The 56,699-nt window shown below is 69.3% G+C and carries 55 protein-coding genes (1 of these 55 running past the window's edge); 6 read left to right on the top strand and 49 right to left on the bottom strand.

Annotation, left to right across the window (positions count from 1 at the left end; all coding sequences use genetic code 11):
• Window positions 1-775 carry the 5' portion of a hypothetical protein gene (locus AAG827_RS07045; protein WP_341925178.1) on the bottom strand. Its footprint begins 581 nt before the window's first position, so only the first 775 of its 1,356 coding nucleotides appear in the window; the start codon lies at window positions 773-775; the stop codon falls past the left edge of the window.
• A 115-nt stretch (window positions 776-890) separates the two neighbouring features.
• Between AAG827_RS07045 and AAG827_RS07040 the strand changes: the two genes are divergently transcribed.
• Window positions 891-2,387, top strand: a complete 1,497-nt coding sequence (locus AAG827_RS07040) for an MFS transporter (protein ID WP_341925177.1) — start codon at window positions 891-893, stop codon at window positions 2,385-2,387.
• A 17-nt stretch (window positions 2,388-2,404) separates the two neighbouring features.
• Window positions 2,405-2,965, top strand: a complete 561-nt coding sequence (locus AAG827_RS07035; protein ID WP_341925176.1) for a TetR/AcrR family transcriptional regulator — start codon at window positions 2,405-2,407, stop codon at window positions 2,963-2,965.
• A gap of 127 nt (window positions 2,966-3,092) precedes the next feature.
• Here AAG827_RS07035 and AAG827_RS07030 read toward each other — a convergent pair whose 3' ends face one another.
• The 3 genes from AAG827_RS07030 to AAG827_RS07020 all read right to left on the bottom strand — a co-directional run bounded on the left by AAG827_RS07030 (window position 3,093) and on the right by AAG827_RS07020 (window position 5,932).
• On the bottom strand, window positions 3,093-3,392 hold the full coding sequence (locus AAG827_RS07030) for a hypothetical protein (RefSeq protein WP_341925175.1): 300 nt from the start codon (window positions 3,390-3,392) through the stop codon (window positions 3,093-3,095).
• 103 nt (window positions 3,393-3,495) lie between these two features.
• A complete protein-coding gene (locus AAG827_RS07025; RefSeq protein ID WP_341925174.1) occupies window positions 3,496-4,353 on the bottom strand; it encodes an NAD(P)H-binding protein in 858 nt (285 codons plus the stop codon).
• 79 nt (window positions 4,354-4,432) lie between these two features.
• A complete protein-coding gene (locus tag AAG827_RS07020) occupies window positions 4,433-5,932 on the bottom strand; it encodes an MFS transporter (RefSeq protein WP_341925173.1) in 1,500 nt (499 codons plus the stop codon).
• A 147-nt stretch (window positions 5,933-6,079) separates the two neighbouring features.
• Between AAG827_RS07020 and AAG827_RS07015 the strand changes: the two genes are divergently transcribed.
• The gene (locus AAG827_RS07015) at window positions 6,080-6,733 is read left to right on the top strand and encodes a TetR/AcrR family transcriptional regulator (RefSeq protein WP_341925172.1); all 654 of its coding nucleotides are present in this window, start codon (window positions 6,080-6,082) and stop codon (window positions 6,731-6,733) included.
• Window positions 6,734-6,997: 264 nt separating this feature from the next.
• Here the strand turns inward: AAG827_RS07015 and AAG827_RS07010 are convergent, their stop codons facing one another.
• Complete coding sequence (locus AAG827_RS07010) at window positions 6,998-7,834, bottom strand: HAD family hydrolase (protein WP_129475668.1); 837 nt, start codon at window positions 7,832-7,834, stop codon at window positions 6,998-7,000.
• A 99-nt stretch (window positions 7,835-7,933) separates the two neighbouring features.
• Here AAG827_RS07010 and AAG827_RS07005 point away from each other — a divergent pair, with 99 nt between their 5' ends.
• A complete protein-coding gene (locus AAG827_RS07005) occupies window positions 7,934-8,119 on the top strand; it encodes a hypothetical protein (RefSeq protein WP_341925171.1) in 186 nt (61 codons plus the stop codon).
• 1,716 nt (window positions 8,120-9,835) lie between these two features.
• On the opposite strand, the gene AAG827_RS07000 is transcribed toward AAG827_RS07005, so the two are convergent.
• From AAG827_RS07000 to AAG827_RS06790, 43 genes are all read right to left on the bottom strand, one after another.
• A complete protein-coding gene (locus tag AAG827_RS07000; protein WP_341925170.1) occupies window positions 9,836-10,498 on the bottom strand; it encodes a CoA-transferase in 663 nt (220 codons plus the stop codon).
• The gene (locus tag AAG827_RS06995; RefSeq protein WP_341925169.1) at window positions 10,498-11,193 is read right to left on the bottom strand and encodes a 3-oxoacid CoA-transferase subunit A; all 696 of its coding nucleotides are present in this window, start codon (window positions 11,191-11,193) and stop codon (window positions 10,498-10,500) included. Before AAG827_RS06995 ends, AAG827_RS07000 begins: the two co-directional genes overlap by 1 nt.
• A 1-nt stretch (window position 11,194) precedes the next feature.
• Window positions 11,195-12,397, bottom strand: coding sequence for a thiolase family protein (locus tag AAG827_RS06990; protein ID WP_341925168.1), 1,203 nt, complete (start codon window positions 12,395-12,397; stop codon window positions 11,195-11,197).
• A 301-nt stretch (window positions 12,398-12,698) separates the two neighbouring features.
• Complete coding sequence (gene catC, locus AAG827_RS06985) at window positions 12,699-12,992, bottom strand: muconolactone Delta-isomerase (RefSeq protein ID WP_341925167.1); 294 nt, start codon at window positions 12,990-12,992, stop codon at window positions 12,699-12,701.
• Window positions 12,992-13,843 carry a catechol 1,2-dioxygenase gene (gene catA, locus AAG827_RS06980; protein ID WP_341925166.1) on the bottom strand — a complete coding sequence of 284 codons (852 nt, stop codon included), beginning with the start codon at window positions 13,841-13,843 and terminating at the stop codon, window positions 12,992-12,994. Before catA ends, catC begins: the two co-directional genes overlap by 1 nt.
• 71 nt (window positions 13,844-13,914) lie before the next feature.
• The gene (locus tag AAG827_RS06975; protein ID WP_341925165.1) at window positions 13,915-15,018 is read right to left on the bottom strand and encodes an enolase C-terminal domain-like protein; all 1,104 of its coding nucleotides are present in this window, start codon (window positions 15,016-15,018) and stop codon (window positions 13,915-13,917) included.
• Window positions 15,015-16,007 carry a LysR substrate-binding domain-containing protein gene (locus AAG827_RS06970; protein ID WP_341925163.1) on the bottom strand — a complete coding sequence of 331 codons (993 nt, stop codon included), beginning with the start codon at window positions 16,005-16,007 and terminating at the stop codon, window positions 15,015-15,017. Before AAG827_RS06970 ends, AAG827_RS06975 begins: the two co-directional genes overlap by 4 nt.
• Window positions 16,008-16,059: 52 nt before the next feature.
• A complete protein-coding gene (locus AAG827_RS06965) occupies window positions 16,060-16,863 on the bottom strand; it encodes an alpha/beta fold hydrolase (protein WP_341925162.1) in 804 nt (267 codons plus the stop codon).
• On the bottom strand, window positions 16,860-18,074 hold the full coding sequence (locus tag AAG827_RS06960; RefSeq protein ID WP_341925161.1) for an FAD-dependent oxidoreductase: 1,215 nt from the start codon (window positions 18,072-18,074) through the stop codon (window positions 16,860-16,862). Before AAG827_RS06960 ends, AAG827_RS06965 begins: the two co-directional genes overlap by 4 nt.
• 41 nt (window positions 18,075-18,115) lie before the next feature.
• On the bottom strand, window positions 18,116-18,436 hold the full coding sequence (locus tag AAG827_RS06955) for a 2Fe-2S iron-sulfur cluster-binding protein (protein WP_341925160.1): 321 nt from the start codon (window positions 18,434-18,436) through the stop codon (window positions 18,116-18,118).
• Between the two features lie 26 nt (window positions 18,437-18,462).
• Entirely contained in the window at window positions 18,463-19,956 is a 1,494-nt protein-coding gene (locus tag AAG827_RS06950) for a glutamine synthetase family protein (RefSeq protein WP_341925159.1), read from the bottom strand.
• A gap of 57 nt (window positions 19,957-20,013) precedes the next feature.
• A complete protein-coding gene (locus AAG827_RS06945; protein WP_341925158.1) occupies window positions 20,014-20,709 on the bottom strand; it encodes a type 1 glutamine amidotransferase in 696 nt (231 codons plus the stop codon).
• Window positions 20,706-21,029, bottom strand: coding sequence for a hypothetical protein (locus AAG827_RS06940; protein ID WP_341925157.1), 324 nt, complete (start codon window positions 21,027-21,029; stop codon window positions 20,706-20,708). Before AAG827_RS06940 ends, AAG827_RS06945 begins: the two co-directional genes overlap by 4 nt.
• A 3-nt stretch (window positions 21,030-21,032) precedes the next feature.
• Entirely contained in the window at window positions 21,033-21,632 is a 600-nt protein-coding gene (locus AAG827_RS06935; RefSeq protein WP_341925156.1) for an aromatic-ring-hydroxylating dioxygenase subunit beta, read from the bottom strand.
• A complete protein-coding gene (locus tag AAG827_RS06930) occupies window positions 21,629-22,942 on the bottom strand; it encodes an aromatic ring-hydroxylating dioxygenase subunit alpha (protein ID WP_341925155.1) in 1,314 nt (437 codons plus the stop codon). The genes AAG827_RS06935 and AAG827_RS06930 overlap by 4 nt, the downstream gene beginning before the upstream one ends.
• Before the next feature lie 1,149 nt (window positions 22,943-24,091).
• Window positions 24,092-24,919, bottom strand: a complete 828-nt coding sequence (locus tag AAG827_RS06925; RefSeq protein ID WP_341925154.1) for a M48 family metalloprotease — start codon at window positions 24,917-24,919, stop codon at window positions 24,092-24,094.
• A gap of 151 nt (window positions 24,920-25,070) precedes the next feature.
• Window positions 25,071-25,439: a hypothetical protein gene (locus AAG827_RS06920; RefSeq protein ID WP_341925153.1), complete on the bottom strand. Its 369-nt coding sequence runs from the start codon at window positions 25,437-25,439 to the stop codon at window positions 25,071-25,073.
• A 35-nt stretch (window positions 25,440-25,474) separates the two neighbouring features.
• A complete protein-coding gene (locus AAG827_RS06915) occupies window positions 25,475-26,185 on the bottom strand; it encodes a hypothetical protein (RefSeq protein ID WP_341925152.1) in 711 nt (236 codons plus the stop codon).
• A complete protein-coding gene (locus AAG827_RS06910) occupies window positions 26,182-27,690 on the bottom strand; it encodes a TraM recognition domain-containing protein (protein ID WP_341925151.1) in 1,509 nt (502 codons plus the stop codon). Before AAG827_RS06910 ends, AAG827_RS06915 begins: the two co-directional genes overlap by 4 nt.
• A gap of 65 nt (window positions 27,691-27,755) precedes the next feature.
• Window positions 27,756-28,388 (bottom strand): hypothetical protein, encoded by a 633-nt coding sequence (locus AAG827_RS06905; protein WP_341925150.1) that lies wholly within the window; start codon window positions 28,386-28,388, stop codon window positions 27,756-27,758.
• Window positions 28,389-28,539: 151 nt separating this feature from the next.
• Window positions 28,540-31,764, bottom strand: a complete 3,225-nt coding sequence (locus tag AAG827_RS06900) for a peptidoglycan DD-metalloendopeptidase family protein (protein ID WP_341925149.1) — start codon at window positions 31,762-31,764, stop codon at window positions 28,540-28,542.
• 42 nt (window positions 31,765-31,806) lie between these two features.
• On the bottom strand, window positions 31,807-33,300 hold the full coding sequence (locus tag AAG827_RS06895) for an ATP-binding protein (protein WP_341925148.1): 1,494 nt from the start codon (window positions 33,298-33,300) through the stop codon (window positions 31,807-31,809).
• An 86-nt stretch (window positions 33,301-33,386) separates the two neighbouring features.
• Window positions 33,387-34,892 carry an SCO6880 family protein gene (locus AAG827_RS06890; protein WP_341925147.1) on the bottom strand — a complete coding sequence of 502 codons (1,506 nt, stop codon included), beginning with the start codon at window positions 34,890-34,892 and terminating at the stop codon, window positions 33,387-33,389.
• A gap of 101 nt (window positions 34,893-34,993) precedes the next feature.
• The gene (locus AAG827_RS06885; protein ID WP_341925146.1) at window positions 34,994-37,021 is read right to left on the bottom strand and encodes a type IV secretion system protein; all 2,028 of its coding nucleotides are present in this window, start codon (window positions 37,019-37,021) and stop codon (window positions 34,994-34,996) included.
• Between the two features lie 71 nt (window positions 37,022-37,092).
• Window positions 37,093-37,965 carry a hypothetical protein gene (locus AAG827_RS06880; protein ID WP_341925145.1) on the bottom strand — a complete coding sequence of 291 codons (873 nt, stop codon included), beginning with the start codon at window positions 37,963-37,965 and terminating at the stop codon, window positions 37,093-37,095.
• Window positions 37,962-38,921: a hypothetical protein gene (locus AAG827_RS06875; RefSeq protein ID WP_341925144.1), complete on the bottom strand. Its 960-nt coding sequence runs from the start codon at window positions 38,919-38,921 to the stop codon at window positions 37,962-37,964. The genes AAG827_RS06880 and AAG827_RS06875 overlap by 4 nt, the downstream gene beginning before the upstream one ends.
• Before the next feature lie 22 nt (window positions 38,922-38,943).
• Window positions 38,944-39,237, bottom strand: coding sequence for a hypothetical protein (locus AAG827_RS06870; protein WP_301035667.1), 294 nt, complete (start codon window positions 39,235-39,237; stop codon window positions 38,944-38,946).
• Between the two features lie 44 nt (window positions 39,238-39,281).
• Window positions 39,282-40,316: a hypothetical protein gene (locus AAG827_RS06865; protein ID WP_341925143.1), complete on the bottom strand. Its 1,035-nt coding sequence runs from the start codon at window positions 40,314-40,316 to the stop codon at window positions 39,282-39,284.
• Entirely contained in the window at window positions 40,313-40,630 is a 318-nt protein-coding gene (locus tag AAG827_RS06860; RefSeq protein ID WP_341925142.1) for a hypothetical protein, read from the bottom strand. The genes AAG827_RS06865 and AAG827_RS06860 overlap by 4 nt, the downstream gene beginning before the upstream one ends.
• Window positions 40,631-40,690: 60 nt before the next feature.
• A complete protein-coding gene (locus AAG827_RS06855; RefSeq protein WP_341925141.1) occupies window positions 40,691-41,641 on the bottom strand; it encodes a hypothetical protein in 951 nt (316 codons plus the stop codon).
• A gap of 365 nt (window positions 41,642-42,006) precedes the next feature.
• Window positions 42,007-42,150 carry a hypothetical protein gene (locus AAG827_RS06850; protein ID WP_341925140.1) on the bottom strand — a complete coding sequence of 48 codons (144 nt, stop codon included), beginning with the start codon at window positions 42,148-42,150 and terminating at the stop codon, window positions 42,007-42,009.
• Window positions 42,150-45,497 (bottom strand): LysM peptidoglycan-binding domain-containing protein, encoded by a 3,348-nt coding sequence (locus AAG827_RS06845; protein ID WP_341925139.1) that lies wholly within the window; start codon window positions 45,495-45,497, stop codon window positions 42,150-42,152. The genes AAG827_RS06850 and AAG827_RS06845 overlap by 1 nt, the downstream gene beginning before the upstream one ends.
• 106 nt (window positions 45,498-45,603) lie before the next feature.
• The gene (locus AAG827_RS06840) at window positions 45,604-45,978 is read right to left on the bottom strand and encodes a pilus assembly protein TadG-related protein (RefSeq protein ID WP_341925138.1); all 375 of its coding nucleotides are present in this window, start codon (window positions 45,976-45,978) and stop codon (window positions 45,604-45,606) included.
• 203 nt (window positions 45,979-46,181) lie between these two features.
• Complete coding sequence (locus AAG827_RS06835; RefSeq protein WP_341925137.1) at window positions 46,182-46,700, bottom strand: TadE family protein; 519 nt, start codon at window positions 46,698-46,700, stop codon at window positions 46,182-46,184.
• Entirely contained in the window at window positions 46,697-47,146 is a 450-nt protein-coding gene (locus tag AAG827_RS06830; protein WP_341925136.1) for a TadE family protein, read from the bottom strand. Before AAG827_RS06830 ends, AAG827_RS06835 begins: the two co-directional genes overlap by 4 nt.
• A gap of 99 nt (window positions 47,147-47,245) precedes the next feature.
• Window positions 47,246-47,470 carry a hypothetical protein gene (locus tag AAG827_RS06825; RefSeq protein WP_341925135.1) on the bottom strand — a complete coding sequence of 75 codons (225 nt, stop codon included), beginning with the start codon at window positions 47,468-47,470 and terminating at the stop codon, window positions 47,246-47,248.
• Between the two features lie 89 nt (window positions 47,471-47,559).
• Entirely contained in the window at window positions 47,560-48,483 is a 924-nt protein-coding gene (locus AAG827_RS06820; protein ID WP_341925133.1) for a hypothetical protein, read from the bottom strand.
• Window positions 48,480-49,409: a hypothetical protein gene (locus tag AAG827_RS06815; RefSeq protein ID WP_341925132.1), complete on the bottom strand. Its 930-nt coding sequence runs from the start codon at window positions 49,407-49,409 to the stop codon at window positions 48,480-48,482. The genes AAG827_RS06820 and AAG827_RS06815 overlap by 4 nt, the downstream gene beginning before the upstream one ends.
• A gap of 1 nt (window position 49,410) precedes the next feature.
• Entirely contained in the window at window positions 49,411-50,772 is a 1,362-nt protein-coding gene (locus tag AAG827_RS06810; RefSeq protein ID WP_341925131.1) for an ATPase, T2SS/T4P/T4SS family, read from the bottom strand.
• Complete coding sequence (locus tag AAG827_RS06805; protein ID WP_341925130.1) at window positions 50,772-51,959, bottom strand: hypothetical protein; 1,188 nt, start codon at window positions 51,957-51,959, stop codon at window positions 50,772-50,774. The genes AAG827_RS06810 and AAG827_RS06805 overlap by 1 nt, the downstream gene beginning before the upstream one ends.
• A 7-nt stretch (window positions 51,960-51,966) precedes the next feature.
• On the bottom strand, window positions 51,967-52,680 hold the full coding sequence (locus AAG827_RS06800) for an SAF domain-containing protein (RefSeq protein ID WP_341925129.1): 714 nt from the start codon (window positions 52,678-52,680) through the stop codon (window positions 51,967-51,969).
• On the bottom strand, window positions 52,677-53,621 hold the full coding sequence (locus AAG827_RS06795) for a hypothetical protein (protein ID WP_341925128.1): 945 nt from the start codon (window positions 53,619-53,621) through the stop codon (window positions 52,677-52,679). The genes AAG827_RS06800 and AAG827_RS06795 overlap by 4 nt, the downstream gene beginning before the upstream one ends.
• Complete coding sequence (locus AAG827_RS06790) at window positions 53,609-54,235, bottom strand: hypothetical protein (RefSeq protein WP_341925127.1); 627 nt, start codon at window positions 54,233-54,235, stop codon at window positions 53,609-53,611. The genes AAG827_RS06795 and AAG827_RS06790 overlap by 13 nt, the downstream gene beginning before the upstream one ends.
• Window positions 54,236-54,613: 378 nt before the next feature.
• Between AAG827_RS06790 and AAG827_RS06785 the strand changes: the two genes are divergently transcribed.
• A complete protein-coding gene (locus AAG827_RS06785; RefSeq protein WP_341925125.1) occupies window positions 54,614-54,928 on the top strand; it encodes a helix-turn-helix transcriptional regulator in 315 nt (104 codons plus the stop codon).
• Here the strand turns inward: AAG827_RS06785 and AAG827_RS06780 are convergent.
• Window positions 54,910-55,374: a helix-turn-helix transcriptional regulator gene (locus tag AAG827_RS06780; protein ID WP_341925124.1), complete on the bottom strand. Its 465-nt coding sequence runs from the start codon at window positions 55,372-55,374 to the stop codon at window positions 54,910-54,912. The two genes, AAG827_RS06785 and AAG827_RS06780, sit on opposite strands and share 19 nt — an antisense overlap.
• A gap of 163 nt (window positions 55,375-55,537) precedes the next feature.
• Here AAG827_RS06780 and AAG827_RS06775 point away from each other — a divergent pair.
• The coding region (locus tag AAG827_RS06775) for an ATP-binding protein (protein WP_341925123.1) at window positions 55,538-56,699 on the top strand (1,162 nt) is incomplete at its 3' end.

Raw genomic sequence — 56,699 nt, 5'->3', positions numbered from 1 at the left:
TCAGGTCCGGGTCGTCGGTCCAGGCCGGCAGGAAGTGGATGAACGCCTGCACGTATCCGTTCTGTGTGTGGTTCATGCCGTATGCCCTCAGGCCGAGTCGAACCAGGCCGAGGTCCTGACCGGCTGCGACGAGTGCGTCGTAGACCGCGGGTGCGCTGGCCAGGGGCCCGTGGACCTCGTAGGCCAGGGTGCCGGCCACGCCGAAGCGGAATGCGCGGACCTCGACGGGACCCTCCGAGGTGTCGATCGAGGTCGGGGTGTGGCGCAGGAAGCGCAGCGAGTGGAGGTCGGTGGCGGTCGCGCGCTCCAGGATCTCCAGCGACCTGGGACCACCGACCTGGAACAGGAACAGCTCGTGGCTGAGGTCCTCGAGAGTGACGTCGTAACCACCGCTCTCCACGAGGTAGCGCAGCACCGGGTTGAGGAAGAAGCAGTTGAACTCCTCCTCACCGATGCGCATGATTACGCCGTCGGCGATCACGTTGCCGGACTCGGCGCACATGACGGCGTGCTTTGCACCGCCGACGCGGAACACCGAGAAGTCGTTGACGCAGGACTCTTCGAGCAATCGCAGCGCGTCCGGGCCAGAAAGTCGGAACGGGTCCGCCGGGTTGAGCCCCGCGTGCAGGTAGGCGGTCGTCTTCCACGACCGCTCCTCGGTCCGCACTCCGTCGAACTCGAACGGGGTCGGCACCCCGAGAGCGGTGTTGTACGACGCGACCCCCGCGTCGTGGGAGAGGTAGGGGTTGATCGGGAGACGAACGGAGTCGGTCACGAGGTGTCCCATCGGCGGTCGGGTGGAGATCTGGCACACACAGCGTTGTTACTATACCTTTCGAAAGGTATAGTAACGGACCGTACATGGAAGCACGAGAGAGATGGTCATGACGATGAGCGCGAACCGCCGATGGGCGATGCTGGTGACGGTGGGAGCGGGCCTGCTTCTGATCACCCTGGACAACTCGATCCTTTACACCGCGCTGCCGACGCTGGTCGAGGAGCTCGGAGCGAGCAGCTCGGAGAGCCTCTGGATCATCAACGCCTACCCGGTGGTGATGGCCGGCCTGCTCCTGGGTGCAGGCACGCTGGGCGACCGCATCGGGCACCGCAAGATGTTCTTGATCGGGCTCGTCGTGTTCGGCCTGGCGTCGGTCCTGGCGGCGTTCTCGCCGAATCCGGAGGTCCTGATCGGCGCCCGTGCTGCCCTGGCCGTCGGGGCCGCGACGATGATGCCGGCGACGCTGGCGCTCATCCGGGTGACGTTCGAGGTCGAGCGGGAGCGGAACATCGCCGTTGCGATCTGGGGCAGCCTCGCTCTGGTGGGCTCAGCCCTGGGGCCGATCATCAGTGGCCTGCTGTTGCAGAGCTTCTGGTGGGGATCGGTCTTCCTGATCAACGTGCCGGTCGTGGTTCTCGCGTTCGTCGCGACCCTCGTTCTGGCCCCTCATGTCGATCCCGATCCGTCGAAGAAGTGGGACCTCGTCTCCTCGGTCTACGCCCTGATCACGCTCGTCGGCCTCGTTATCGCCATTAAGGAGGTGGCGAAGGACCCGTCAGTCATCGTGCTGGTCGCGCTCGCGGCGAGCGCGCTCGGCGGTGTGCTGTTCGTACGACGACAGCGGCGCCTGCCCTACCCGCTGCTCGAGTTCTCGATCTTCCGCAACCCGGCGTTCAGCGCCGGCGTGCTCGCGGCTGGCTTCGCGATGTTCGCGATCGCCGGGGTGCAGCTCATCACCACCCAGCGCTTCCAGCTCGTCGAGGGGTTCACTCCCCTCGAGGCCGGATTCCTGGTCGCCGCGGTGGCGCTCGGCTCATTGCCGATGGCCCTGGTGGGCGGCGCGCTGCTGTGGCGGGTCGGTCTTCTCCCCATCATCGCCGGCGGCCTCGCGCTCAGCGTCGTGGGCGCGATCGTCGTCACGCTCAGCTTCGACAGCAGCATGGTCCTCCTGACGGTCGGTCTGGTCGTCCTGGGAGCAGGTGTCGGGGCGGCGATGTCGGTGGCCTCCAGCGCCATCATCGGGAACGTGCCGGCCAGCCGCGCCGGCATGGCGTCCTCGGTGGAGGAGGTGTCCTACGAGTTCGGGAGCCTGACCGCGGTGGCGCTGCTGGGCAGCCTCGTCACCGCCGTCTACACGGCCGCGATCACCGTTCCCGCCGGCGTGTCGAAGGCGGCCTCGGAGAGCCTGGACAACGCACTGGCGATCGCGCGCGAGAATGGCGACACCGGCGGCCTGGTCGCCAACGCCAACGAGGCCTTCGACACCGGATACCTCGTCGTGATGGTCGTCGTCGTCGCCGTGCTCGCCGCGGGCACCGCCGTGACGGGTTGGTTGCTGCGAGACCACGGACCGAAGAACGCGGCCGCCGACGCGGCCGTCTCCCACTGACCCGTACAGGAGGTGCCATGAGGAACAGCAACCGCACCAGGATCCTCGATGCCGCAGCCAGCGTCGTCCAGCGCGAGGGCATCCGCAGCTTCACCTTCGACGCGGTCGCGGCCGAGGCGGGCCTGACCAAAGGTGGGCTGATGTACCACTTCCCCGCCCGCGACGACCTCGTCACCGCCGTCCACCAGCACCTAGCGGCGCGCTGGGAGTCCGCGATGGTCAACGCCCTCGGGAGGCCGGCGGAGCAAGCCACGGCCGATGAGCGCTACGCCGCCTACGCCCGCGTCAACACCGAGGGTGCGTCCCGTGCCGAGATGTTGTTCATCATCGAGAGCTCTACCCACCCTGAGCACGCGGCGCCCTGGGAGGCGGTCATGGCCCGCTGGGCACCGCCGCCCCCGAGCGTCCACGCGTCCGAGGAGGAACTCACCCGCTTCGTCGCACGCCTCGCTGTAGACGGCCTCTGGATGTTCGAGGTCCTCTCCAACGAGACTCTCGACGCAGAGGTGAGGGCATCGCTGTCCGAGCGGCTCGCAGCGACGGTGACCAGGTCTCACGGGTCTGTCGAGGGCCTCTAGCAACAACGACGTTTGCCGATGGTGGATCTCAGGGAGCCGCATCCGGGGCCGCCTGCCCACGAGCCTGGTCATCGAGTGCGCTGACTGCATCGTAGGAGGCGATCAGAGCACGTTGTGTTGCTGGGCTCTAGCGTTCGTTGGGATCGCGGTCGCCGTAGGTGCCGATCTCGTCGAGCACGACAACCGTGGGGCCAGTGGTGCATCGCTCGTCGAGAGTTCGTCGGTACCTCTGGAACGCGGCCAGAGGCCCCAGGACTCCTAGCCCGTCCTTCATCTCCGCGAACGCGACGAACGACAGATCGTCGTCCAATCGGTAGGTGTTGTAGATGAGTCCTGACGGGTTGAGCGCCGCCAACTCGTCGTAGACGGCTGCCAGAAGCTCGAGTTCTTCGTCGACGGCTTCTGGTGTGACGCTCCAGCGGATCATCGCGCGTTGCAATGTCTTTGCTCCTTGTCTTGCAGTTCGTGGGCCAGGGTGAGTGAGCAGCCTGGTGGTGATGGGCAGTGGGTGCGCGTGCAGCTCGTGCGCCCTATGACGAGTGGTTGCTCGAGCTCCAGATCCCAGAGGCCGCGGCGGCAGCGGCGTAGTCGGTGAAGTCCCGCGCGGGCGTGTCGAGCACCTCGGCGACGTCCAGGCTCACGGAGGCGAGCGCACCGGAAGCGATGTCGCCGTACAGGCCGGCCAGCATCTGCGCCCACTCCATGGGCACGCCCTGGGCGATCTGGTGGGCGACGAACGCCTCGACCGTCACCGGCGTGTAGGTGATGGTGCGGCCGGTGGCCCAGCTCAGCTCGGCGGCCACGTCGTCGAACGACAGCAGGCGCGGGCCTGTGAGCTCGTACGACGCCCCCAGGTGCCGGGGGTCGGTGAGGCAGGCGACCGCGACCTCGGCGATGTCGTCGGCGTCGACGAACGCCTCCTGGCCCTGCCCGGCCGGCAGCCGCAGCTCCCCGGCAACGACAGCGGGGTGCAGGAAGTCCTCGCTGAAGTTCTGCGAGAACCACCGCAGCCGCAGCACCGACAGGCCGAGCCCGGCGTCGGTGAGCTGCTGCTCGGAGGCCAGGACCTCCGCAAAGTCCACGGAGTCCCCACCCGTGTTCGGGAACGAGATGACGACAGCGCGCTCGACACCCTGACGCACGGCCTGGTCAGCGAAGGCGCGCAACACCTGCCGGCCGTGCGGCGCGCCGAGGTCGGGGTAGACGAGGTAAGCGTCGGTGACGCCGTCGAGCGCCGGAGCCCAGGTGTCGGGGTCGGTCCAGTCGAACCGGACCGGGGCGCTGCGACCGGCCCGTCGTACGGCGAGGCCGCGCGCCTCCAGGAGGTCGGCGACGCGGCGGCCGGTCTTGCCGGTGGAGCCGGTGATCAGGACGTGGTGGTCGGGCACGATGTGCTCCTGTCGTGGGACGAGACGAGACGGGACGGGGCGGTGCGTGCGCTGCTCGCGCGCTGCGGTCGAGCCGGCATCAGTGCATGGCGCGGGGCGCGTCGCCGTCGGTCTCGATGGCGCCGTGGCGCAGGAGCGCGCCGCAGACGATCGCGGCGGCGACGAACATGGCGCCGGTCCACCAGAAGGCGGTGGTGTAGCTCTCGACGGCGGCGAGCGCCGCATTGGCGCCCGACGGGTCCTTGTCGGCAAGGAAGTCGGTCGCGGCGGACGAGGCCAGCGCGCTCAGCACGGCGATGCCGATGGAGCCGCCGATCTGCTGGGCCGTGTTGACCATGGCCGAGGCGACGCCGGCGTCGTCGGGGTCGACGCCGTATGTCGCGGCGCTGAACCCAGGGGCGATGACGAACCCGAAGCCCGCGCCCACGAGCACGAAGGCGGGCAGCACGTGGGTGGCGTAGCCGCTGTCGAGACCGAGGCGCGAGAGGAGGAACATCCCGGCGGCGGCGAGCACGAACCCGGTCGCGATCGGCAACTTCGGGCCGACCTTGCCGACCAGCGGGCTCGAGATGCCCGCCGCGACCGAGACGCCCGCGATGAGGGGCAGGAACGCGAGGCCGGTCTTCAGCGGGGCGAAGCCAGAGATGGTGCTGAGGTAGAAGGTCATGAAGAGGAAGACCGAGAAGAACCCGATGCCCACGAACGCGACGGCTATGAACGAGCCGCCCCGGGTGCGGTCGCGCACGACGCGCAGCGGCAGCAACGGGTGGGACACGCGCGACTCGATGACGACGAACGCCATGAGTAGTGCGACGCCGAGGGCGATGAAGCCGAGCGTGGTGGCGCTCCCCCAGCCGTCGGCCTCGGCCTCGGCGAGGCCGTAGACCAGCGCCACGAGGCCGGCCACGACGACGATCGTGCCCGGGGTGTCGATGCGGCCGCTGCGCTCGGCGCGGGGCTCCTTCTTCAGCAGGGCGAGAGCGCCGAGCAGGGCGACGACGGCGATCGGCACGTTGACGTACATGCACCAGCGCCACGAGAGGTACTCGGTGAGCGCCCCGCCGAGGATGACGCCGACGGCGCCGCCCGCGCCCGAGACGGCGGCGAAGACGGCGAACGCCGTGGCCCGCTCCTTGGCGTCGACGAAGATGACGGTCAGCAGCGAGAGCGCGGCGGGCGCGAGCAGCGCGGCCGAGACGCCCTGGGCGCCCCGGGCGGCGACGAGCAGCTCGAAGCTGGTCGCGGCGCCACCGAGGCCCGACGAGATGGCGAAGCCGAGCAGGCCGGCGACGAACATGGGCTTGCGTCCGATGATGTCGCTCAAGCGGCCGCCGAGCAGCAGGAGTGAACCGAAGCCGAGGGCGTAGGCGGTGACGATCCACTGCCGGTTCTCGTTGTCGAACGAGAGGTCGCTCTGCGCGTTCGGCAGCGCGATGTTCACAATCGAGGAGTCGAGCACGACCATCAGCTGGGCCAGGCCGATCGTGGCGAGGATCAGCCAGCGGGCCGCGTGGTGGGGGCTTGGCGCGGCGACGGAGGTCGCGTCGGGGTCGTTGATGGGAGGGTGGGCAGAGGACACGAGGGCTCGTCTCTGGATCACGGAACGCGCAAAGAGGCCCGGGGCACTGGAGGGCTAGCCGGGACATCGAGCAGAACGCTCGACCACATTCGATGACGGACTGTATTCCAGAAGACGAACCGTCACAAGTCGGTAGAGTTGGAGTCGATGGCCACACGCAAGTACGAGCAGAGTCTGCGCGCCGAGGCGGCGGAGCAGACCCGTCGCCGCATCCTCGACGCGGTCGACGCCCGGCTGCGCGCCGCGCCCGCCGAGCCGGTCAACCTCGACACGATCGCGCGGGAGGCCCGCGTGGCCCGCCCGACCATCTACGCCGTCTTCGGCTCCCGCGCGGGCCTGTTCACCGCACTGGCCCACGACCTGCTCGCCCGGGGCGGGTTCGACCGCGTACGAACGTCCGCACTGCACCCTGACCCCATCCAGGGAATGCGGGACGGCTTTACCGCCGTCACCGACTTCTACGCGACCCACCGCGACGTGCTGCGGTCGCTGTTCTCGATGGCCGCTCTCGACGCCGAGGCCGTCGGCGGCGCGATTGCGACCCTCGAGGAAGGTCGCGCCGCAGGCATGGTCGACCTGGCCGGTCGGCTCCACGACGCAGGCTTCTTGCGCCCCGATGTCACCCCCGACGCGGCCGTCGACACCCTGTGGCTGCTCACGAGTTTCGACAGCTTCGACCTGCTCCACGCCGGGCGGGGACTCGCCGCCACCGAGGTGGCCCGACGGCTCATCGACATCACCGAGCACACCCTCGACGGCCGGGATAGAATCCAGCCGCGAACAGGCTTAGACCCGCAGTAGAGTTGATCCGCGGGATCAAACTCCCAACCAGGAGCGACCGCGCCATACCGCGGGCTCCAGGACGGGACCAGTGGCCGATAAGTCCCGCCACTCGGACTGCTTTCCCGCGCGCCGGCGTGGATTCTGCCGAGCGTCCCAGCTAGGGATCGGCTCGCGGGATGCGGACGCACTTCATGTCTGGAAGAGCCGCGCACCTTTGACAGCTATGCGGGGCGGCTGTCCGAGTTGGGGTCTGCACAATCCGCCGACAGTCAGGCGGATCGCCTACGCCGTCGGTATCACGACCGACTGCTGGAGCAGCAGCTTCTCGAGCACCTGAGCCACCCCGTCCTCCTCGTTGGAGGGACTGATCTCGTCTGCGGCCGCCAGCGCTGCAGCGCTCGCGTTGGCCACAGCCACTCCGCGGCCGGCCCACGCGAGCAGCTCGGCGTCGTTGGGTGCGTCGCCGAAGGCCAGCACCTCTTCGGCTGTGATGCCTAACCGGTCGCAGAGGCGGGCGATGCCCCACGCCTTGCTGATCCCCTCTGCCATGACCTCCACGAAGGGCGCACCGGAGTGGGTCGCAGCAAAGCCCGCTACCCCTGCCCCGCGGACGATGTCGAGGAGTTCGTCGACCGGACGGTCCGGGTGCCGCACGATCAATTTTAGGCTCGGTTCGGCCAGCACCTCCTCCAGCGTGTGGCTGCCCATGGTCGCAACGTCTCGTTTGTGGTCACGATCGGCGGCGATCGCGGTGTATCCCTGTTGCGGCACGAACCCTTCGCCCCCGTCGCGGACGCTCACAAACAACAGGCCATCCACCAGCGGCTTCAACGCCGACGCGAGCCGGCGCTGCACCGCCACTCCAACGGTCTGCTCGAAGATGACCTCGCCACTTGTCAGGTGCACACCCAGGGCGCCGTTGGAGCACACCGCCCACTCATCGAACCCGGCTTCCTCGGCGATCTGACGAAGTCCGATCGGCTGTCGCGCAGTCACCGGGACAACCTGAACGCCCGCGGCCCGTGCAGCATCAAGCGCGGCTCGAGTGCGGGGACTCACACTGAGGTCGTCGTGCAGCAACGTGCCGTCGAGATCGGTGGCGACGAGACGGATCGGCATGGACGCGAGCGTAGGGGAACGGCAGGACAGGGCACATGCCGCGCCTGGGGTTGGTCCGGTCGAGACCCTGGCTTGCCGAGCACAGCGTGCCAGTGCGGGATGGCCTACCGGATCGCGGCGCTGCTGCGCGAGAAGGACTCGGCCGCGGTCGTTCAGGCGTGGTTCCAGGGCATGAACCCGCGCCTCGACGACGTCGCGCCGGCGCGGCTGCTGCGCAAGGGCGACCTGGAGCAGGTCGGCCCCGGTGTTCTGGCGGCCGCGCGCGCGCTCGCCATGGCCGGATGACGCGGCCGGTGATTGAGGCGCCTCAGCTGGTCGTCGTCGACGCGGCCGAACAGGTCTGGCGAGTCGGCTTCAAGCCGGAGCCTTGGGCCCGGTCGCGTTGGGAGTGGGCCGGCGCCGATGGGCGCTTCCACGGCCGATGGGACGATCAGCAGGGCAACTTCCGCACCATCACGCCGGCTCCTCGCTTCCGGCCTGCCTGCTCGAGCTACTCGCCGGCTTCCGGCCGGACCCGACCCTCGCGCTCGAGCTCGACGACATCGTGGAGGACGACGAGGACGCCGCGGTGCATCCGACGGCCCAGGCTGGCGAGATCCCTATTCGTGGTTCGAGCCGAGGTCGGCGCGAGCGCGACACTGACGGGTCGCTTCTGTGTGGTGACGGCGGCGGAGTCCATCGCGGCCCTGAGGCGGCAGTTTGTCGCCCTCGCGCACCTGCTGAGCCTGCACGACTTCGACGCGGCCGCGCTCAAGGACGGGCGACCGCGAGCGCTCACCCAGTCGGTGGCCACCTTCCTGCACGCGACCACGGACCTCGACGGCGTCACGTTCGCCTCCGGCACGGCGACGACCTCACCTTGTGAGCCGGGTTCGAACGGGCCGCAGATGCGGCGACCAGCAGGACCCTGGACGCTATCGAGCACCACGCACTCTCCCCTGAGCACCCCGACATGCAAGCAGCCTTCCGGATCCTCGGCCTTGGCTGGGCGGACGCCTGATGGAGCAGTGGGTCGTTGTCCTCGACATTGGCTCGGTGGGGAGCAAGTTCGCCTGGTCCGCCCTCGACCTCCCCGTCCGGCGAGCGGCGGTGAGGAAGCGGCCTGCCCGATGAGCCCTCGTCTGGGGCTACTTCGGGTCTGCGCTGCCGGTGTCTTGTGGGGCACCGGCGGTCTCGTGGTCACCGTATTACATGAGGCAAAGGGCGAGCCATGACGGCGAGCGCGTGGCGGATGGCCCTCGCCGCGATAGCGTTGGTCAGGTTCGCCGTGGTCACCGGCCGCGCCGGTGTCGTTCGTCAGACCCTGCGCTCCCATCCGGTCCTCGCCGCACGGGTGGGCTGTGGCACGGCGGCCTACAGGGCCTGTACTTTCGTTGCTGTCCTGCTCGTGTGAGTCAGCGTCGCCGCCGTTGGCTCACTCGGCCTGGCGCCGATCCTGGCAGTTGTTTGGGAGCACGCCACGGCCCGAACCCGGCCCACTCGGCGGGAGATTTGCGGTCTTAGCCGCCGCGCTCGCGGGCCTGGTCCTCATGAGTGCTACCGCAGGCCACGGCTCCACCGCACCCAGCAGCCAACCGGTTCGGGCTCGCGCTGTCCGTCGGAGCGGGAGCAACCTATGCGGCAACCACGGTCCTGAGTCACACGCTCGCGCAACGGGTCGAGCCCCGTAGCCCTGTCCACCTCTGCCACCGCGGTTGGTACCGTCGCCCTACCTCCGTTCCTCGTTGTCGCTGCAGTGGCCGGTGAACCAGCGCTGACCTCGGATCCGACGTCGTTGGCGCTGCTGGAGTATCTCGGGGTGGCCGATGGCCCTCTCGTACGGATTGTTGTACGCGGGGCTGCGCACTACCTCGGGACCCGCAGTCACCGTCGCCACCCTGGTCGAACCGATATGTGCAGCAGTGCTGGCAGTCGTGCTCCTGGGCGAACGGCTCCCTGTTTCCGGCTTCATCGGCGGCGGCCTCATCCCCACACCACCTGTGACCAGATGAAGCGCGCGGGCTACCGATGAAGCGCGGCCACCTTGGCGCACAGTTCGTCGGGCGTGATGCCAAAGGTCGCCCGGATGCGTGCCCCGTCGGGGCCGAGGTCGAAGACGCCGTAGTCGGTGTAGACACGGCTCACGCAATTGATGCCGGTGAGCGGCATCGTGCAGGCCTGGACGAGCTTCGGCGTGCCGTCCTTCGCGAAGAGGCTCATCATCACGTAGACGTCCTTCGCGCCGATGGCGAGGTCCATCGCGCCGCCGACGGCCGGAATATCTCCGGGCTTCCCGGTGCTCCAGTTGGCGAGATCACCGTTGGGTGCGACCTGGAAGGCACCCAGCACGCAGACGTCGAGGTGACCGCCGCGCATCATCGCGAACGAGTCGGCGTGGTGGAAGTACGAGCAGCCCGGCGTTTCGACGACGGGCACCTTGCCGGCGTTGGTGAGGTCCGCATCGACCTCGTCGCCCTCGGCCTTGCGGCCCATGCCGAGCATACCGTTCTCGGTGTGGAGGATAACGTTGACGGTGCCGCTCTTGTCCTTGGGCAGGTGGTCGGCGATCTTCGTCGGCTGGCCGATACCGAGGTTGACGTAGGAGCCTTCTGGGATGTCGTGCGCGATGACTGCGGCGAGTTGATCCATGGTCAGCGGTGCTCGGGTGCTGGTGTCAGCGGTCATCAGCGTGCTCCCTTGACGGTGTAATGGCGGGCCTCGGTCTGGACGACCCGGTCGACGTAGATGGACGGGGTGACGATGCTCTCCGCGTCCAGGTAGCCAGTGGGAATGATCTCGTTGACCTGCACGATCGTGGTCGCGGCGGCCGTGGCCATGACCGGCCCAAAGTTGCGGGCGGTCTTGCGGTAGACGAGGTTGCCCAAGGCGTCGGACTGGTGGGCGCTGATCAGCGCGTAGTCGCCACGGATGGGGTACTCGAGGATGTAACGCATTCCGTTGATCGTGCGCTCCTCCTTGCCCTCGGCTAGTGGCGTGCCGACGGCGGTCGGACTGAAAAAGGCACCGATGCCGGCGCCGGCGGCGCGCATTCGCTCGGCGAGGTTGCCCTGCGGCACGACCTCGAGCTCGATCTTGCCCTCGCGGTAGAGCTCGTCGAAGACGTAGGAGTCGACTTGGCGAGGGAAGGAGCAGAGGATCTTCCGCACGCGTTTCGCCTTCAGCAGGGCCGCGAGCCCAACCTCGGCGTTGCCGGCGTTGTTGGCGACGATCGTGAGGTCTTTGGCGCCCTGCAGGATCAGCGCGTCGATCAGATCGAAGGGCATGCCTGCCAGGCCGAAGCCGCCGACGAGGATGGTCGAGCCGTCCTCGATGCCCGCGACCGCCTGCTCGGAAGTCGCCAAGATGCTGGTACGAGCCATGTCAGGCGACCTCGAGGTCTTCGAGGACGACGGCGAGGGCCTGGCCGACGCCGATGCAGATCGCGGCGACGCCGTAGCGCTCCTTCCTCTCCTGGAGGACCGCGGCAAGCGTGCCGATCAAGCGACCGCCCGAGGCCCCGAGCGGGTGGCCGATCGCGATCGCACCGCCCTTGCCGTTGACGATCTCGGGATCGGCGAGCCCCTCCTTGAGCCACGCGTCGATGCAGGCCAGCGACTGGACCGCGAATGCCTCGTTGAGCTCGACGGCACCGACATCCCCCCACGAGATGCCGGCGCCCGCGAGGGCCCGGTTGGCCGCCTCCACCGGGGCATAGCCGAAGTCCTGTGGGTCGAGGGCGAAGACGCCGCGACCGGCGATGCGGGCGATGGGGTCACGGCCGATCTTGGTGCTGGCGGACTCGGAGCCCAGCAGCACAGCGGACGCGCCGTCGCTGAGCGGCGAGGCGTTGCCGGCCGTGATGGTGCCGTCTCTGCGGAACACCGGCTTGAGGGCGGCGAAGGTTTCAGGCGTCGAGCTGGGGCGGATGCCCTCGTCGCGGCGAAAGGTCTCGCGGTTGGGCAGCGTCACTGGGGTGACGAGCGCGTCGTAGAAGCCGGCCTCCCACGCGGTGGTGGCGAGCTGGTGGGAGCGGGCGGCGTACTCGTCTTGGCGTTCGCGGCTGATGCCGAAGCGCTCCTGGAGCTGCTCGTTGGCCTCGCCGAGGGAGACGGTCCACTCCTTCGGCATCTTCTCGTTGACCAGCCGCCAGCCCAGTGTGGTCGAGACCAGGGCTTCGTTGCCTACCGGGAAGGGACGGCTCGGCTTGGGCATCACCCACGGCGCACGCGTCATCGATTCGACGCCACCGGTCAAGATCACGTCGGCCTCGCTGGTATCGATGGCGCGGGAGCCGATCATGACCGCGTCGAGGCTCGAGCCGCACAACCGGTTGACCGTCGTCGCCGGGATCGAGGTCGGCAGACCGGCGAGCAGCAGCCCCATCCGACCGACGTTGCGGTTGTCCTCGCCGGCCTGGTTGGCACAACCCCACACCGTGTCATCGATCACCGCCGGGTCCATCGAGGTCTCCGAGAGCACCGCGGCGACCGCCGCAGCAGCCAGGTCGTCAGGACGGACGCCGGCGAGTGTGCCACCGAGCTTACCGAAGGGTGTGCGGGTCACCGCGTAGACGAAGGCAGGCATCTCAATACCCTCGCTGAGGCTGGGTTCTGATCTGATCGGAACTGGCGTACTCGGTGCTCATAACAGGGATCCTTCCCAGGCTCCGCGCAGCAGCGCGGTCAGGTTCTCATCAGTGACAGGGGTGGTTGTTCGTCGGATGGCTGCCTTGGCTGGGGCCAAGCGCCCTCGCTTTGCCGGTTCCGGGCATTCCGTAGTCCTTGACCGCCCCGGGAGGACCGACGCTGGCGTCGAGCCTGTCCCGCAGCGCGCGGAGCCCGTCGACGGCGGTCGCGACGCCGAAAGTCGCTGCGATAGCTTTTAGTCAGGTGGAGGCGCTGTGGTGGATGTCTGAGGGGTGCACGGCCAACGGGGTCACGTGCACCTCCATGTAGGTGAACAGCGGGAGGTTGGAGAGGATGGCGTGGAGCTCGTCGTTCGAATCGACGTCGAACACGGAGTAGTTCGAGTACTCGCCGACGATGCGCCACAGGTGGATCCACTTGCCTTCGCGCTGCAGTTGCTGGGCGTAGTCCCTCTCCTGCCTCACGATCTGATTTCGGGTGTCACCGGGAAGATCGTGAGGCAGGTGGACGTCCATGCGGACGTGGTAGAGCATCAGCTGGCGGGGTCCAGCGTGATGTCGTACTGGACCAGGATGCTGCCGTCTGGCTGCTCTTGGGGGTCGAGCATGAGTTCGGGCTTGACGGCCTGGGCGATGTCGTCGTGGTTGTGGTCATCGCCGGGGAAGTAGAGCTGGGCGGTAAGCAGCTCGTGCCCAGGTGCCGAGACCTTGACGTGGATGTGAGCCGGCCGCCAGGCGTGCCAGCCCGCGGCCTCGATCAGGGCACCGGTCGCGCCGTCGTGTGGGATCTGGTACGGCTGGGGCTTGATGGTGTGGATGCGGAACTTCCCATCGTCCCCCACGGTGAAGACGCCGCGGAGGTTCCACTCAGGCTGACCCTCGGAGAACTGGGAGTAGAAGCCCGCGTTGTCGTCCTGCCAGACGTCGACCTTGCCGCTGGCCAGTGGGGTGCCGTCGGTGGACCTGATGACGCCTTCCCAGATCATCGGCGTGCCGGACTCTTCCCGCTCGAGGATGGATCCTTCTGCGCCGCGCTCAGGCGCGCCCGGGACGTGGTAGGGGCCTTCGATGGCGCCCTTGTTGCCCTTGCGGTGAGCGGTGGCCACTTGCTCGACTGCGTGCTCAACGAAGACATCGAGGAACAACGGCCACTCACCGTCGGCACCGACCTGGATCAGCCACGCCTTGAGCGCGTTGTACTCGTCGTAGGTGACCTGGTGCTTGCGGATGGTGGCGTGGACGGCGCTGAGGACCTCGCGAGCCAGGGTATCGACTCGGTCCTTGGGGACGTCCTTGACAGCGGCGAACGGGGACTTGTCCGCCTGGAACCGATCGGTTGCAGCTGCGCCGGAGGCCGACGCGGTGGCTGACTCGACTGTGGTCATGTTCTTCCTTCCATTCCTGTTGATGGGACCTCCGGATGTTCCGGAGGGGGTCGGTGCCCGCCCGGTCTCGGCTACTGGTCGAGGCGGTAGTGGGCGAGTTTCGATTCGTCGATCTCCACCGAGAGTCCGGCGCCCTGACGGACGACGAGCTCACCGTCGTGAATCTCGAGGGGGTCGGCGAGGAGGTCGTCGCTCATGTCGAGGAAATTCGACAGCTCTGCTGCGCGGCGCGCGGTCAGGCTGAAGGCAGCCCCGAAGGCGGCGGTGCACATGGTGCCGAGCTGTCCGTCGATCTGGTTGCCCATGACGACTTCGAGGCCGAGTCCTTCGGCGAGGTGGTGAACTCGCTGGCTCTGGGTGAACCCAGTCCTTGCGCACTTGATGCTCAGGGCTGTGGCGGAGCCGCCAAGGATCTCGCGGGTGACCTCAGCGGGGGTGGTAACCGATTCGTCGGCGACGAAGGGGAGATCGAGGTGGTCGACCAACCATCGCCGACCAAGAACGTCATCGGCTGGGCACAGTTCCTCGGCTAAGCTCAGACCGAGGTCGGCCATCTCCCGCATCGCCCGGAGCGCCTCCGATGCGCTCCAGCCGCGGTTGCCGTCGACGTAGAGTTCGATCTCGTTGCCAAAGCGCTCGCGAAGTGCCCGGACGACGGCCGTGTCGAGGGTGTAGGGCTGCCGCCCGACCTTGACCTTGAAGGTCCGGATCCCATGGGTCTCGATCATCCGCTCGGCCTCGGCGACCATCTTCGCCGGCTCTTCGAACCCGAGCATGTGTGAGACGCGCAGGCGGTCGGTGTATCCGCCCAGCAGCGCGGTGACCGGCTGATTGAGGGTGCTTCCGAGGGCGTCCCACAAGGCGATGTCGATGGCGGACTTCGCTGCAGGATTGCCAACGGTGCGCTGGAGGCGCTGCTGGGCCCGTTCCCGGTCCAGGAGCGTGAGTCCGATCAGCTGCGGCGCGAAGATCTTCTCGATGACGGCCACGATGCCCGCCTGCGTCTCACCGTAGGTGAAGGGCCGCGGCGGCGCCTCGCCCACACCGACCACACCGTCATCGGTGTGGACCTTCACCAAGACGTGTTCAGCTGTGTGCACCTCGCCGCTGGCGAATCGCAGCGGCTTGACATACGGGATGGCGAACGGAATCGCCTCGACCTTGACGATCTTCACAGGCTGACCTCGTCGATGAACGAGCTGGACAGGTGCGCAAGCTGGCGATCAGCCGCGAGGACACCCACGACGGCGCTGACGACAGGGCGCGGTTCCTCGGCGCGCCACCCGAGCGCCAGCTCGATGGTCCCGGCATCGGCGATGTCACGAAACCGCACGCCGGCCAGCGGGAACGCTCGTGCCGAGGCCGGCACGAGGGCAATGCCCATGCCGGCAGCAACCAACGACAGCAGGACAGCCGTTCCCGGCGCCTCGTGGGCGCGATCGGGGACGAATCCGGCTACCCGGCAGGCGCGAAGGATCGCATGGTTGACCGCGGAGTCCCGGCCGGCGTACCCGATGAAGTCCTCGTTGCGAAGGTCGATGAGTTGCGGGGCCGAGTGGCCGACGAGGCGGTGGTCCTCGGGAAGAGCCAGAATCAGCGGCTCCTCCTCGATCATGTGGGTCGCGATGCCCTCGCCCACCACCGGAGGGCGCAGCAGAGCGATGTCGATGGCTCCGGTCCGCAACTCTTCGCACAGCTCGGGGGTGAGAAAGTCGCCGCGCACGTCGATAGCGATGTTGGGCAGTTCGCGTCTGAGAGTCCTAACGACATGAGGCAGGTGAGAGATCGCCGCGGTGCCGACGGTTCCCAGCCGGACCAGACCGTGCTTGCCGTCGGCTAGGCGTCGCACCCCCCGCATGCTGTCCTCGACAGCGGCCAAGATCCGCCGGCTCTCCTCGAGGAAGAACTCGCCCGCAGGCGTGAGCGCGACGCGACGGGTGGTCCGGTTCAACAGAGTCACGCCGAGCTCGGACTCCAGGGACCGGATCGCCTGTGAGAGCGCGGGCTGAGCGATGAGCAGTCGCTCCGCAGCCTGTCCGAAGTGACAGGTCTCGGCGACAGCGGTGAAGTACCGAAGGTGACGCAGTTCCATACCGGGGCTCTCGTCTGTTGTCCGCGCACTGGTTGTGACGGGTATCACTTCACGGTAGAGGTTCTCTTCCATCACACACAAAGACCAATCATCGGTGGATTCATTGGCGAATCGAATAAATGGATCAGGCGCTCAGATGGGCTATGACGAGTTCGGCGACGGACTCCGGGGCCTCAACAGGCGCTAGGTGCCCCACGCCGGGTAGGACGGCGAGGTGGCCGTCCTGGACGCCCTCGGCGATCTCGCGCAGCAGCGTGACCGGTGTCGGGAGGTCCTGGTCTCCGGCGATCGCGAGGACCGGCGCGTCGATCTCGGCGAGGCGGTCGGTGACGTCGAAGCCAGCCAGGGCGCCGCACACCTGGGCGTAACCCGTCGGGTCGACCTCGAGGAGGCGCCGCGTGAAGGTGTCGGTGATGTCTGGTCGGCGTTGGGCGAAACCCGGACCGAACCAGCGCTGCAACGACCCCTCGACCAGCAATTCGGTGCCCTCGCCGGCGACCAGGTGTGCGCGTTCGCGCCACGATGCCGTATCCCCGATCCGGGCGCCGGTACAGGTCAGGATTGCCCCGGAGATTCGTGGCCGATGCTCCAGGAGCAGGTGGAGTCCCACCGCGCCACCCACCGAGTCTCCGGCGTAGGCGAACAGCGGGTGAGCCAGGCCGTTCACCGCAAGGAAGCGGTCGACGGCGGCCACCACACCTTGCGCGATGGAGGCCATCGACACGGGGTGCTCCGATACCGATCGGTTCGTGCCGTGCCCGGGCAGATCCCAGCCGAGCACGTAGAACTGGCCGCTCAAGAGAGCGGCCACCTCCCCCCACAGCTCTCGGACCGAAGTTCCCAGCGAGGGACCGACGACCAGGAGCGGGCTCGCGCGGCTCGAGGTCAGCTCGACGGTCGAGATGGCGGGTACGTCAAGGACGGTCATGCCTGGCCCTGCAGGAGTTCCTTCAGCGAGAGGGTGAGGTCATCGGCCCGCTCAGGATCGATGGTGCGCCCCTCCCCCAGCGCTCGCTTGACGGCCATGAAGTCCCGCGGGTTGTTGACCACGTCAGCGGCGATGAGGCGGTTCTGCTGGAAATAGAGAACGGTGAGTCGGGTGGACTCCGCGCGCACGATGTAGGCGTCATACCCGTCGGAGATGCCGGCGATCTGGATCTTCAGATCGGCCTGATCGGACCAAAACCATGCGACCCCGCGGCGTGGAGTCTCCGAGCCGGTGAGCACGTGAGCGGCCAGCTTGGACTGTTCCAACGCGTTGTTCACCGACTCGATCGTCAAGCGCTGACCGGGGAGGTTCGGGTGAGGTTGTTCGGCGCAATCGCCCACCGCGACGACGCCGTCGACCGAGGTTCGTCCTGCCTGATCCACCACGATCCCACGGCCACATTCCAGGCCCGCCTTCTCGGCGAGTTCTACATTGGGCAGGGCACCCACACCCACGATCACCACGTCAGCGGGAATGGTGGCTCCATCGGCGAGCCGGACGTGGGTGACCTGCCCGTCGACATTGCCCACGAGCTCGACGACGCTCGTGTCAAGACGGATCTCGATGCCGGCTGCGGCATGCCTCTTCATCAGGTAGTCGGACAGGGGCGGCGCGCATACCCGGCCCAGGAGACGTGGCGTTGCCTCGAGGACGGTCACCTCAAGCCCACGTCGACGCGAGGCGGCGGCGACTTCAAGGCCGATGAAACCGCCGCCCACCACCACGAGCCGGGCCGTGTCGACGAGCGTGGACCGGACCTGCTTGGCATCCTCGATGGTGCGCAGAGTGTGCACACCGGCCAACGATGCGCCGGGGACCGGCAACTCACGTGCCCGGGCACCGGTGGCGAACGCAAGCTTTTCGAACTGCACGGTGGTTGCGTCATCGAGCGTCGCGGTCCCCCCCTGGTCGGCGAGGTCGATGCTCACGACACGGCGGCCCTGTAGGACCTCGATCTCGTGCTCGTCAAGGAACGCCGGTGCCCTCAGAGCAAGGCTTTCCTCGTCCTCCTTTCCCTCCAGGAAGCCCTTGGACAGCGGCGGCCGCTGGTAGGGAGGGTAGGGCTCGTCTCCGATCACCGTGATGTGGCCACCGAAGGCCAGGTCACGCAGTTCGGTGGCCACACCGAGTCCGGCTTCGCCCGCTCCCACGATCAGGACGCTGGTGTGCGACCTCGCGTCGCCTGCCTCGCTCACTGTTCGGGTGCAATCGTGAGTTCGAGGCCGTCGAGTTCCTCGGTCATCCGGAGCTGGCAGGACAGCCTGCTTCGCTCCTGGCGAGGTGTCTCGGCGTCATCGAGCATCTCGGCTTCGAAGTCCTCGGCCACACCGGTCGCCTCGATCCATTGAGGGTCGACGAAGACGTGGCAGGTGGCGCAGGCCATTGCGCCGCCGCATTCGGCGACGATGCCAGGGACACCGAGCTTGATCGCGGTCTCCATCGCTGAGGCACCGATCCGGGCCTCCACCTTCTGGGTGGTGCCGTCGGGGCTTTGGAAGATAATCGTCGGCATAAATGCTTCCCTTCGAGGTGCGGGCTTCAGAAGAGCTCGAAGTACTCGCGGTGCTCCCAGTCGGTCACGCCGTTGACGTAGGTATCGGGGTCGGGGTTTGCCTCGACCCAGGCGTCGTACCGGGTGACCTCGCTGCGCTTCATGGTGACCATGTAGTCGATGAAGACGTCACCGAAGGTCTTGCGGAAGAATGAGTCTGCCTCGAGTGCGTCCACGGCGTCGGCCAGGCTGGTGGGCAGCTGGGGCACGTCGGCCGCGTAGGGGTCTTCGCTGACCGGACCCGGGTCGACCTTGTTCAGGATCCCGTCAAGTCCCGACACGGTCTGGGCGGCGATGTAGAGATAGGGGTTGGCAGCGGAGTCACCGACCCGGTTCTCGACGTGGGACGCCGTGTCATTGGGTGCACTGATGACCCGCATCATGGCCGCGCGGTTGTCCTGCCCCCAGGTGAGCCGGTCGGGCGCGAGGGAGTAGGGACGGCGGCGGCGGTAGCCGTTGATGGTCGGCGTGGTGAACACGGAGGCCGCGATGCCGTGCTGGAGGCTGCCGCCGACGTAGTGCTGCCCGAGTTCAGACAGCGGGGAGTTGTCGGTGGGGACCATCAGGTTCTCGCCGCTGTTCAGGTCGGCCAGCGAGGTGTGCAGGTGCCATCCGTTGGCGTAGAAGCCGGCGATCGCAGGGGTACACATGAACGAGGCGATGTGTCCGCGGCGCTTCGCGATCTGCTTGACCGTGGTGCGGAACAGGGCCGCGGAGTCGGCAGCCTGGAGGCCCTCGAGGATGTCGAAAGTCGTTTCGACCTGGCTCGGGGCCCACTCGTCGTCGAAGGAGCGCAACGGCAGCCCCATCTGGAGCAAGGCCTTGCGGATCGGCTTGAGGACGTCGTCGATCTCGTCGAGGTGGTCGACAAGGAGGTAGTTGTAGCCGCGACCGACAGGGGCCACGCGCGGCGGGTCCGCCGGGGATCCGGGAGCGCCCAGGGAGCCGCCGTCGAGTCGGTCGTCGACCAACCGGGTCAGGTACCACTCCATCTCCAGACCGGCGATGAGCTTGGCGCCGGTGGCGGCGAGGGCGGCCAGGGACTCCTTGAGGATGGTCCGGGGAGCGAGCGGGAAGGGCTGACCGTTGGTCATGTAGAGGTCAGCGAACACGAGGGCCGTGTTGTCCACCCAGGGCAGAATCGTGAAGGTGCCCGGATCCGGAACGGACTTCAGGTTCGGGCTCCCACCCAAGCCGTCGATGGCGAAACCGCCGTCCGCGCTGAAGGGGTTGAGCACGATCGCGTTCGCCGGGTCGAAGAAGAACGGGGCCATCGTGATCTCGTTGCCGGCCTGGAGCGCTGCAGCGTAGGCCGGCACGGTCAGCGCCTTGCCGCGCAGGAGCCCGTGCTGGTCGGGCCACACCAGGCGGACGATCTCGATGCCGTGCTGCTTGATGGACTCCAGCGACTGCTGGGCCGCGGCCTGCTGCTCCGCGGAGTGGAGACCGTACTGCTCGACGAACTTTGCGGTTGTTGCCATGGAATGCCTCCGAATTGGATTGCGAACTGGTTGATTTCGACCGGATGGGTTGACGACTCAAGACATCGAGGGGCTCGCGCCCCTCAAGGCTCGAAGCCAGCCGACAACCAGTCGTTCTCCTGGCGACGGTGCGGTCGCCGCGAGCTCTTCACGTAGCGCCAGGACGTCGACGCCGAAGGAGGCGAGCTTGTCGGCTTCGAACCCGAGCAGTGTCTCGATACCGGCTCGGTCCAGGTCGGGGTGGAACTGGATGGCCAGGACCGAGCCCGATGACCATGCTTGGACGTAGCGGTCCGAGACCGCGAGCGTCACTGCGCCGGGTGGCGGCACCATCGTGTCGGAGTGGAACGAGAAGAACCGCCCCGCCAGGCTCTCCCCCGCGTCCTCGACGGCCTTGACGTCGATGAACCCGACCTCGAGGCCCTTGTCGCCTGCCAGTGCGTGGCCGCCGAGTGCCTCAGCCGCGAGCTGGGACCCCAGGCACACGGCCATCGTCGGCACGTCAGCGTTGTACGCGTCGGCGATATATGCCTTCTCCTCGGCGAGGTAGGGGTGGTTGTCGACGTCGTAGGCGCTCTGAGGTCCACCCAGAACGATGACGCCTGCGACGTGTTCGAGCGGGGGAAGGGCGTCGCCGACGACGGGCCGGGCGACGTGGTACGGGATGCCGACCTCGGCGGCGGCCTTCGCCACGACTTCGGCGGAAGGGTTCTTGATGTGGCCGATGACGAGCACCGGAAGCTGGTCGTTCATGGTTGGGGTCTCGGTTCGATTCGTGTGTGCCAGGGGTCCCAGTGGTCGATTCCCGCCAGTGCGGCGAGCAGCTCGCTCGCGCTCTGGCGGTCCACGGCGACCCAGGTGTCATCGGGATGGACGCGGTAGGGGGTGAAGTCCCACAACTTGAGGGCCTTGGCCTGAGCGATGAGGGCGCTGGCCGCTTCGGTTTCCTTCTCCAAGCGGGCGACCCGGCGGTGGAGGAGAGCGTTCTCGCGGCGCAGGCGCTCCAGCTCGGCAGGCTCAACACTCGGGGGCGGTGGCTCCACGTTCTCCTCAGCTTCGGTCATGTCAGCCATGGCTCAGAAGACGATCGTGAGGTTCTCGTGGTACTGCTCGGAGTCGAGCAGGTTGGCTTGCTTGAGCCTGATCTTCCAGCCGTCACCATCGCGGGTGAGGACGTGGCCGTACCAGCCGGAGTAGGTCTTGGTCACGCCCGCACGGAACTCGCTGATGATAAAGTTGGAGCGGACGAGGGTGTCCCCGCCGGCGTCCTCGAGGACCTCGACGTTCCCGACGATCCGAACGGTCCGCGAGGCGGGAATCTGGCTGTAGGCCAGGCCCGTGCGGAGCCAGTAGACGCGGTCGGTGAGCCGGCGACGGTCGTCGAAGGCGTGGGAGACCTCGGTGCGAGGCTCCCCCCCGCCGGAGGTGACCGGGACCCAGTACAGGCAGTCGTCGGTGAAGAGGTCCAGCCAGTCGTTGAACCGCCCCTCGTCGACCAGACGTGCTTCTCGGACCAGGAATGCTGTGGCTTGAGCGAGGGTGGCCGCCTCGGGGGATGGCCAGTCCTCGCCGAAGCTGTCGCGGTAGTGATCCAGGCGGTCGTAGAAGGCAGCGTCGACGTGGTAGGAGAAGGACGAGGTGTCGGCGTACTGGGCCGGAATCGATGAGGTGCTCATGCCTGGGCTCCGTCCATGCGCTTGATCCATTCCGCGTAGTAGCTGCGCATGTGCAGCTCGTCAGTGACGGCGGTGGAGACCACACCGTCCTCGGCGGCGGACTGCCAGCCGGTTCCAAGACCCCGGTTCATCAAGATCCACTCCTCTTCGACGACGTCGAGGCCGCGCTGAACCTCTTCGAAGTTGGCTTGGTCGTCAGGCTCGCCGAAGGCGGGGAAGTCTTCCTGGGTCCGCATCCGGACAGTGTTGACCTCCTCGGGGACCCCTCCGATGGAGGTGGCATGCCACGTGAGCTGGGTCCGGTTGACGGCGAGGGGCTCGATCACCTGGATCTGGTTCCCGATGATGAGCAGGTTCGGGAAGATGCTGAGGTTGATCTGGGCGCCCACGCACAGGTCCAGGAGCTCGTCGGCGCGCTCGGGATACGTGGCGCGGATCTCCTCCTCGAACCTCTCCCGGCCGGGCTGCGGACGCTGATTGACCCAGAAGCCTCCCTCGTGGGCGGACCGCTGGTCGATGACGCTGTGCCCGTTTCCCAGTGAGTAGGAGCGCATCGGTCCGTCGTCCGGGGTGCGTCCGAAGTAGGACATGTCCTTGGACTCCCCCATGCGCGAGGCCATCTCCAGCAGCGAGCGGTGCGAGAAAGAGGGGTGGTAGCCGTCGCCGGCGTTGTCGTAGGCCAACTTCCAGTTGCCGCGGTACCCCATCCGGTAGGCCGCGCTGCGGACGAAGACCTCGCCGTTGGGCGCCCGGTCGATCCAGTAGTCGAGCCACGTGGTGGCCGGCCCGAGCCAATCGGGCACCGAGGGGGCACCCTCATTGAGGGTGCCGAAGATGAAGCCACGGTAGGTCTCGATGCGATTGACCTTGCGCAGCCCGAACTGCGACTTGTCGAAGTCCATGCCATAGCCCTCGGGCCACGGCGCGCCGACCAGCTCCCCGGTGTTGCGGAACGTCCACCCGTGATACGGACACTGAAAGCTTTTGGCCACCCCGGCCTCGTCGCGACAGATGGTCGCGCCACGGTGTGAGCACCGGTTGAAGATGCCGTGGAGGGCGCCGTTGCGGTCTCGGGTCAGGAGCAGCGGTCGCTGGCCCATCCGCACCGAGAGATAGGAGTGGGGCTTCGGCAGCTGAGACTCGTGGGCCAGGTAGACCCAGGACTGTCCGCCGAAGACCTTGACGATCTCTTCCTCGAACACGGCCGGATCGGTGTAGAGGGTTCGATGAACCCGGTCCTCCAGGACGCGATCATTCCACCGACTCAGGTCGGTGAGCGCAACGTCGGAGACCGTCTCGCCGATTGTCATTTTTCCTCGCCCTCGTCGAATGCTGGTTTTGCCTGCTGGAGCGCTTCTGCTGCGACTTTCGATTGCGCATAGTGGCTCCCTCGTACGAATGCTAAGGATCCTGTGGCCAGTAACACAAAGACCAAATCAAGACGAATTAATAAGTTGAACTGATAAGTCGCTTGGATGTCGTCACCCTCAGTTCAGGTGTTGCGACGTGGGGGTCGCAACCGGTCTCGCCAAGGGTGGCGTGCTGGAGTTTCGCTGTGGTGGCGGATGAGGGGTAACCGACCTCAGCCCAGGTGCCCTCGTCGTCGGCGCTGAGCAGGGGACGCGGACGCAGGCCGGTGTTGAGATCGCGACCGATACGGGGCGTGGTGTCGAGTGGTCTCTTGTAGGGCGCGAACGTAGTTGGGCAGCACTGCTCGTTCGAAGCGGGCGCTGGGGATCGCTAGGGAGATGCCGAACACGGCTCGGCCGGTCCCGTCGCGAACGACTTGCCCGACTCCGTCGCCCCCTTGCGCGGACTCCTCGAAGTTCGGGCATGCCTCGGTGTAGCGCAGGACGAGTGCGGGATCGATCGGGGTCGCCCGGGTGGGTGCCGGGGCATCGGGGCCAAGCGGCTTGTAGGCAACGAACGGGGTGCCGTCGACATCGCGGATGATGAGGATGCCGTTCGCGTCGCGGGTGCAACTCGAGGCGTTCGGCTTCGAGCGCGGTCTTGCGCTTCTCCCACGTCGGGAGCACGACGCTTGCCTCGAACGCCTCGTCCTCGCGTACGTAGGGCTCCTGACTCGGCGTGAGCGGCTGGCCGGGGATGATCGGTCCGCACCCGACCGCGGCCGCTCTCGCCCGGTGGCGGCTATTCAGGTGGCGCGCTGGGGACCCGACGACGCAAGAGCGGACCACCAACGCGGCTCCTGAGCCGTCGTCCCTGCCCCGGGCGACTCGACGGATCAGGCTGGTCCAGCATCCTGACCCTCCGAACCGAGTTTGTTGCAGGACCGCAACGTCTGCGACGCGGCCGTGACCGGCACCAGGCCGATGGCGTGCCGTCCCGTGGGAGGAACGATCTATGGGATCAGTACAGGCCAGCGCGTCTAGCCATGGCCATGCGTCCCGGATGACCCGTCCGCGATGGGTTACCGGTGGCGGAGGGTCCAGCGGGCACTATCGTCCGGGCTCTTCGGCCAGGTGACGGCGCATGGCCGCAAGCCGCGCCGGCGCCGGTGGGTGAGCTGCGAGCCAGCGTCGCTCGAGGCGGGCCAATCCTCGGGCGGGCCGCCCATCGGGCAGCGGCCTGGTCACGTGTTCGTCGAGGAACCGCATCAGCTCGGCGGCCGCGGCGAGGTCGTGGGTCAGTTCGACCGCGAACAGGTCCGCGGCGATCTCCTCGCGTCGGTCGAAGGCGACCTGGAGGCCCAGGAGCGCGACTGCGGTGGCCAGCGTCGCCGTCAGTGCCAGGCCGCCGAGCTGCGGTGACGTCCCCAGCGCGGTCACGCCGAGACTGGCGCCGGTCCCCATCAGCACCAGGTAGCCGGCGAGCCACGCGTAGCGGCCCGCGGCCGAGCTGCGTTCGCGTCGGATGACGTGCGCGAGTTCGTGGGCGGCCAGGCTGTGCACCGCGGCGGGACTCAGCCCGGTCAGCGCAGCGGTTGCGAACACCACGGTGGGCGCGTGGCCGACGCGGAACCGCGTGACGGCCAGGCCGCCATCGCCAGTCACCGGTCCCCCGCTATTGGCGAGTGGCACTCCGAGGACCGTTACGACATCGACGGCGGGCGCCGCCACACTCGCGCGTGACGCGACCGCGGTCATCGCTGCGGCGGCCAGCTGTCGCAGACCGTCGATGTCACCCGGATCGGCGTCCTCGTCTGGTCGCCAGCTGGTCGACCAGGCGAGGATGACCTTGGTGAGTGCCACGAGTATCAGCACGGCACCGCCGAGGTAGGCGATGGTCAGCAGGATGAGTGCCACGTCGCGGGCCGGTTCGGGCATGGCTTCTAGGGTCGTCGCGTCGCCTCGGTGGGAACGCTGAGAATCGCTCCCACGCAAGCGGTCCGCTCGGGGGCGGGTGTTGGACGGCGGATCGTGTCTCTCAGCGGCGTTCTGAGACCGATTCGGGCCGTTGGTCGCGCTGCGGGACTGTTCATGGTGTCGCAGTGGGCGCTGGCCGTCGCGTGGCGGCGTCGGGCGGCGTCGACCATGAGACGGCGCGGTCCTCCTCGGAGCGGCCGCGCAGGTGTGTCGCAGGCTCCTGGGAGTCCGAGGTCTCACGGCTTGATTCGATCGCGTGGTCCTGTTCGTCTGGGCTTGGCGCTCCGTAGCGCCGTTCGGCCATCGTCTCCACCTTCGACACCGCGTCCCAGACGTGGTCGCCCGAGCCGTGGGAGTAGCAGGCGTTGAGGTGCTCGCGTGCGTGGCCGAGTTCCTTCTTGCTCGAGCGGGGGTGCTCACCCAGGGCTTTGAGTGCGCGCTGGGCGCGGCCGATGGCCTGGGAGCGCTCGTTGATCGACATCGTCGCGGCGTTGGTTCGTCGAGTTGTTTCCTGCGTCATTCCCTTGGTCCCTTCTCGGTGCGGGTGCGCTTCTGCGCACCGGGCTGCTCGTCGTCTTGGATTTCGCCGGTGTCGAGGTCGACCAGACCGAGCCGAGGCGGCGCATCGCGTCGGGTCGCCTGGTCGTCGGCGCGGCGCTGGCTGGCGGGCAGTGCGTCGACGTCGTGGGCGAAGGCGTTCTCGCGGCGCTCGGTGGCGGCCTCGGCGACGTGCTCGCTGTGCCGCGGCTTGGCCGGCCATCCCTTGTGGTCGTCATCGCAGTGCGCGCGCAGGCGGTTGCGCATCCGGTCGGTGAAGGCGGGCAGGCAGTAGCGGTGCCACTCCTCAAGTGCGTCGCTGGTCATCGCCAGGCCGGCTCGTCGACGCTGGTCGGCGAGGACCGCGATCTCGTGGACCAGGTGCGGGTGGGACGGCCAGCAGCTGGGGATGAGCCCGGCGACGTCCCAGGAGTAGTCGTGATTGAGCCAGATCACGACTTCCTCGAGCCATTCCCACAGCCCGTGCCGCAGATCGGGGTCCAGGCACCTCGCCGGCTCCCACGGCCTCGGCAGCAGCGCGTGGTTGCCCAGCGCCTTCTTCTGGTCCTCTGAGCCGTTGACGGCGATGTGGAGCTCGCGGTAGGCCAGCCGGACTTCCTCTCCCGGCGTCGGGAACGCGAACACCATCGCCGCCGGGGCCGCGCGCCGGCTGTGCTGGGGGCTGGTCACCGCTCGCTCCTTGCGCGGTCGCCGCGGGTGAGGTGGTCGGTGTCGTCGTCGACGAAGCCGAGGCGCCGTGCCTCGGCGAGGGCGGCGGCCGCCCGGGCGTCGGGGGTGACGACCATGCGCCGGTCGCTGGTGAGCTGCTCGCGCAGCGTCCGCTGGTCGGCGAGCAGACGTGCACCGGCCTTGCCTTCGACGCAGCGGTGGAGCTTGGCGATGATCGGTTTGCCGTTCTCGGCGATCACGAGCGCCTGGCGCTCGGGCAGCTGGCGGACTTCCTCGGGTCGCATGATCGGGATGTCGTCCCCGGAGTAGCTGCGGCCGCCGCCGTGGGTTCCGCCGGCCTGGTGGGTGACGCGGCCGACGCGGACCGTGCCGAGGAGGTCGGAGATCTCCTGGTTGAACTGGACGTCCTTGGACCCGCCGAACATGACGAGGGCGTTGGTGAGGCCGAGCAGCGCCCGGGCCTCGTGCTCGCCGAAGATGCTGGTCAGCTGGGGACGGGTCTGCGCGGCCCAGATGAACGACAGGCCGAGGGCGCGTTCGTTGGCCATCCGGGTGCGCAGGGTCGGAAGCGGCGCGGTCGATGGCAGCTCGTCGAGCACCGACACCAGCGGTGGGCACAGCCGCCCGCCCCACGGGGAGCTGTTGGCCAGCAACAGTCCGGTGTCCAGCACGTGCTCGGCCACGGCAGTCATCAGCGGGCTGGCGCTCGCGTAGGGGTCTTCGCGGCCGAGGAGGTAGATGGTGCCGCGGCGCCGGATCACGTCGGCGAGGTCGGTCGCCGGCCGTCCGTGGCCGGGAATGCAGCGGCGGCGGGTTTCGGCCTGGAAGAACAGGGAGACCGCCTGCTGCACTGTGGTGATCGTGTTGCCGGCGGTGCGGTCGTCGCCGTTGAGCGCACCGTGGAGCAGGCCGTGCCAGAACGGTTCGGCGTGCGGGTGTCGGCGCAGGATCTCCATCGGCTGTGAGGCTGCGGTGGGGTTGGCGACCCACTGCAGCACGTCCTCGAGCGTCTTGCCGGTCAGCGCGGCGGCGTGGAAGTAGCCCTGCAGCACCTTGGCCGACTCGGCGGCGTAGAACCGGGCTGCCTCGTCGCCGGTGCCGCCGTTGATGGCTCCCTTGACGGTGCCGGCGGTGAAGGCTTTGGCGCGGCGTTCGGCCACCTTGGGGTCGACGCAGCCGGCGATCGGGTCCCAGATCAGCTCGTCGACGCCGTGACCCCAGATGCCCTCGGCGAGCCCGAAGGGGTCGAGCACGACGCAGGGCCGGTCGTTGCGGGAGCGTTCGGTGAGGCTGAGCAGCAGGTCCTCGACCTTCGTGAGCGTCACCAGCGCGGCTCCGGGGGCGCCGAGGAGTGCGGGGGTCAGCAGGTCGAGGGTCTTGCCGGAGCCCTGCGGCCCGATCACGCCTGCGGTGCGGTCCCACGGGACCCACAGCTCGCCGCCACGGGGCTCGTGTGCGTCTCCGATGCGCCAGCCGACGTCCCAGGGGTCGAAGCGCCTCTTCATGACACCCCTCCGGGAGTCTGCGGCCGTGGTGGTGACACCAAGCGGTGTCTGCGGGGTCTGGTCGTTCATGGCTTCTCCTTGGTTCCGCGGCCGGCTACCAGCCACGGGCTCAGCCCGCGGCCGAGCTGCGGCCCGGGTTGCTCGGCTGTGTCGCCGGGTGTGCCTTGGGCGCGGCCGGCCGATCCGTCGAGAGAGGTCGTGGGCGCGGGGCTGGCGTGCTTCCCGTGGAGGTCCGGGCGGACGATGCCGGCGACCTTGCGGAGCCTGGTGACTCCGAGCATCCGCTCGGCCTCGGCTGAGGTGGCCATGCCGCGCATGCGGCCGGGTCCCCAACGCTGGAGGACGAAGATCGCCAGCCAGCCGAGCGCTGCGACCACGAGGAGCTCGGTGACGATCACGCAGCCCCACGTCAGGGTCGGACCGGCGAGCCGGCCGTTGCTGGCCTCGTCCTGGGCCAGGCCGGCGCTGGAGTCGCCGGTGACGACGCCGGGCAGGCTGGTCCAGAAGGCGGTGCCGATCGGCGAGGTGAACTGTCCGGCGTCCGGGTCGGGCCAGGTCCAGCCGGCGCCGGCGACGAGGTTGGCCAGGGAGCGACCGAGTTGGAGCCCGGTGACGATGGCGAACCCGCCGGCCAGGGCCACGCCCACGGGGATCTCCCAGGTCCAGGGGTAGGGGTCTCGTCGACGTTCTCGCTGCACGGTGCTCCGCCTTCCGTTGCCAGGTACTTCTCGGGGCCGGGTCCGCCCGGTCTCCTAGGTCAGTGGGAGGCGTGGGAGCGATCACCGCGGCGCGGGTGGTGTTGACCGCACGAAGGGACGTCGTTCTGTCACCGGGCGGTCTGGGCGGCTCTTATGCCGCTTGAGCGGCCGCTGTGCCGAGGTTCGGGGAGGCGTTCTCGGCCAGCCATTGGGAGGGGTCGACGTTGTCGGGGCCGTAGATCGAGCCGTTCTCGAGGTGGACCTCGAAGTGCAGGTGGCAGCCGCGTGAGTTTCCCTTGTCGCCGGCCATGCCGATCTGCTGGCCGGCCTGGACGGTCTCGCCGCGGCTGACGGTGACCTGCTGCATGTGGGCGTACCAGGTGGTCAGGGAGTTGGCGCCGGTGCTGACCTTGACCAGGGTGGGGCCGGCCCAGGACTGGGTGGTGTCGATCTCGACGGTGCCGGCGTGGGCGGCGTAGACGGGGGTGCCGCATGGCGCTCCGAAGTCGGTGCCGGTGTGCCAGGACTCCCAGGCGCTTCCCTGGCTGTGCCAGTTGTGGGCGTCGCTGGCGACGTAGGCGGCGGGGACCGGGTAGACGATCTCGGAGCAGCTGGCTGTCTCGCCGCCGCTGGAGATGGGACCGACGCCAACAGAGAAGGGGTCGCCGGGCTTGACGTTGATGTGGACGTGGTCGCGGTGGTCCTCGGTGGCGCTGCCTCGGCTGTCCATGGGGCGCCAGCCCTCGCCGGTGCGGCTGGTCGACCAGATCTGCTGGTACCAGATGATGTAGTCGATCCCGAGCTCGCTGGCGTGCTGCTTGGCGTAGTCGGCGAGCGCCTGCCCTTGGGCGCGGCCGGCGGCGCTGAGCGGGACCATGAAGTCGGCCGCCAGACCCGCGGGGTGGCCGTTGGGGTCGGTGGCGCTGTCGCGGTAGCCGCCGACGGTCTTGATGTCGAACATCGGGCCCAGGACGTTGACGAGCTGGGTCAGCTGGGGCTTGACCTGCCCGAGGTTGTAGTTGGTGTTGGTCGCCCCCGAGGTCAGGGCGCATCCGGCGCTGCTGCCGGCGGTGGTGGCCACGACGAGCGGGTGGTCACTGAGCTTCTGCGACTGGGTGCTGTTGTCGACCCGTGCGCTGGCCCAGGTGAGGTTGGCGCCGTAGATGTGGTCGATCGGGGCGTCCTCCTTCGGCTGCCGGCACGGTGCCGAGGAGCCGCCGAAGGCGTTGGTCAGGGTCGGGGTGAGCACGCAGTGTGAGGCGTTCTGGCCATCGTTCCCGTCGTTGAAGTCGCCCATGATGACCGTGGGCGTGCCGGTGGCAGCCAGGTCGTTGAGGGTGTCGAGCTGTCTGCGCAGCGCCTCCACGCGATGGGTGGAGGCGTTGCCCTGGGTGTTGGCCGGGTTGTGGATGCTCCAGACCCAGATCGCCTGGCCGGTGGTGGTCGAGGTCAGCTGTACCAGCGGCATGCCGACGTTCTTGCCGCCGAAGTAGGGGATGTCGACGAGCCGCTGGTCGGTGGCGGTCCACTCGTTGAGGTCCCAGATGACCTTGTTCTGGGTGGGTCCCGAGGACGGGTATATGCCCCACTGTTGGGAGTAGCGGCTGGCGAGTGCGTCGGCTTGCGGGCCGTGGACCTCCTGGAGCGCAGCAATGGTGATCCCGGCGCCCTCGAGCGCGCTCATCGCACCGGGCAGCCGGGCCTGCCAGCCGCCGAAGCCGCCGCGTTCGTTGCCGCCGCCTGCCTTGCCGTCGGTGTGGCCGGCGCCGAGGATGTTGAGGGTGCCGACGGTGATCGGGGCGATGGTGTCGCCGTCGATGCAGCTGCCGGTCGACGTCGTGGTGGAGGTGTTCTCGACATCGCCGCCGGGGATGTCGGGAAGGTCGCCGCCGAGGATGTCGGTGATGTCGCCGGCGACGTCCTCCCACTGGGCGTAGGCGTCGGGGAGCCCAGAGCGCTGCACGGCCTGGGCGGCCTCAGTCACCGGCATCTGCTCCCAGCCGGGGATGTCGAGCAGCCCGGGGTTGCTGGTGTGTTGGGCTCGGCCGAAGAAGGCCTGGGCCGCCAGGGTCGGGTTGGTGACCTGGGCGCGGCTGCCCCAACCGGTCGAGGGGCGTTGCTGGAACAGGCCGCCGGAGTCGCGGTCGCCGCCGTCGAGGTTGACCAGCTTGGACTCCTGGATCGCCGTGGCGATCGCGACCTGGAGGCCGTAGTGGGGGATGCGCAGGTCGCGGGCGACCTGGGCGATGGTGGCCGCGTTGCGGGCCTGCTCACCGGTCAGGGTGGGGTAGGCGTCGGAGAAGCGCAGCTGCATCAGTGCGGGGAGGACGTCGCCGGCCGGCGGGGCGGCGGCCCCGTCGTCGACGTCGCCGGAACGACCCGAGTCAGTGCTTGAGGTGTCTGCCACCGTGGCGATGCCGGGGGTTGGGCCGGTGGCGGAGCTGGGGCCGGCGCCGTTCATGTCGATTCGCGCGGTGAGCCACTGGTGGTCGGAGGCCATCGGGCCGGTCCAGCTGTTGGCCAGACGCGTGCCCTGGCTCTGGGGGAAGAAGACGAAGTCGACCGAGTGGTTTGCCCACCCGTAGCCGGCGGCTTGCATCTTTGAGACCGCCGACCAGGGCAGGTCGGTGTAGGAGGCGTGGGTGTTCATGTCGCCGCCGATGACGACCGGGCCGTGGGAGGCCAGCGAGTTCGTCAGCTGGACGAGGATGTCCATCCCGGCGCCGTACTGCTGGGCGCGGGTCAGGGCTGGGTTGCCGTGCTGGCGGGGGAACTTGTGGGGGTTGGTCATGTGGTGCGTGGCGATGACCGAGATCACGGCGCCGTCGCTCTTGCGCTGCAGCATCACCCAGGTCGCGTACCGGTCCCAGGTGCGTGGCTCGCCCTTGAAGTAGAGCTGGTCGTCCGAGACGATCTGGACGCGGCCGGCGTTGACCTTGGTCCAGACGTCGCGCTTCCACAGCACCGCGTTGTTCTTCGACTCGTTCGAGTCAGTGCCTGCGGCGGGGGCCTCGCGGAAGGCGTCGTAGCCCGGGGCGGCGCTCGTGATCTGGTCGATGCTGCGGCTGCTGACCTCGTTGAGGGTGAGGAAGTCGGGGTCGTGGGTGAGGGCTTTGCGGACGTCGGAGTTGAACGCCTCGAGCGGAAGGCTGACCTTGATGTTGGCCTGCGAGAGGGTGACCGCTCCTGTGATGGGCCCGCCGACCGGGCCCTCGATGTCGCCGAGGTCGCCCAGGGCGCTGGACACGCTGGTGTCGGCCTGGGTGCGGCACTCGGCGGCAGCCTGGGTCGACATCGTGATCATCACGGCGCCGATCATGGGCAGCGCGGTGAGGATCACCAACACCGGCAGGACCGCCAGGAGTAACTTCTTCACGACGTATCGACCCTCAGATTCGGCCGGTTCAGGAGGCCCGGCTCATCGGGCTGTCTCGATGGCCTCGTTGGTCCACGTGAGCTGCTTCTCGAGTGGGTGCAGCACGGTTTGGACCTTGTACGTTGACTCCCCCACCGACCACAGGGCTCGACCCTTGTCCTGGCGGGCCCACCCGGTGACGAGGTCCTGGGCGATGGGCCCGAGCCCGAGCATGGAGTCGAGCTCGCGGGCGACCTTGGGGTTTTGCCCGCCGAGGATCTTCACGTCGGCGAGGTCGAGGAGGTCCTTGGCGATGGTGGCGGCCTGGGAGCCGACGTCGCCGGCAGCAAGGAGGTCGGAGGGCTTGTGGGCGATCGCGAACTGGATGTCGCCGCCGCGGCCGGCCATACCGCGGCTCAGCCGCAGGTCGGCGTCGAAGCTCTTGACCGCGTCCGGGCCCAGCCGGAGCTGGCGCCAGGACTCGTCGCGCACGACGATGCGCAGGTCGCCGGCGTCGGCGGTCTCGCGCATGCCGCGGCCCCAGGAGTTGAGGGCGAGCAGCGCGATGCCCACGGCCTCGTCGCCGAGGTCATCGAGCCGCGACAGGGACAGCGACTGGATGGGCGCGGACCAGTCGACCTCGATGTTGGTGGGCGCGTCGAACAGTCCGGCGAGTGCGCCCTTGACGAGCTGGCCGAGCGCGTCGCGCAGCAGCCGGGTCTCGTCCAGGAACTGCTGGCGGGTGGCGTAGCGGGACCGGGTGATGAGGTCCTCGGTGGGGTTGTGCAGCAGGTGCCACAGCTCGGGGATGGTGGTCTCGCGCAGGGTGCTGCTGCCCTCGCTGTAGCCGGTGAGGTGTTCCAGGGCGGTGTGGACCACGTCGGCGTCGGTGGGGCCGAACGGGACGTGGTTGGTGCCGATGCGCATCGAGCCGACCAGGCCGCGGACCAGGGTGAGCCAGCGGCCGAAGATGATGGTGGCGCGGCGCTGGGCCTCCTCAGCCGACAGGTTCTTCCAGCCATGGCCCAGTGGCCCCATGGCGAGTGGGTTGATCCGTGTTCGCATTCCGGGGCCGATCGCGAAGGGCTCGACACCGAAGGCGCGACACAGCCGCTCGTACTCGTCCTTGGGGTCGCCCAGGATCAGCACCTTGTAGCCGAACGGCATCATCCGCAGGCAGAACGCCTTGGTGGTCGCGGACTTGCCGAGGCCGGGCTTGGCGAAGAAGAAGACGTTGGGGTTGGTGACCGGCACCGCGTCGTCGAGCACCCAGCCGAAGGGGTCGAAGTAGAACGAGCCACCGGAGAGCTGGTCGATGCCCATCTGGGCACCCGTAGGCGGTAGGGCCGGGGCGGAGATGAAGGGCCAGAACACAGGGGCCTGGTCGCTGGTCATCCGGTAGGCCAGCGCCGTGGCCTTGGCGGCCGACCACCCTCGTCCGGGCCGGGCTGCGCCGCGGCGCGGGGTGTGGCGAAACAGTCGGGCCTCCTTGGCCTGCGGTGCCGGCGTGGGGATGGTGGGCAGGTCGTGGCCGAAGTCGGAGAGCAGCGCGGCCATATCGCGTCCGGCTTTGCGACCTCCACGCGGAGCGCCATCGCGGGCGCCGCGACGGATTCGGGATCCAGGCAGGGTGTTCTTGCTCATCAGGCGTCTCCTGCTCGGGTCAGGCTGATGCCGAGCGGCACCGTGGAGGCGGCGAACCCGACGTCTTGGGCGAGGTCCAGGCGCAGCGGGGCGAACCCGGCGCGACGGATCGAGGCGTCGAGGCGGCGGCCGAACTCGCTGATTCGCGACGTCTTCGGGACCGTCACGGTGCACACCGCGTACGGGCGGGTGAGCGCGTTGCCGCGGGCCAGCTTCATGTCCAGGCCCCGGGCCTTGCTGGCGTCGTCGCGCTGCTTGGCGCGGGTCTTGCGGCCGATGCGCTCGTTCATGCCCTCGGCGATGTCGGCGGCCCACTCGGCGTTGCCGCTCTGCCGGTCGGCCTTGGACTGCGACACGATCGGGTAGGCGACCACGAAGCTGCGTCGCTCCCCGGCTTCGCTGGGGGTCAGAATGGGCGCCAGGGCTCCCATCACCGCGCCGCGGGTGGGGAGCTTGATGGTGGAGCTGATCGAGTTCCACGCGTCGTGGCTGTAGTGGCGCACGGTGGCGTCGGCGCCGGACGGTCCCGCCATGGCCCACGGGACGTCGGCGGCCACGCCTGCGTCCTTCTCGCGCATTGAGAGCGCCTCGACGATCCCGGCGCGGTCGCCGGGCGCGAATCCGGTGCGGCACGCCAGCGCGAGCTCCGGTGAGGTCAGCCAGCGCACCGAGGTCATGCCGAGCGGGCCGCGCAGTTGCGCCTCGATCTCGCCGAGCAGCAGGTACAGCTCGCGGCACCTGCCCTCCAGTCCCCCGCCGGACTCCTTGGCAGAGCGGGCGATGCGAGCCTCCGGCACGACGAGGGTCACGAACACCTCGGTCCGCACTGACGCCTGGGTCAGGCCGCGGGCCAGGTCGGCGTTGACGCGCTCGGCGAGCTCGGGGGCGCCGGGCCGGCGGTGCTTGCTGACCCACAGCTCCCGCTCGGCGCCGTCCTCGGGCACGGTGCGGACCACGAAGAGGATCTCGTCGATCTTCTCGGTACGGGCTGCGACGTCGATCAGGCCCGCGAGCGCTTCGCCGTAGCGGGTGCGGTCGTCGCCGTCCTGCATGCCGATGCCGGGGTGTACCACCGCGGCGGTGACCGACCAGGTGCGGGTGGAGTGGTCCTGGACCACGGCCACCCGCTGGAGCTGCGAGCCGTGGGGCGGGCCGTCGTGGATCTGGATGCCTTGCAGCACGCCGGGCAGGTCCGGGGCTTCGAGGTCCTCGGCGCGGCCGCGGGTGGCCTTGGCTCGAAACGAGGTCCAGCCGAGCAGGCCGCCGAAGGCGTAGGCGATCGAGGCGATCATCCAGCCCGTGGCCGAGCGGCCGCGGACGGGGACGACGGTGACGGCGAGCACCATCAGCCAGATGCCGGCGAACAACAGCGCGGAGAACCACGCGCCGCGGCTGATGGCCCAGAAGGCCGGGAGGCTGGCGAGCGACAGCAGCAGCAGCTGGCCACCGGAGAGCCCGAAGAACCAGCCGATGCGGTCTCGCTGGTAGTCGGCGTATGTCGTCATGGCCGTGTGTTTCCTTCCTGGCTGGTCGACCCGTGCGGGCCGGCAGATGACTTGGTGGTGCTGAGGCGGAGCTGGGGAGTGCGGGTCGGTGACATGGCCGGTTAGGCGACGGGCGGGACGGCAGCGGCGCCGCCCGCAGCTCCTCCTGCTCCGCCGGCACCTCCCGCTCCCCCGGCACCGCCACCGGCACCTCCGGGCGGCTTGGGAGCACCCCCGCCACCGCCAGCGCCGCCACCGCTGGGCGCGCCCACTGGGAGGTTCGCCGGGGTGACCGACGGCGTCGGCGGCGTTGGCGAGCCGGACCCGCCGTCACCACTCACACCAGGTGAGCCGCCGTCCTGGCCGCCCCCGGGCCCCTGGCCCGGGCCGCCGGGCTGGTTTCCGCCCCCGTCCGACTGGCCGCTCGAGTCGTTGCCGGACTGGTTGCTGGACTGGCTGTTGTTGTTGCTGCGGGTGCCGCTGAAGTCGGGTCCGTAGGTGTTCTGTCCGACGCCGGCCTGGTTGGTCTCGTCGGCCATCAGGGAGGTGGCCTTGGCGCCGGCGCTGCTGATCATCCCCATGCCCTTGGCCATCGCCTGGCCGCCGGCGCCGAGGCTGCCGAGGAACCCCTGCGCGGACTGGCTGAACCGGTCGCCGGTGGAGCCCTCGGCGTTCTGCTCGCCGGCCGAGCGGCCGCTGGAGTCGGCCGAGGACGCGGCCGAGGAGCCACCGCCCGAGCCACCGCTACCGGAGAGCAGTCCCTGGATGCCTCCCTGGACCGCCATGCCCTGGCGGAACGAGGCGCCGCTGGGGGTGCCGGGGTCGACGAAGGCGAGCAGCTTGAACAGCGCCAGCGGGGCGACGACGCTGACCAGGATGAGCATCACCGCGGGGAGTGCGGTGCCGATCGCCTTCTGGGTGCCGTCGGAGAGGTGCGCGGCGACGCCGTTGGACATCTGTACGCCGATGCCGAGCACCATGATCATCAGGACCGGAGTGAACGCGGCGGCGTGGAACCAACGCAGGCTCTTCCAGAACCACGATCGGGTGAAGTCGGAGACCAGCCCGGCCGCCGAGATGGGGCCCGTCGCGGTCAACACGAGCAGCGACGCTGCGCGGGCCAGGTAGACCAGGATGTGCCCGATGGCGGCCAGCCACAAGAAGATGCCGAGGAAGGCTAGGACGGTGGCCACGGTGGCGTCGGCGATGTCTTCGCTGCCGAGCCCGCCGAGCGGCTCCCACTCTGGCCAGGTGTTCACGTTGAGCAGCGCCTTCATCAGCGCCTTGCTCATGGCCCCGCAGGCGGCCACGATCGTCACGCAGTAGCCGAACCAGGTCGCGCACACCACGACGAACTGGCCGGCGCCGATCAGTGCTCGCGCGAGGCCCTTGCCCTCGCGTTTGAAGGCAGCGGCGCCGAGCTGGATGACGGTCAGGAGCACCACCATCGCGAGCGCCATCCAGAGCGCGAAGCTGTAGACGTCCTTGCCGGGGCCGTCGCCGCGCAGGTCGGGGGTCAGGAACAGCTCGGAGTAGGTCAGCACGATCCGGAGCACGAACAGCCCGGAGTTCCAGATGGCCAGCATCGCGGCGGTCCAGGCGTCAGCGGCGGCCTTGGCGATGATGTCGCCGAGCTCGGCCATGGGGTTAGGGATGTCACCCAGGCCGGGGAACCCGCCGTCGAAGATGTCACCGATGTCGGGCAGCCCAGGGATATCGGGGACGCCCGGAAGCCCCGGGAGCCCCGGCAGCCCGCCGGTTGCGACGTCGCAGACCGCGTCGAGAACGCCGCACCCGCCGAGACCCGGGATGCCGGGCAGGTTCTCGGCCACGCCACTGACGGCGTCGACGCCGTCCTCCACGCCGTCTTTCACCTCACCGGCAGCGCCCTTGCCGCAGTCGATCGGACTGCCGGCACAGTCCAGGACGTCGCCGCCGAGGTCGCACAACGCGTCGAGGCCGGGGCATCCCTGCTTGAGACCCGGGGCCACGGCGACGAACCGAGTGTCGAGCGCGGCCGCCGTGCTGATGGAGCTACTGGTGGCCGCGCCGGCAGCCGACGCGGGCGCGGCCGCGGCCGGCTTGATGGCCGCGGCAGGGCCGATGAGCCCACTCAGCAGACCCACCAGGAGACCGGTGAACAGGGCCAACGCACCAACCCTGGCGCCGGCCCGTCGAAGGCCACTCAGACGCGGGAGGAGCTCTCTGGTCACCTCGCTGGTCACGGGGACTCACCGGCCTCGGCCGAGGAGGCGCCGCTGGTGGGGTCGAGCATGATCCAGCCGGCGTCCTCGAACTGCTTGGTCTCGGGCGCGACGGCCTTGGGCTGTCCCTGCGCGATGAGGTTCTCGAGGTCAGCGGTGCTGCCCTCGACGACCTTCCAGTCACCGCCGTTGTCGGCGTCGGGGTCGGCCACCCAGCGCACCAGCTGGGTGCCGGCGTATAGGCCGTCACGGGCATCGCCGTCGACGCTGGTCAGCGTGACGTAGCTCAACAGGTTGCCCACGTAGTAGTCGGTGTCGAGCTCCTCGAGCGTGTAGGCCATCGGCGTGACCGCGTACGAGGCGGGTGCGGGGACCTGGCCCTCGGCCGGCACCCCCGCCTGCTGGCGCCGCAGTGCCACCGCGTCGTGGGAGCGCTGCTCGAAGACGGCCTGGTCGGTCGGGTCGGAGTACAGCTGGGCCACCGTGGCGGCCTGGTCGTAGTCGAAGCCGACCTGCGCCCTGGCCAGCTCCACCTGGAGCGACACCGCCCCGAGGTCGGTGTATGGAAACCCGGTCGCATACCCGTCGGTCTGGGTCGACCCGGTCGGGAGGGTGACGCCGGCGACCGGCGCGGCCGCGGCGCTCCCGGGGGCCAGCTGCTCGCTTCCCGAGCCACCTGCGGAGCCGCCCGAAGAGTCCCCCGCCGACTCACCTGAGGTGCCGGCAGCAGTTCCGCCGTCGCGATCTGCGGCTCCGTCGTCTCCGCGGGTCCCGAGCCACACCGCGGTGGCGGCTACCACGGCGATGACCACCACGACGGCGATCCGGGCGATGTCGTGGGCGGGGTTGCCGGCCGGGGTGGGAGTGGTGGATGTGCTGCGGGCGCTCATGAGTGTGCTCCTCCTTGCTCATCACTGGGCTCGTCGCTGTGGTCCTCGCCTTGCTTGCCCGCCTGCTCGTCGCCGGGGCTGCCCGTCGACGGATCCGTGGTCCAGGTGCGCCAACCCGCCTCAACGGCCAGCTCGGTGCCGGGCCACGTGGCCGGTGCGGGCGCCGGGGGTGCGCCGGGCGCGAGCATCCAGCGCCCCCCGACCCACTGCATGCGCTCGCAGTGGCCGAACGCGGAGTGACCCTCGGAGCGGTAGGTCGCGGTGACCTTCAGCAGGACGCAGACCGTGGCCCAGCCGGGCCCGTCTGTGCCTTTCACCAGAGATGCCGCCGGCGCCACGGCCACCGAGGCCGTGGCGCTCTTGACGCTGCCCATCTCGCTGCTGCCCAGGAAGGCCTCGACGCTCGAGGTGATCCACCAGTCGTCGGCCCCGACGCCACCGGGCAACGCCCAGCTCGCGTAGACCTCCTGAGCGGTCTGCAGGCTCATCGACTGCAGCACCGCGGTGTCGATCTGAGCGAGCTGCCCGATCGCGCCCTCGGGGGTGGCCGGGAAGCCCGTCATGACCAGGCCGGGGCCATTGATGCCGGTGCCGGCCGGGATGCTGATGCTGCCCTGGTCGGCGCCGGAATCCCCACTTCCGTCCGGGTCGCTGGGGTCGTCGGGGAACGCCGCGCTCGATGGGACGCTGAGCATGGGTTCGGCGGCAATCTCGTCGCGGTGGCTGGCGCCCCTTGCCACGGTGGAGCGTTCGGTCTCGCCGGTGGCCACGTCGCCGACGGCCGTGTCGTCGCCGTTGAGCCCGGACACGGCCAGATAGATGGCGTACCCCAGCCCGACCAGCAGTGCGACGGCGACGACGACGGCCTCGGTCAGGATCGCGATCAGCCGCCCGCGACTCCACTCGCGGACACCCGAGGTCTCCTGACCGGAACCACTCGTGTTCCTGGACTGCATGGCACCCATCGGCGAACTCCGATCAGATGCAGCCGTTGCCGAGGATGCCGTTGAGCATCCCGGGCAGGACCAGGTAGGCGATCGCGCATCCGAAGACGACGACCAGCGAGATCACGCCGACCTTCGAGGCGTGGGGCAGGGCGAACATCCGGCCGGCGATCACGGCGCCGATCCCGATGATGATGGCGAGACCGAAGAGGAGGATCACCCCCCAGAGCACGTAGCCGGTGATCTCGTTGGTCGGCCCCTCGGCGCCGGGCGGTGCCTTGGGGCACACCTTGGCGGCCATCACGGTGGTGCGGGTCATCAGGTCCATCGGTCGGTTCCCTTTCGGTTGCTGTGTAGGTCTTGCGGTGGGTCTCAGCCGGGCCGGTCGGTCGGCTGGTCGGTCAGGTCGTGATCGGTGAAGAGGTCGAGCTCGTCAGCTGCCGCCCCGAGGTCCTGGTCGGCGTCGTGGTCGACGGCGTGCGCGTGGGCGGCGTGCGCGTGGGCGGCTGCGGCGAGCAGGGCCGGCGGCACCGGGCGGGAGTCCAGGCCGTGGATCGACAGACCCCGGTCCTCAGGGATTTCGACCAGGCGCCCGCCGTTCAGCGCCCGCCGGGTGTGCGGTCCGCCGGCGTGCTCGACGCCCCGGGGCCACTTCTTACGACGGGGTCCGACCACGGCCACCCAGGTCCGGTCAGTGACGTGTGCCCCGGCGTGGTTGACGAGAAGCTCGAGGGCGCCTTCGAGTCGGCGCATGCCGGGGACGGTGGCGGTGCTGACCAGGAGGACCTGGTCGGCGCTGGCGACGGCGTCGCTGACCCAGGAGTCGGTGGTCGTCAGCTGACCGACCTCCCAGCCGACGTCTAGCACGGTCAGCTGGGTGGTGTGCTCGGCCGGTATGGGTGAGGGGACCTCGTCGACGCCGGCGAGGACCTCGCAGACGCGTTCGATGAGGACCTGCTCGCGCCGGCCCTGCCGCCATCCCGCGGGGTGCAGGCCGAGCTCAGCGTCGGTGGCGGCGGCCAGGCCGGAGGCGCTGGCCGAGCAGCACTCGACGACGCGAGCCGGTACCTCGGCGCTCAGCGCCACGGCAAGGGCCACGGTGCTGGCTCCGCTTGAGCCGGAGGTCCCGATCACGGCAACGACTCGCTCCCCCGGCTCGAGGGTCCAGTCGACTGCGTCGGCGGCGCGGTGGCGGTCGCCGCCTCCGGTCCGTGCCGCGGCTCGGCCCGCTGCGCGCGGCTCTGCCGGGTGTGCGCCCGAACCGGTCGATCGTGTGGTGGGTCGGGTGGTGGGGCGGGCGTCTCGGAACTCCCCGGCCTGGAGGGCGCGGACCGCGGCCTGCACCTCCTCCAGCGCGAAGGGACGCGCGGGCGAGCCGGTGTCGGCGTTCAGGGTGCTGCTGCTCATGAGAGCTCTCTCGCGGGCCGCCCGCTCGGCTGGCCGGCTGACTGGGCCAGTCCGGGCTGCATGGTGCGCCGGGCGGCACGTCGATAAGCCATGGCGGCGCGGACCTCGGCCGGGGTGAGCGTCGCCAGCGCATGCTTGGCCGCCTGGACCGCGCGCAACTGGTCCATGCCGCCGGTGAGCCCGGCGATGACCTCGCCCTCGCGGCCCGCGATCTCGAAGAGCTGTGAGATCTCCTGCACGGAGCGCTGCTGCTCCGCTTCCATCCCGATGGTGTGCTGGGTGTCGGTCATGTCCTTCACCACCTCCCTGTTCATGGCAGTCGCCTAGGTCCGCGGGACGCTCGGGAGCGATCACTCGCCGGCTTGTTGTTCGGCTCATTCGTCATGGCCGAACCTCCCGGCCGCCTGCGCCAAGGCGCGGACGCTGCGTGAGGCGTTGCGTCGCACGGTGGCCTGGGAGACCCCGAGCTGGGGGGCGACGCGCATTGAGAGCTCGTTGCCGATCAGCCCGCCGTAGCCGCGGCCGAGGTTGCGGGTCTGGACCCGGTCGGCCTCGTGCACCAGGCACAGCAGGAGGCGTCGGTCGGACTCGCTGATCACGTCCTGCTCGCACGCCCAGGTGAGCAGCTCGAGCAGCTCCTCGGCCGGTGAGGTCTCGGGCTCGGCCGGACCCGGGGCCGCGAGTACCTGGGGTTGGTGGCCCAGGGCGCTGGCACCACGCTCGCTGGGAGGCCGCTCGCCGTCGGCCCACGCGCTGCCGCCGCTCGGCAGGTCGCCGAAGGAGAAGGTCTCGACCAGGTCGGTGTGTGCCCAGGTGCGGTCGGCGCGCGTGAGGTAGAAGTAGTCGCCGACCTCCCGCAGGACCCCGACCTTGGTGTTGACGATGATGTTGGAGGCGACCTTGGTCAGTCGGCGCCACGGGAACGAGCGGACCTCGATCCACAGCTGCGAGGCCACCAGCTCGTCGATCCGCTCGACGGCCCACCAGGCCCCGGCCTGGATCGGTTGGCTGTCGCGGAAGACCTCTTGGGTCGGCAGCGAGCTGAGCCAGCCGGCCAGCCGGCACGCGCCGGGGAGCAGGCACTTGGCCAGCGCCGCCGCGGCCGCGATGTCGTCACCGCCGTCGGGGGCGGCGAGCATCGCCAGGGCGAGGAGTACTTTGTCTGCTTCCTCGCGGGTCACCGTGGGCAGCCAGGGCCGCAGGTCGTCGAACCTCGTAACGACTCCCAGGCGGGTGTCTGCGGCCACCCAGCGGGGCCACATCTGTCGCGCCTGGTCCAGCAGCTCGCTGTTCTCCTCCAGTCCAAGCTGGTCGCCCACACTCATGCCGGGGCCTCCCTTCCGTCGTGTCGCTGCACGGCAGGAAGATGGCTCGCGGGTGTCCCTCTCGGTGTCCCCCCAAACACCTCGAATCGGTTGGGGGACATGGCGGGGGGACGTGTGTTTGCGCAGGTCAGAGGGCGTCCCCCCGAAAATTGCGGAAAGTTCGGCACAGGGGGTTGCGCCTCATCACGCCGGCGTCGTTGTGACGGCAGGGTCGGACGCTCAGCAGCGGCTCGGGACTCCCTCGAGGCGAGCCAGTTGGCGTGCGAACGACGCGCGCCCGGGCGGCTCCGCCGGCACGATCTGAGCCTGCTCGATGAGCCGGCGGCGGCCCAGATCAGTCACTGGCCTGGCCCGGCCCCTGGCTCTCAGGGCGTGGCTCGGCGCGCGACCTCGCCGCGCAGCAGCGCACCCCACTGCTGGTGGCCGGCTGCCTCGCGGTGGTGACCCTGGGCGCGGAGCCGGCGCTCTTCGACGGACTTCGCACGGAGGGCCGTGGGGGCCGGCTCCATCAGCTGGCCATCCACTGGTGGTTGCGGATGATCTCCTGGGTGCGCTCGGGGAGGTCGAGGGGGCCGTCGCCATCCTCGGACCGGTTGCAGACGTCCTCGAGCAGGATGCGCATCGCTTCGGTGTTGTTGCCCTCGGCCTCGGTCAGCGCCACCTGGCACAGCTGGACGACCTGCTCGTCTGGCACCGCAAGGATGGCGACTTCGGTGGCCGCCCGGGCGCGCACCAGGTCCCCGGCGTGCAGGCAGTGGGTGACGACGGTGAACGCGACATCGGCGATGGCGTGGGCGGCATGCTGGTCGTGCGGGTCGCCCTGGTACAGCCAGCTCCAGCCGCCCTGGCGCAGCTGGTCGAAGGGTCGGCCGGTGACCAGCTCCAGCGCCTGCAGGAGGTCGCTGTGCGTGCCTCGGGCCCGCAGGCGGCGGAACAGGTCCCAGTCGGTGAGGAGGCCGCCGGTGACTTGGTAGACGTTCACGCCGCGAGACTGGGCCGCGGGCGACTTGCTGGCGTGGGGCAGGTAGTGCTCGTGGGTCTCGGGGTCCTCGCCCAGCCAGTGCCGCACGAGGTCGATGTACTTGCGAACGCGGGCGGGGTCGTCCCAGCCCACGGCCTCGGCCAGCTCGTCGCGGGTTGCGCCGTTCCGGGGCCGGAGCGCGAGGTAGGCGACGATCTCGGTGCACAGCGCCTTGTACTTGGCCAGGGGCCGGCCGTGGGTACGGACCGCGACCGGGCCGAGCAGGGTGAGCTTGGGCCGCGGGCACTGCGCGTCGAACCAGTCGGCCAGGTCGGCGTCGAGGGCCGGGTCCTCGGCCTTGACCTGCGCCAGCACGCTCTGCGGCACCTTCGGCGCGATCGCTTCCAGGTCCTCGAGGACCACCGGCGCGGCAGTCACGTACTCCTCGTCCGTGCCGGCCAGCAGGCTGGTCGCTGGCTCGTCGAGGTCCTCCTCAAGGGTGCTGCGCGGCAAGGTCAGCTCGCGCCGCAGCGCGCCGGTCTGGTCGACGAACGCCTGCCACCCCTCGGTGGCCTCTTCGTCGACGGGGACCTCGACGTCGTCGAGGATCTCGCTGTGGGCGTAGAGCAGCGCACAGCCATGAGCCTCCTCGCTGGTCAGTCCGACCGCCGCCAGGTCGAGCCCCTGGTCGCCGAGGAGCACGCGGCCGGTACCGGTCACCTCGACGACGGTTGTCCCCGTCTGCCCGGCCCCGGAGGACACGTCCTGCGTGGCCGGCGACATCGCAGCGACCACGATGGCGGTGCCCGTCCGGCCCACGTGCGTAGCCACCAGGTGCCGCAGCTCGTGCAGCGCCCCGCTCTCGGTGTTGCCCTCGGCGGTGACCAGGAGCACCCGGGCGGGCCACACGTCGTCGTCGAGACCGCCGGTACGGCCGGTGCTGACGTCGGTGTCGTGGCCGGCGGTTCGATCGACCATCGACACCGCCGCGGCGAGAACCTCGGAGGTGACGCGGTCGCCCTCCCACCCGGCGTCGTGGTAGCGGATCCGGTCGCCCAGAGCCTCGGCCCCCTGCGCGATGCCGACGCAGTCGATGCTCACCTGATGCGACCAGGGGTTGACCGCCATCTGGGCGGCCAGGTGGCGTGCGAAGTCGCCGGCACGAGGTGCGTCGCCCACGACTTTGAGGGTCCCGAGCTCTTCACAGTTGAGCAGCCAGATGTCGCCCTGGTGTTCGCCCCGGTGGTCGACGTGGCGATTGCTCTCGTTAATGGGTGGTGCGGCGGCCTCGTCGCGGCGGTCATCGACGCCGATCGTGACGAGCATCGGGTAGGGAGCCTCGGCCCACCCGTGGTCCGGACCAAGGTCCTCGACCGCTGCACTGGTCGAGCACGACCAGTGCAGTCGATCCGGGCTCCCCTCCCAGGGGGCGGGCAGGTCAGCCGGGCCGCTGAGGTGAAGGGTCACCACGTCCTCACGGAGCTGCACCGCCGCGAGGGGCGGCATCTCGGCCCGGTGGGTGCGGGCATGCTCGGCGAGACGTCGAAGGGCCTCATCCATGAATGCCACCGTCGCTGCGACGGGTCCACCGGCGGCATTGATCGTCATCTCGGTCGGCGCGAGCTCGGCCGGCGGTGCAGCGATCGCTCGGCCGGGACGGCGCGCCCGGAACTGTGCCCGGCGCCGACGCTGCAGCCCGAGGTAGAGCGCACCGGCGAGAAGCACTCCCCCACCGGTCAGGCCGGGCAGCACCCAGCCGGCATCGAGAACGCTCTCGTCGCCAGCCGCGTCGCCAGCCTCGTCGGCGCTCTGGTCCACCGCCGCCGTCTCCGCGCTGGGGTTCTGCTCCTCGGTGGCGTCAGCCTCGCCGCCCTGTTGTTCCTGGTCCTCTTGGTCATCCTGGTCCTCTTGGTCATCCTGGTCCTCGGGCACGACGTCGGGAGTCTCAGGAGTCAGCTCGCCGGACCCGTCATCACCCCGGTCGCCGTGCTCGTCCTGACCGCCCCGGTTGCCGTGGTCGTCGTCGCGGTCTCCGCCGTCATGTGCCGTCCCGCCACCGGGGATGGTGATCTTCCATCCGACTTCGATGTGGTCGGGGTCGACGAGGTGATCCCCGCCGGGCTGGAGGGTGCCGGTCGATGCCTCGTAGAGCTCCATGTAGCGGGCGGGGTCGTCGAGCTTGGTCTCCGCGATGTCCCACAGGGTGTCCTTCGGCTTGACGGTGTAGCTGCCGTCCCGCCGGTCCTGGTGGTCCTTCTGGTCGCGCTGCGAGGCGGGCGCGTCGTTGACGTGCGCGCCGGCGGGGAGGCGGAGCGTGGAGCCGGCTGGGATGGTCTGGGTGGCCTGGATGAGGGCGGTGCCGTCGCTGAGGGCCTCGCCGCGGTTGAGGTCGAGGAGTTCACGCCACCGCGATCCGTCGTCGAGGTGAACCTCGGCGAGCTTCCACACCGTGGTGTCGCGGTCGATGGTGACGATGGGCCCGGGCGCGACCTGGTCGACGTCGCGGCGCTCGACTGTGTGGCTGGTCGTCGGCGCCCTCTCGGGCTGCGGGGTGGCCGCGGCGGTGGCGGCCAGCGAGGGACCGCCGGCGCTCGAGCCGATGCCACCGCCAATGCCAAGGGCGATCACCGACGTGACGAGCACGCGGGCGAACTGCTGCTGGCCGCCAGAGGCGAACCCGACGCGCTGGGGCACCTTCCCTCGTACTGCGCCTGCCAGCTCGATCAGGATGCACGCGGCCATCTGCGCCCAGGCCAGCCACCCGACGACGGCAAGGGCCCCGAGGATGGTGCGGTTGGTGAGCAGCTGGACCTCCGACCAGCCGCCGGCCGGCCACGGGTTCCCGACCCACGCGAGCAGGACCAGGGGCGCGCCCACCACAAGCGCCACCAACACGATCAGGGCTCCAACCCCGCGTATCAGCCTGTTCAGCATGGTGATCCTCCTTCTCGGGTCGGCGTCGCTGGGCACCGTCGCCGCTTTCGGTGCTGAGAGCGACGTATCAGCCGTCGGGTGTCGAGATGGCGTCGGCGGAGCCGGTCTCGTTGATCTGGATTGCTCCTACGCCGATGAGGCTGAGGAACTGCGGCCTGCGGCTGTCAGTGACGGTGACGACGACGCGGCTGCCTTGGACGTTGACGGAGCCGGACCAGCCCGCCTGGCGCAGCACGCTGGCGGCTCGGGCGATGGCCGCACCGGCGTCGACCTGGTCGCTTCCCGAGCGCACTGCCGAGGCGGAGAGCTCATCGGCACCGGCCCGCGCGGCCTGCTCGGCTGCGCGCTTGGCCTCGACGCGCTCGTTGATGAGCTCGCCTCCGCCGCCGACGAGAGCCATGAGCGCGACGAACGCCGTGGTGGCGATGATCATCGTCCACACCGCGGCGGCGCCTCGCTCGTCGCGAACGCGCCGGTGAGGGCGCCGGTTCGACGCTGAGATCCAAGCCGCGATCAGGCGGGCAGCCCTCAGGGCGAGGCCCCGTGCGATGCGCTCGGGGGCACGCGGGTGCGTCTGTCGGCGTGACGGGTTCGCGATCCGTCTCGATCGCCAGGGGGCGCGAGTGCGCGCGCTGTGTGGCGCGGTCACGACTCGCTCCGGTAGGTCTCGATGGGCACGACGGCGCGCTCGGTGAATTGAGTGTTCGGACGCAGGCCCAGCTGCTTGCCGAGGGAGCCGGTGTCGAGCAGCGTGACGGTGCAGGTGACCTCGGCGACGACCTGCCCGCCGGAGGTGAAGTCGCTGCCGGCGAAGGAGACGGTGAGGTTCTGGCAACTCTTGCCGCGCTCGGCGAGTGACTTCGCTGCGGCCTGGCGGCCCGCGGTGGTGCCCTGGCCCATTCCTGATTCCAGCGAGGCGGCGCGGGCTGCGGCGTACGCGGCGTCGTTGGCCTGCGCTGAGCCGTCCACGTATCGGCCGGCGGCGACCACGACCAGCACGATGCTCAACGCGGCGGTCGCCATGATGAGTGTCTCGACACCCGCCGACCCCCGCTCGTCGCGCGCAGGTGCCAGCCGGCACAGCCGGTGGCGGCCCACGACGACGGCCCGGGCGACGAGACGACTAGGGAGACGGCGAGGCATCTGCGTGGCGCGGCTGGTCATTCGACGAACCTCTCCACGGGTGCCGTCGCGGTGGAGGTGATCGAGCCACCCAGCCACGGCGCCAGGGTGACGACGTCGACCGTGACGGTGACTCGGGCCTCGGTCGCCGAGCGGCTGACCGACACGCTCGAGCCGGTGACCGCCGGCTTGCCGTCGTCGTTGACGTATTCCTTGGCGGTGCTGCTGCCGGCGCCCTCGGTTCCGTAGTAGCGGGCTGTGGCGACCGCGCCCTCGCGGGCTGCGGCCTCGGCGACACGCTGGGCGTGGAACCGGATGCCGTACTGGACCAGCGTGGTGAACAGGAAGATCAGCACCGTCGCCACGATCAGGAACTCCACACCAGCGGCGCCCCGCACGTCTCGCTCGCCCCGGCGCGACCGGACGTTGCGGAGGTGGCGGTGGGTGAGGAGGGTGCGGCGGCCGCGCTGCAGCAGACCGGCGTTCACGCGGGTCGCACCTCCTTGATGTGGTGGGCTGGCGGGACGAGGTACCAGCGTGAGCCAGGCCTGTGCCCGGTTGGGCTGGGCGGTGGGTGGTGGGAGGGTCTACTTGCCGAGCTGGCCGACGAGGCTCTTGGCGAACGCCATGACGGAGTCGCCGGCGAAGTAGGCGATCGCGATGCCGGCGCCGAGGATGACCAGCCATTCGACCGCGCTCGCGCCGCGCTCGTCGCGATTGCGCGGCTGGCGAATGAACGCGGTCGCCGAGCCCTTCATGCGCAACATCAGGGGCAGGATCAGGACGTTGAGAACACGGATCAGGTTGAACATCTGGACTCCTCTTGCAGGATCGTGTGGCGCATGTGGGGGAATGACCGCTACGGGGCGGGAGCCGGGCTCGGCCGGGATCAAGGGTGGGTTCATGGGGCTCCCGCGGCGGATCGGAGCGCGAGGATGTAGGGCGCCGCGATGTAGACCGAGGCGAGCATCGCGGCGACCAGCGTCAGCTGGCGCATCGACTCGGTGGCCGTGTTGGCACGCTCGACCGCGCCGGCCAGCCGCGAGGAGCGCATCGTCTTGGCTCGGGCGATCAGTGACGCCTTCACCCGTGCGCCGTCGTCTTGGGCCAGCTCGATGCTGGAGCGCAGGCTGATGAGCTCGGGGATGCGGTACCTTTCCCCCAGCTGCCCGAGCGCTTCCCAGGCGGTGATGCCGCGCGAGGGTGCCAGGTTGATGGCGGTGCGGATCTCGTCGAAGACGCGTCGGGTGCCGATCTGTGAGGCCGCGGGCAGGGCTTGGGCGTGTCCTTGGCCGGCTTCCATGCTCATGGCGACGAGGTCGAGGTAGATCGAGAGCGCTTGGCTGTACTCCTCGCGGGCGCTGGCTGCCTGGTTGCGCAGATCCCTGATCGAGAGCACCACGGCCGCTACGGCCAGGAGGGCGCCGACGATCGGTGCCCACTGCACGGTGACGTCGTCGCCTCGCAGGCGGCGGGCCAGGATTAGCACGATGGGGGCCAGGCCGAAGCCGAGAGCGAGGCCGGTGACGCGGGTGAGCCAGGACTGCAGGTCGCGCTGGGTGATGGCTAGGTCGGGTGCGAGGTTGTCGAGGAAGTCGGGGCGATGAGCCCGCAGGAGGTCGACGACCGAGCGGGCGATGCGACCGATGGGTGAAAGCTGCTGGGGGGAGTCGGCGCGCTGGGTGGCGCGCTCGCGGCCGCGGCGCCAGTGGTCGATCTCCGCGACCAGGTCGGGGGCCGGTGGGAACAGCAGCCAACGCAGCTGCAGCAGCCCGAGCGCGAGCAGCGCGCCGAGGACGATCACGCCCGTCGTTGCGTGGTTCATCGGGTCCCCTCCTCGAGCGGCGTCCGAGCTGCGCCCGGCAGTGTGTTGGCTGTCTTGGGCCGGTAGGTGGCGGCCTCGAGGACCTCTGTCGCCGAGGACAGGAACCGCGGCTGGATCTCCGGTTCTGCGAGCTTGCGGACCCGGCTGAACACGAACACGAACGCAACGGCGAGGAGTAGCGGCAGGACCTGGGCGGCGCTGTCGGCCTCGTCGGGGAGGCTGGGCGGTGCGAAGAGGTTGGCGCCGATGACCAGCACCGCGGTCAGGGCGGCGACCTGTGCGGCCTCGCGGCGGATCATGTTGCGCTCGCGCATGATCTTGGTGCGCTGCTCGAGCTCGTCGCGCAATGCTTCCGACAGGGTGCCGAGCACGTCGGAGAGCCGGCCGCGGCGCTGGCGGGCCGAGAGCGCGAGTGCGGCCACGACGGTGTCGGCGCTGGCGTCGTCGACCTCGTCGGCGAACAGGCTCAGCGCCTCGGGCAGCGGGACCTTGACGCTGAGCCGCCGCGACATCAGCCGCAGCGGGACGATCAGTACGTCGGAGGCGGTATCGACCGTGCGGGGGATGACCGACTCCAGGCCAGAGCCCTTCTGCGCCAGGTCGCGCAGCGCCTCGGTCCACTGGGCCAGCGCCTCCAGCTTGGCCATGGCGGCACGCTCGGCTCGGCCGCCGCCGACCACCATCGGCCACAGCACCACCGCGGCGCCGCCGATGACGCCGAACACGAGGTTGCGGCTCACCAGCACGACCACGCTTCCGACCGCCCCACCGGCGATCAGCGTCCGCTGCTCGTGGGCCGAAAGCCGGCTGCAGCCGTTGCGGACCCGCTCCCCGGTTCGGAGGGAGGGCAGCAGCGGCAGGCCTCGGATCAGGCGTGCGATGCCGAGCAGGCCGAGGGCCAACGCGATCCCGAGAAGCGCGACCATGTCAGACCCACCCTCTCGAACTGCCGGGGTCGTCCCATTGGCCCGGGTCGCGGTAGCCGACATCGCGCAGCGCCTCGATGCAGTTGATGGCTACCGGCTCGTCGCGCACCGCCATCCCGTCCGGGCCGGGCCGGAAGATCTCGTTGGTCTTCAACCCGTGCTCGTCGTAGCCGACGATCTCGCGTACCGAGTGCACGACCCGGCGCTGGGCGCCCTCGCCCCGGTAGCGGCGCGCGAAGACGAGGAAGTCGAGACCGTTGGCGATCATGCTCACCGTCGCTGCACGCGGGAGCCGCTCGGGGGCCTGCACCGCGTAGGCGATGATGTTCTCCACGATGCCCTCGGAGCTGTTGGCGTGGATCGTGGACAGGCTGCCGTCGTTGCCCTGCATCATCGCGTTGAGCATCACCAGGGCCTCATCGCCCAGGACCTCACCGACGATGACCCGGTCGGGCCGCATGCGCTTGGAGATGGTGACCAGCTCTCGCATGGGCACGGCACCCTCACCCTCGGCGTTCGCCAGACGCTCCTCCATCACCACGGTGTCCGGGTGGGCCTCGACGTCGTCCTCCAGGCCCAGCTCCAGGGCCCGCTCGATGGTGATCAGCCGCTCCTCGGGACCGATCTCCGCGGCCAGAGCTCGCAGCAGCACGGTCTTCCCGGAGCTTGTCTCGCCACCGATCATGAGGTTCTTCTTCGCGCGTACCGCCGCGGCGAAGAAGTCGGCCAGTGGCTGGTCGATGGTGCCGTTGGCCACCAAGTCTTTGAGCGTGTACCGCATGTGCCGGTGGTGCAGCCGGATCGCGATCACCGGCGCCGTGCTGACGGCCATCACGGCCTGGACGCGCGCCGACCCGAGGCGGAAGTTGACGTGCGGGTTGGCCGAGTCGAAGCTGCGGCCCGAAAGGCCCTCGTGGGCGGCGAGGGTCTGGATGGTCTCGATCAGCTCCTCGTTGGACGCGAACACCGGAGCGACCTTCGCCCTCACACCGTTGGTGTAGTCGACGAAGACGTTCTGCCAGGAGTTGACGTCGATCTCCTCTATCCGCTCGTCACGCAGCAGCGCCTCCAGCGACCCGGCGCCGTAGAGCCGGTTCTTGAGTGCGTTGACCAGGTCCTGGGTGTCCTCCCACGACATCTGTCCCAGACCGCCCTCGGCCTGGGACCGGGCATGCTCGTCGACGACGCGGTGGGCCAGCTCGGCCTTGAAGGCGTCGGTGTCCTCATCCGACAGCGGCGGCTGGTGGCGGCGCCGGCGCTCGGAGAGGTCCGCCTCGAGCAGGTCCCCGACACGGACCTGGAGCCGGCGCAGCAACGCGTGGTCGAGGCTGAGGACATCTGAGCGTGCTTCGGATCGCTCCATCAGCGGCGCTCCTGTCGTGCTGCGGACTCCCAGCGGCCGACCCCGGCGCCCTGACTGTCAGCCTGGTCGGTCTGACTGTCGGCCTGGCCGATCAGGTGGCCGTTCTGCTCGCTGTCAGTCGGGGCGGGCGGCGTCTCGGCGCCGTGGCTCGGTGTCCAGGCGGGCGGAGCACCGAGATGCCGAGTAGCCGCCTGGGTAGGTGCGTCATGCTGATCCTCCCCGCGAGATCCGTCGGCGGGAACTGGCGCGTCGCTAGATACGTAGGGCGACTCCCAGGACTGCGGCTGGTCCTGAGTCTCCTGCTCGTCCCGACGTCGACGACGCGCACCGAACTTGTCGCCGCTCCTGGCGGACGGGTCGGCGTGCGAGAGCCCGGTGGCCAGGCCGACCATCCACATCACCTTGCGGGCCGACTTCATCAGCGGCGACTTGCGCAACGCTTTGGCCCAGGGGTCGGCGCCGTTCTCGAGCTGTGCGACCGCGGCCGGGTCCCAGGCCAGCCAGCTGACCCCGCGCAGGGTGGGCCCGACGGCGGTCTCGCCGAGGATCTCCGCGACGCTGTTGGCGATGGTGCTGCCGTGCTGGCGTGGCGCGATGACCACTGGTAGCACGACAGGGGGTCGGCCGTTGCGCTCGGCGATTGCCGGCACGAGGAGCTCGAGGCGATCGACCATGTGCTGGACCGATGCCATGTCGCTACGGCACACCGGGACCAGCGCGTCGGCGGCGGCTGCGACGGCTAGTGACGGCGACCCGGTGTGGATGCGCCCCAAGTCGGCGAAGACCGGCACCGTCTGCGCTTCGAGCGCGCTGGCCAGCACGGGCCAAGCCAGCGATGTGCCGTGCTCGGCGGCCATGAACCCGGGAACGACCCGCACGTGCTCCGACAGTGCGTGCGAGCCGTCGCGCCACAGGTCGCGATGACGTCGCTCCGAGGCTCCCCCAGGCCCGTCGAGCGAGGTGCGCGGTCCCGACGTCCGGCCTTGGCCTGATCGGCCGGCACTGACGCTGAGGACTGTCGGGGTCGTGGGCAGCGGGTTGCCGTCGTGGCGGATCCGCAGCGCGAGGTCGCCGCCGTAGGGGTCGGCCTCAACGACGACTGCCGGTAAGCCTCGAGCGGCCGCCAGCGCAAGCGCGGTCGTGGTCGACCCGGGGGCGCCGCGGTCGGCGCAGATGGCGAACAGCATGCAGGCCTCACTCCCCCGCTACGTCGCGGCTGGTGAGCGGCGCCTGGATGATCGTGACCTGACCGGCCGCGCTGTAGGCGGCGACCTGCTCGGCCTCGCCGTCGTCGACGAGGACCGTGACCACGCGTCCGCCTTCGGGGGTGTCTCCCACCGACTGCACGGACGCGGCCTGGGAAAGCACCGTCGGCGCCTGGAGCTGCTCACTGGAACCCTCGGCACCCTCGACGGGCACCACGATCACCGACACGACATCCCCCGCTGACAAACCACCCGGGACGCGGCCGCTCGGCAGCGCGATCGCCACCACCCGCTCGTCCTCGCCGGGGACCAACTCGTCGGTCAGCGCGGCGTCGGTGAGCACCTGGCCCTCGACCAGACCGGCCGCGGCCCGCTTGCCCACCACCGAGTCGACGTCGGTGGCCGGAATCGCGCCCGCCACACCGGCCACCTCAACCGGTCGCACGTCGCCCTCCTCGATCACCTGCCCGGCCGGCACCGCGTCGGTGACGGCCAGAACCTCAACCCGGTCGCTCTGGGACTGGAACAGCGCCAGCAGCCCAATCACCACGATCACCACGAACAGCACCGCGGCCGCCCACTGGCCCAGGCGGCGCGGCGCACGCTGACGCACCCCGCCCAGCGTGGACCGCAGATCCAGGCCCTGGTCGCGCGAACCACGCGCGCCGGTCCGCTGGGTGTTAGTTCCCGAGGTCATCGTCATTGGGTCACCACCGTCTGGCGCTGGCGCACCTCGATCGTCGTTGCTATCCCGGCCAGTGCTGCGACCTCCCCGAGGTCGCCCTGGGGGCTCAGGCACGCGCCGTCACAGTCCCAGGTGACGCCATAGACCAGGTGCGCGGAGACTGTGAATTTGTCGCCGGTGGGGTCCTCGATGGACTTGTACGCGAACGAGCAGCTCGTCAGCGCCGCGTCGGTCATGCCCGCCTTCCACGCCCGGCCGGCGTCGTAGCAGCTCTTCACGTCAGCGCCCATGTCCCACTCCACGCGGATCGGCTCAGCCGTCACCGTGACCGACGTCGGCCCGGCGGTCACCGTCTCGGTGATGTTGTGCCACTGCGATGCTGGGAGCCACAGCCAGTTGTCGATTCCCACATAGGTGTGGAAGCCAGGCTTGGGTGCAATGTTCGCCCTTGCCTTCCTCAGCTTCATCCGCCCGAGCGCATCCTGCGCCAACACGCCGGGGTCGATCAGCGGATCCACACCGTTCGGGACGAACCACGTGTTCTCTGGGATGGCGACAGTGCGATCGCAACTCCACACGCTCCCCTCGGACGGATCATGGCCCTTCCACAGCAGGCTTCCTGCTTCGGGTTGAGGCACGATCTGGAACGCATAGCATCGACGACCCACGTCCCAGGTCCCGCCGTACTCGTCAATGCACGGAACCTTCTTCGCCCCGTCGAAACACCCTCCCGCCACGGACACGACCTCGCCCCCGTTATCTCCCGGGTCCTCCGTTCCGGGCTCGCCAGGGTCTGTAACGACGATGCAGATCCAGCCACCGCCTGCGTCCTGCACGGGACTGGTGCCCGGCGGGCAATCCGGGCCGTCCGCGGCGGCCGCGGACTGGGTGGCCACGATCGTTACCAGCACGCCCGCAACCAGGACGACAGCGGCAAAGAGTGACCTCAGGGCGTGCATGGGCGGGCTTCCCCACTGGAGGCGTCGACGACGCCATAGATGAGCCAGTCATAGCCCTCAGGCTTCTCGAGGGTGATCGTCCGGAGGTTCGGCTTGAGCGCCCATGCCGGGCGGTCCGCCTCCTTGCCGTTCTGCTCCGTGATGATTGGCCCGTAGTCCACGCACTGGTTGATAACCACAGAGCGGCCGCTGTTGCTGATGGACTTCGCTTCGGACCAGTAGACGTCGGCCAGACCCGTCCGCGTGACGCCACCTTGCTCATAGCTCAAGAGCAGCTGGTCTTGCCCCTGCCACAGCGGGGAGGGGTAGTACTGCTTGAAGAGGGCTTCGGCGCGGTCGGTCGCCTTGCCTTCGGCCCAGATGGGTTCGCTGCGAGTCACGTACTCCTGGTAGCGCGAGAGCGCGTCCTCGTACCCGGCGAGCTGGGCGTCGGTGTACTTGTCCTGCCAGGCGGTCTCGGTGGGACTGGGCTCCGTCGGCGACGGGCTCTGCGTGGTTGGCGTGCTCGACGAGGAGGGCGTGGCCTCGGGCTCGTCGTCCCCTCCTCCGCAGGCCGCAGTGCCAAGCAACGCGATCAAGACGGTCGTGACTGCGATTCGTCGTGAAAACGGCATCAGAATCGACCTCCGAGTGAGCTTCCCCTGGTGCTGGTAACGGTAGAAAAGTTCGGCAACACGCTCGTTGCGAACCGACTGGGCATGGGACTGCAATGCATGTCAGCGGTCGCACCTCCCCGTTTCTGGTGGAGGTGCTTGTCGGGTCGGCTGATGGTCGCCCTGGTCTCCTAGGACGCTCTGAGACCGCACGGCGATCAGCCACATCCAAAGTTGGCACATCAGCACTAGTGGTGATCCGCGCCAAACGTGAGGTTCCGCCGATCGCCCGAGATGCCATCGGCCACTCCCCCGCTCATCGGTTGACGGTGTCCGTCAAATCAGCGTATCGCAGTAAACGCGAAACCAACAGGGTCACGACTCAGGCAGAATGCGGGCGTGCCACGACTGTCGACGCCGGGAGACATGCCCGAAGACGTGCTTGCTGTCATCGACGTCATCGGCAACAACGTACGCACCGAGATCCTGCGGTGTTTGGCGCAGGAGGCAATGACCGCGCGCGACTTGGCCGACAGCATCGGCGTGCACGTGGGGAGCGTGCATCGACATCTCGTGCTGCTCGAGCAGCACGGATTGATCGCCACCGATGTTGGCGCCGGGAAACGGCAAGGCCAGACGGTGCTATGGCGTACCGACACCTTCAAGGTAGCGGTGTGCGGCGCGGTGTGGACTCGCTACGCCTCTGGCGAATGAACCGGACTGCGGCTCAGGTTGTCGGGCTTCTTGGAAAGGTCTAAGGCTGCGCAGATGGTGTCGAGTGGTACGGCGAGCGCGCGCGCCATCGCGCGCAGACTGGCGGCGCTGGGGGGACGCACCCAAGAGCCGAACTCCCAGCGCTGGTAGCTACGAAGCGAGATGTGTGCCGCGGCCGCGGCTTCAGCCGCGGACAAGCCGGCGCAGTAGCGCAGTGCTCGCAGGTCGCGGCATTGGGGCTCGACATCGAGCAGGTCGACCACGGGAGCATGAAGGACGCGCGCCAGGCGCGCCAACGAGCCCGGCCTGGGCTCGTCAAGGCCGAGCTCCCAACGCGAGATGCGTTCCCCTCCGGCGACACCAATCAGCCGCGCAAGCTGCTGCTGGGTCAGCCCGAGCCTCTCGCGGGCTGACCTAAGTGCCGCGGGGTCGACGCCGGAACTCATCAGGACCACACAATAGTCCTTAGGCCTCTGTGTCTACCCGTCCGCCGGCGAGGGCGACGCGGGGTGGTCGGCTCGCGACGAAGTTGGACACCGGACATCATAAGAACGTATAAACAGACGAAGTTATACGGAGTTCTACGGTGTAGCGCGAGAGGTGGCGATGATGGACAGCCCGTACAGCCCGGGGTTCGGCGCCAGGCCGGCCGTGCTGGTCGGCCGTGAGGCCCAGCTGGCCCGCGCCGCGGCGAGCCTGACCCGGGTGGCCAACTCTCGCAAGGCGGCGTCCTCGGCGCTGGTACTGACCGGGGCCCGCGGCTTGGGCAAGACGGTCACTCTGGGTGTGATCGCCGAGACCGCGACCGACCGCGGGTTCGTGACGGCGACGGTGGCCTTCGACAGCGTCTCGGACAACGTCCAGCTCCTTGCCGGCCGGATCGCTGAGGCGATCGCCCCCCTGGAGTCCAAGGCCAGCGAGGGCTGGGCTCGGTTGCGCCAGCGGCTTGCGGGCCTATCGGTCGAGCTCAACGTCGGCGTCGTGACGATATCCTCCTCCCCCGCTGGTTCGGCGGACGATCACCGCAGCGCCGTCCAGCGCCAGGTCCTTGCCGAACTGCTCTCCGGGGCCGCACGACTGGCCACCGAGCACGACCGACCTGGACTGGCGGTTCTGCTCGATGAGCTGCAGGAGGCCCCGCACGCGCAACTGGTGGTGATCGCCAACGCCATCCAGGACGCACTCGGCAGCAACGGCGGTAGCGCCCCATTGGTCGTCTTCGCCGCCGGCTTGCCCGAGACCCCCGAGCGGGTGATGGCTGCCGCGTCTTTCACCGAGCGCTTCGACTTCCGCGGCCTGGGCCGCCTGGACCGTGATGCTGCCGAGCGTGCGTTGATCGAGCCTGCCAACCAGGCGGGCGTGACTTGGGACGCCGCCGCAGCAGCCGGGGTTCTCGAAGCGGCCGGCGGCTCGCCTTACCTGATCCAGCGACTGGGCGATGAGGCCTGGCTGCTCGCCGACCCGGCCCAGGGCGACACCATCAGCCTGGACCACGCGCAGGCGGCCGTGACCGAGGTCCGCGACAACCTCGCCGGCGGCATGTTCCGGGGCCGGTGGGTCAAGGCCACTCCGCTAGAGAGGGCGTTCATGGTGGCGGTCGCCCAGGTAGTCGACGACCAGGGCATTGCCCAGACTCGTCACATCACCGCGGTGACTGGTCGCACGACACCGCAGTGGAGTCGGGTGCGGGGCTCCCTGATCGACAAGGGCCTGGTCGAGTCAGCCGGCACCGGCACGCTCCGATTCACCATGCCCGGCTTCGCGGAGTTCG

It is taken from the genome of Nocardioides psychrotolerans, assembly GCF_943371775.1.
In the GTDB taxonomy this organism is placed as follows: Bacteria; Actinomycetota; Actinomycetes; order Propionibacteriales; family Nocardioidaceae; genus Nocardioides; species Nocardioides psychrotolerans_A.
Note: the sequence above shows the minus strand (reverse complement) of the source record. Positions and strands in the feature narration are given on the sequence as shown.

Coding starts and splice junctions, on each gene's coding strand:
- AAG827_RS06820 (WP_341925133.1), bottom strand. CDS start 48,483: ATGAACCACGCAACGACGGGCGTGATCGTCCTCGGCGCGCTGCTCGCG.
- AAG827_RS06815 (WP_341925132.1), bottom strand. CDS start 49,409: ATGGTCGCGCTTCTCGGGATCGCGTTGGCCCTCGGCCTGCTCGGCATC.
- AAG827_RS06855 (WP_341925141.1), bottom strand. CDS start 41,641: ATGAGTGTGGGCGACCAGCTTGGACTGGAGGAGAACAGCGAGCTGCTG.
- AAG827_RS07010 (WP_129475668.1), bottom strand. CDS start 7,834: ATGCCGATCCGTCTCGTCGCCACCGATCTCGACGGCACGTTGCTGCAC.
- AAG827_RS06790 (WP_341925127.1), bottom strand. CDS start 54,235: ATGCCGTTTTCACGACGAATCGCAGTCACGACCGTCTTGATCGCGTTG.
- AAG827_RS06935 (WP_341925156.1), bottom strand. CDS start 21,632: ATGAGCACCTCATCGATTCCGGCCCAGTACGCCGACACCTCGTCCTTC.
- AAG827_RS06965 (WP_341925162.1), bottom strand. CDS start 16,863: ATGACCGTCCTTGACGTACCCGCCATCTCGACCGTCGAGCTGACCTCG.
- AAG827_RS06930 (WP_341925155.1), bottom strand. CDS start 22,942: ATGACAATCGGCGAGACGGTCTCCGACGTTGCGCTCACCGACCTGAGT.
- AAG827_RS06895 (WP_341925148.1), bottom strand. CDS start 33,300: ATGGCCGCGCTGCTCTCCGACTTCGGCCACGACCTGCCCACCATCCCC.
- AAG827_RS07040 (WP_341925177.1), top strand. CDS start 891: ATGAGCGCGAACCGCCGATGGGCGATGCTGGTGACGGTGGGAGCGGGC.
- AAG827_RS06925 (WP_341925154.1), bottom strand. CDS start 24,919: ATGCCCGAACCGGCCCGCGACGTGGCACTCATCCTGCTGACCATCGCC.
- AAG827_RS06945 (WP_341925158.1), bottom strand. CDS start 20,709: ATGAACGACCAGCTTCCGGTGCTCGTCATCGGCCACATCAAGAACCCT.
- AAG827_RS07030 (WP_341925175.1), bottom strand. CDS start 3,392: ATGATCCGCTGGAGCGTCACACCAGAAGCCGTCGACGAAGAACTCGAG.
- AAG827_RS07015 (WP_341925172.1), top strand. CDS start 6,080: ATGGCCACACGCAAGTACGAGCAGAGTCTGCGCGCCGAGGCGGCGGAG.
- AAG827_RS06850 (WP_341925140.1), bottom strand. CDS start 42,150: ATGGAGCCGGCCCCCACGGCCCTCCGTGCGAAGTCCGTCGAAGAGCGC.
- AAG827_RS06870 (WP_301035667.1), bottom strand. CDS start 39,237: ATGGACCTGATGACCCGCACCACCGTGATGGCCGCCAAGGTGTGCCCC.
- AAG827_RS06920 (WP_341925153.1), bottom strand. CDS start 25,439: ATGTCGATCAACGAGCGCTCCCAGGCCATCGGCCGCGCCCAGCGCGCA.
- AAG827_RS06865 (WP_341925143.1), bottom strand. CDS start 40,316: ATGAGCAGCAGCACCCTGAACGCCGACACCGGCTCGCCCGCGCGTCCC.
- AAG827_RS06780 (WP_341925124.1), bottom strand. CDS start 55,374: ATGAGTTCCGGCGTCGACCCCGCGGCACTTAGGTCAGCCCGCGAGAGG.
- catC (WP_341925167.1), bottom strand. CDS start 12,992: ATGCTCTACCACGTCCGCATGGACGTCCACCTGCCTCACGATCTTCCC.
- AAG827_RS06995 (WP_341925169.1), bottom strand. CDS start 11,193: ATGGCTCGTACCAGCATCTTGGCGACTTCCGAGCAGGCGGTCGCGGGC.
- AAG827_RS06940 (WP_341925157.1), bottom strand. CDS start 21,029: ATGGCTGACATGACCGAAGCTGAGGAGAACGTGGAGCCACCGCCCCCG.
- AAG827_RS06875 (WP_341925144.1), bottom strand. CDS start 38,921: ATGCAGTCCAGGAACACGAGTGGTTCCGGTCAGGAGACCTCGGGTGTC.
- AAG827_RS06955 (WP_341925160.1), bottom strand. CDS start 18,436: ATGCCGACGATTATCTTCCAAAGCCCCGACGGCACCACCCAGAAGGTG.
- AAG827_RS07005 (WP_341925171.1), top strand. CDS start 7,934: ATGGCCTACCGGATCGCGGCGCTGCTGCGCGAGAAGGACTCGGCCGCG.
- AAG827_RS06970 (WP_341925163.1), bottom strand. CDS start 16,007: ATGGAAGAGAACCTCTACCGTGAAGTGATACCCGTCACAACCAGTGCG.
- AAG827_RS06825 (WP_341925135.1), bottom strand. CDS start 47,470: ATGTTCAACCTGATCCGTGTTCTCAACGTCCTGATCCTGCCCCTGATG.
- AAG827_RS06800 (WP_341925129.1), bottom strand. CDS start 52,680: ATGACGATGACCTCGGGAACTAACACCCAGCGGACCGGCGCGCGTGGT.
- AAG827_RS07000 (WP_341925170.1), bottom strand. CDS start 10,498: ATGACCGCTGACACCAGCACCCGAGCACCGCTGACCATGGATCAACTC.
- catA (WP_341925166.1), bottom strand. CDS start 13,843: ATGACCACAGTCGAGTCAGCCACCGCGTCGGCCTCCGGCGCAGCTGCA.
- AAG827_RS06810 (WP_341925131.1), bottom strand. CDS start 50,772: ATGGAGCGATCCGAAGCACGCTCAGATGTCCTCAGCCTCGACCACGCG.
- AAG827_RS06795 (WP_341925128.1), bottom strand. CDS start 53,621: ATGCACGCCCTGAGGTCACTCTTTGCCGCTGTCGTCCTGGTTGCGGGC.
- AAG827_RS07035 (WP_341925176.1), top strand. CDS start 2,405: ATGAGGAACAGCAACCGCACCAGGATCCTCGATGCCGCAGCCAGCGTC.
- AAG827_RS06950 (WP_341925159.1), bottom strand. CDS start 19,956: ATGGCAACAACCGCAAAGTTCGTCGAGCAGTACGGTCTCCACTCCGCG.
- AAG827_RS06990 (WP_341925168.1), bottom strand. CDS start 12,397: ATGCCTGCCTTCGTCTACGCGGTGACCCGCACACCCTTCGGTAAGCTC.
- AAG827_RS06805 (WP_341925130.1), bottom strand. CDS start 51,959: ATGCTGTTCGCCATCTGCGCCGACCGCGGCGCCCCCGGGTCGACCACG.
- AAG827_RS06890 (WP_341925147.1), bottom strand. CDS start 34,892: ATGACGACATACGCCGACTACCAGCGAGACCGCATCGGCTGGTTCTTC.
- AAG827_RS06910 (WP_341925151.1), bottom strand. CDS start 27,690: ATGAAGAGGCGCTTCGACCCCTGGGACGTCGGCTGGCGCATCGGAGAC.
- AAG827_RS06860 (WP_341925142.1), bottom strand. CDS start 40,630: ATGAACAGGGAGGTGGTGAAGGACATGACCGACACCCAGCACACCATC.
- AAG827_RS06835 (WP_341925137.1), bottom strand. CDS start 46,700: ATGACCAGCCGCGCCACGCAGATGCCTCGCCGTCTCCCTAGTCGTCTC.
- AAG827_RS06880 (WP_341925145.1), bottom strand. CDS start 37,965: ATGAGCGCCCGCAGCACATCCACCACTCCCACCCCGGCCGGCAACCCC.